Below are 52,037 nucleotides of genomic sequence, written 5' to 3'. Positions count from 1 at the left end.
GTCAGCGGCCGCGCCGTACGCGCCGCAGCGCCTCCTCGCGTTCCTGCGCGCGGCGCTCGGCGTGCTCACAGGCCTGGGTGTGTTCGTAGATCAGGTCCTCGACCGTCAGATCGAGGATGTCGCCGTTTCGCCAGCCGAAGTCGTATCGGAGTTCGCTGGCGAGGTCGTCGAGCCATCGTCCGCGGGGCGCCGCTCCAGAAGCGGGTCCGCGTCGAGGAAAAAATCCAGGATCGCGTCCTTGACCTTGTTGGTGTCCTCGATCCCGAGCAGGTGCAGGTCGGTCGCGGCGGCTTTGCCCTCGCCCGTCACGAGCAGGCGCTCGGCGTAGGCCTGCACCCGCTCCCAGATCGGCACGATCTGGAAGAAGCCCGGCCGGGCCGGCGAGGGCGCGCGGACGTAGGGCTCGCCGCCGACCTCCATGATCGCCCGCCACGTCGGGTCCTTGAACGCCAGTTCGCGGATGACGGCGTGGCCCATGATGGGCTTCGAGAGCGCGATGGTCTTGGTGGCCACGGGTCGGATCCGGATGCTGGCGTCGCGGGACGGGTGAGGGCCGGAGGCGCGAGCCTCAGACCGCGGCCTGCCGGTAGGCGTCGGACTTGAGCGACACGCCGGAGACCTCACCGCTCTCGGTGTCGATCGTCGGCTTGCCGACCTTGGCCGCAGCGGTGAGGTAGTGGGTCACGCCGGCGTCCATCTCGACGATGGTCACGTTCTCGTCCTTGAGCATGAAGTCTTGGGTCCAGGGCAGACCCTTGCCCCGGTCGAACGACAGCTGCACGGCGGCCAGCTCGGGCTTGACGGTCTTGTAGCCCTTGCCGGACCAGTTGACGCCGGCGTCCACGCTCACGAGCGAGGGATCGACCTGGCACTTGCCGCGGCAGTCGTAGGTGGTGCTGCCGATGGTGACCTGGAGGCGTCCGCCCTGTGTATCCACGGGTCAGCCCTTTCGATGCGGAGGTTGCGGGGATCGGCGCGGAGCGCCGTTTACGGGGGCGCCCGGCGCGGATCGCGCGCCGGGCCCGGGGCTCAGAGGCCGGACGGATCCTGCTCGGCCAGGTCGGCAAACAGCGTCTCGTTGACGGCGAACACCATGAGGCCGGGGGTCACCGCGGTCGGCAGGTAGAAGTTCGCCCGCTGATTGTCGTAGTCGAAGTCGACGACGACGCTCGTGGCGAATAGGTCGGGCTGGCGCACGACGCCGGCGGTGTGCATGGCGTTGTACTCGTGGACCACGACCCCCCGCGCCTGGGGCGGGGTGACCACGCCCTGGATCGAGCCCGGGTTGTCCTCCATCATCGCCGCGCGCGGATACGCGCCGAGCAGCGCGTTCTTCATGCGCCGCTTGACGTAGACGCCGCCGAACACCTTGCCGATGTCGAGGAAGCCGGTGTCGGCGAGCCCCGCGGCGTTGGTCTGGTAGGTCGTGATGATGCGGTCACAGGCGACCTGGCCGTCGGGCGTGCGCACGAAGGTCGAGATCCCGTTGCGCAGCAGCGAGTCCCGGTCGGCCGGGGCGAAGTCGTTGTTGGGATCGTGCGACGGGCGCAGGCCCGAGAGCACGATCGTCTGCATCGGCCGCACGATCTCGATCGCGGTCTTGAGGTCGCGCCCGAGGTTCTTCGAGAAGGCCACCGCGCCGGCCAGCGCGCCGATCCAGCACCACAGCGGGTGCGGGACGAGGCTGACGCCCATGATCGTGGCGTGCGGGTCGTTGCGGCCGTCGCCGAACGCGGTGAGCGCCGAAAGATTGCCGTTCAGGGCGGTGAAGTAGTGCCCGTCGAGGCCGACCATCGGCGAGGCGCGCCCGGCGCCGATCACCGCGAGGAAGTCCCGCACGTCGTTGAGCTGGCCCGTCGAGGCGTAGGGCGCGCCAATGAAGTCGGCCGGCTGGTTGCCGAACTTGGCGAGCAGCGTCGCCATCACCGCGTCGCCGACGCCGTTGGCCATCGCGGTCGCGGTCGCGGTGATGCCGGGGACCTCGGCCTCGTCGCCGTCGAGGCCGGCGAGGATGGTGATGCCGTTGCCCTCGGTGCCGGGATGGTTGGCGGTGAGGGTGACCGAGGTGGCCTGGGCGGTGCCGCCCGCGGCCACGGTCGCCGCGACCGGGGCGCCCATCGCGCGGTTGAACTTGGTGTAGCCGCCCGCGATCTCGGCGACCAGGGCGGCGGCGACCACGGCCGCGGTATCGCCGGTGTCGACGTTCACGTCGTAGCGCTCGCCGCCGATGTAGCGGGTGAGCGTGCCGGGGCTGGTGGCGGTGCCGGCGAGCGCGACCGTGCCGGAGGCGGCGACGGCACCCGCGATGGCGCCGCGGTCTAGCAGGTAGATCTCGCCCAGCGGGTTCATCTGGCGGGCGTAGAGCAGCATCTCGGCCAGGACCGAGCCGGTGCCGCACAGCACGTTCGGATCGGTGAAGCCGGCGTTGTAGAGCTTCCCGTAGAGTGCCACCGCCGAGCCCGCCTTGGCCGGACCGATCAGCACGAGCGGGGACTTCGACGAGTAGGTCGGGGGGCCGGCGTTGATCTCAGCCGCGAACAGCGGGACGCGGATGTCGCCGGAGACGTAATTGAAGGCGACCTGGGAAGCGACCATGGGCGCGGGCTCCAAAGAGAAGGGCCGCTCGATGGCGGCCCGCGTGGGTGGTTCGGAAGGGTTGGGGGTCGGCCTCAGCCGTGCGCGGCCTCGGGCGCGGGCCCGGCCTCGGGCGCGGGCTCGGCTTCGACGGCGTGCGCGGCCTCGGGCCCGGCGATCGCCGCAGGCTCCGGCTCGGCCGCGATCTCTGCGATGTCGGTCACGGTGATGTCCTCGCGCATCTCCAGGCGGGCCCAGTAGGCCGACCACGTCACGTCGGCGCCGGTGGGCGGCAGCTTCCGGTTGCGGGCCGGGTCGAGGATGGTCGCGCGCGGGTGCGCGGGCGTGACGTGCTTGCGCATCAAGGGGTCTCCGCGGGCGGGAACGGGAAGGTGATGGCCGTGACCGGATCGTCCGGCACCGGCGTGCCGGTGCCATCCGGGTTGAAGGCGCCGGACTGGATCGGCCTCGGCGGGGTGAGCAGGCCGGCGAGCGCCGCCGCCTCAAGCTTGCACACCATCTCGGCGTAGGAGCCGGGCTTGGCCGCCCGCGCCACCGTGCGCAGCGGGTCGGGCAGCACGGCGTAGGGATCGGTCGGGGACGCGCCCAGGGTGGGGGCGTCGTTCTTGAGTTCCACCCGATAGGTCAGCAGGTGGATCGCGAACTTGACCCCGGTCTCGTCCGTGGCGAAGCGCGCGCTCGACCGCTCCGGGACCCGCCGGAGGACCTGGCGCACCAAGAGGTTCCCCTCGGGCGTCGGCCCGCTGGCGATCGGGTGGACGCGCCCCTGCGTGAGCATCACGTCGGCGCACCACGCGTAGCGGTTGAGCCGCGCCTCGCTCGCGCCGTCGATGGCAGGCACGAGGATCTCGGTGCCGGTCTCGCCGTCGAGCGTGGCCCGCAACGCGATCTCCAGGCACAGGTTGCAATGGTCGTTGAACGGCAGGCCGCCGTTGTTGCGGGAGTAGGCCTCGCCCTTCAGCTCCTCGGTGGTCACGACGATCACCGGGATCGGCTGGCTCGCCTTGAAATCCCCGAACGCCGAGTCGTAGATCCGGCCCTGGCACTCGCGCGCGAGCACCGGATGCGAGTTCAGGGCCGCGATCGTGGCGAGCCGCAGGGCGGTCAGCGCGTAGCTCATCCGACCTCCGCGAGGTGCGCGAACCCGCGCCCGAACTGCTGCGGCACGACCTTGGTGATCGCGTAGCGCCGACCCGTGCGCGTCCGGGTCAGCACATCGTCGGGCTCGACAGCCGTGCCGATCGCGTCGAGCTGCAGGATCGCGATCGGGCACTCGGCCACGATCGGGCGGGTGGTGGAGTCGGCCATGCTGCGTCCGTGAGCGTGCAGCGGCGCCCCCTTGTCGAGGAGCACGGCCTGGACCGGAAGCATCGGCCGGTAGGGGTCGGCGATGGTCGCCTGGTTCACGTCAGGGACCTCAAGGCCGCCGGCGACCGTCATGGTCGGCCGGGTCTGAGGCTCCAGCAGGAACGGCTCCATCTCGTTGAAGTGGACGAGAAGATCGCTCGACCGCGCGGCCCACGCCGCCTCGAACGGGGACGGCATGGGCGCACGCCTCGGGCTGCGGCCTCGCGGCCGGGTGGGATCAGGAGGCGGCCGGGACCTTGGCGGCCTTCTCGGCCTTCGCCTCCTCGTAGAGTTCGGCTTTCTTGGCCGCGATCAGGGCGTCGGCCTCGTCGGCGTCGATCTCGACGGGGGTGCCGGGCAGCACTTCCTTGATGACGTACTTCCCGGCCGTGACGGCGCCGTTGGCGTCGATAGCGAAGGGCATGTGGCCGGCACCGGGCAGGTGCAGCGTGACGTTGGCGCGGATGGTCTTGGTCGCCATGGAGCGGCTCCGGTTTCAAGGGATCGGTCGGGTCGGCGTGCGCCGATGGGCGACGGTCGCGCCCGGACGATGCGGGCCGGCGTTGCGCCGGCCCGCGGCGTGGATCAGGCGACGGTCGCGGCGAGCGAGGCGTTGATCCAGCCGAACAGCGGCAGCGGCGCCGAGGCCATGTTCTGCATCGTGGCGGCCGGCTCCTCGACGTCCCAGACCTTCGGGAAGCGCGGCAGCGCCTGGAAGCCCGCGCGCCGGTCGCGCACCGCGCCGTAGGTCTTGATGCCCTGGAGCGCATCGACGTTGGCGAGGATCACGGTGTTGTCCGGCATGAACTGCTGAGTGTTGCCGGCGTCGTCCTCGTACAGCTCCTGGTACTGCCAGAAGTCGAACTCGGGCAGCGAGCCGAGGTAGGCGACTTCCTGGCCTACCGCACCGCCGGTGGTCTTGCCGGCCAGATCGATGTTGCCGGCCGTCTGCCGGAACGAGTTCATCACCTTCGTGACGGTCGGCGAGTTGATCAGCATGTCGCCCGACAGCGGATCGAGCAGCACCGTGCGCGGCTTCGAGCCGGACACGCGCTGGACCTTGGTCGACCATGCGCGGATGTTCTGGAGCGGGTCGACACCGGACTGGCCCCAGCGCAGCGCGCCGGTGAGCTGGACGGTCAGGCTCGGGTCGCGGCCCATGCTCAGCGTCTTGGACGGATACTTCGGGCCCTGGCAGACCACCGAGCCGGTGAGCAGGAGCTGGAGCGCCATCCAGATCTCGGTGCGGGTGATCGCGTCGTCCTGCAGCAGCATGTTGTCGAGGATGGTCAGGTCGAAGCGCTGCTCGGGGGTCAGCTCGCCGAGCAGCTTCTCACCGACGCGGCGCTTGAGCGCCTTGAACGGCTCGACCACGTGCTTCGGGCGCACGGTCGGCGGGGTGAAGCTCTTGGTCGAGTAACCGCGAGAAGGCAGGATCTGCCCCTCGACCGTGTCGGCCACGAACGCGGCGAGGCGCCGGGCGCGCTGCACCTGGTCGAAGAACACCTCCTCGGTGTGGAACTGCTGGAAGAACTTGAAGAAGGTCTCCAGGATGAACCGGCTCGGCTTGTCCAAGACGCCGAAGGCGCCGAGCATCTGAGCGGTGGAGTTGGTATCGAGCGGCATTGACGCGGGCTCCGAACGCGAAGGGCCCGCGCGGGGCCCTGGAAGGTTGCCGGGAGGGGTGGAGGTCGGATCGGCCGAGCGGCCGGGTCAGCCGGGGGCTCGGATCAGCCCAGGACGCCGGCCTTGCGGACGTAGATCTTCGAGCCGGCGACGCGCAGCGCGGCCTCCAGCGTGTCGACCGTCCAGCTCGGGTCGAGGGTCAGCAGCTCGGCGACGAACTCGCCGTCGTCGTAGCCCGAGCAGGCGACATCGGCCGCCGAGGCGTCGATGTTGAAGGCGAGCACCATCGCCGGGGCCTGGGAGCCGTCGGAGGCCGTCTTGACGCAGGGCACGTACTTGTCGGACGCGGTGACGCGACCGAGCACGGTGCCGCGCATCAGCAGGACGCCCGAGGCGTTGGCGCCCGACGCGACGGTGATGGCGCGGTCGCGCTGGTGCTCGCCGGCGCGCAGCGAGGTCGGGTTGTACGGGGGATAGTCGGTCATCGCGGCGCTCTCCGGCGGCGGAAGGGGTGGGGGTGAGGCGCGGGCGGCCCGCTCAGCGCAGGCCGAGCAGCGCCTTGGCTTCGGCGGCGCCGCGGTCGGCGTCGGACATGGTGGACGGGTTCTGGCCACCGCTGGCGCCCAGCTCGATCGCCTTCTCGCCGGCCATGTCGGAGGCGAGGTTCGGCTTGGCCGGCTCGGGGGCGGCGGCCTTCGGAGCCTTGGCGAGCGCGGCGAGCGCGGCCGCGGCCGGCAGGTCGCTGTCGAAGGCGAAGTGCTGGGCCAGATCCTCGCGGCCCTTGGCCTCCTCGGAGCCAAGGATCGCCTTGATCCGGCTCTTGGCGTCGGTGGCGCCCGCGGTCTGACCGGCGGTCTGGCCGGCGGCCAGGGCCTCGGCGCGCGCGCTGGCGAGGGCCGCGTCGTGGGCCGCCTGGGTGATGTCGGACATGCTCTCGTCGTCCTCTGCGTCGGTGGAAAGGTCCGCCGCAAAGGCGGCGACGGCGTCCTCCAGGGAGCCGATTGCGTCGGCGAGCCCGACCGTGATGGCTTGGCTCGCGCTGTAGGTCAGGGCTTCGGTCGCCCGGATCGCGTCGGGATCCATCGCCCGGTTGCGCGCGACCGTGTCGACGAACACGGCCATCAGCTCATCCACGCGCACCTGCCAGCGCGCCTTGACGTCGTCGGGCAGCGGCTCGGTCGAGTTGCCGTCGACCTTGTGCTTGCCGGCGTAGATGAACGTGATTTTGAGCCCGGCCTTCTCCAGCGCGGCCGAGGCGTCGGTGTGGCTCACCACGATGCCGATCGAGCCGACGGTGCCGGTGCGGGCGACCCAGATCTGGTCGGCGGCCGAGGCGATCGAGTAGGCCGCCGACGCCGCGCGCTCGTGGGCGAACGCCCGGAGCGGCTTTTGTCCGCGCGCGGCGAAGATCGCGTCGACGAGGTCGAAATTGCCCGCGACCTCGCCGCCGGGGCTGTCGCACAGGAAAGCGATGCCCTTGACGCCCGGGTCGGCCAGCCCGCGCTCCAGGGCGCGGCGGATGTAGACGTAGCCGGTGGCGTATGTGGCGACCGCAAAGCTCAGGTTGGCGAGCAGGATGCCCTTGACCGGGATCTGGAGCACGCCGCCCGCGACCACGTAGGGGCGGTAGGCGTTCATCCAGTGCCCCGGCGCGGGCCAGAACCCGTCATCGGCCACCGCCAGCGCCGCCTGCCCGGCGAGCAGGTCGGCAGCGTGCGGATCGGCCACGAGCGCGGCCAGACAGGCGGAGACCTCGCCGGCGGCCGCGCCATCGACGAGGCAGGGCCGGCCCTCGGGGAACAGGGCCGCCATCAGGTTCGACATGGCTTAAAACCTCGGGCGGGCGGCCCGACGGCCGCATCAGGTGTCGGCGTCGTCGGCCTTCGGCGCGGCGTCGTCGCCTTCGGCCTTGCGCGCGGGGGTGCCGCGGGCCGCGTCCGGGTCGAGGCCGAGGCGGATGAGGTAGCGGCGCTCGCGCGCCTGCTGCTGGGCGTCCTCCTCCCAGTCGGCACCCTGCTCGGCCGCCTCCCGCTCGCGGGTGGACAGGCCGGCGGCGGTGCGCTCGATCGCGGCGGAGGCTTCCTTGAGCGGGTCGACCCAGCCGCGGGCCGGGCCGATCCACTTGGCCGCGCAGTAGGCCGCTTTCTTCGCCCGGAACTCCGGTGCGCCCTTCGGGGCTTTGACGATGCCGCGGTCGAGCGCCTCCTCCAGCCACGCCGCGTAGATCGGCTGCATGAACTGGGTGGCGAAGTGCTCCTTGCGCGCGGTGAAGCCGCGCCAGACTTCGAGCAGGGCCGCCCGGGCGGACGAGTAGTTCACCTGCCCCCAGTCGTTCGAGAGCTGCTCGTAGGTGGTGCCGAGCGCGGAGGCGACGTTGCGCAGGCCCGCGCGCTGGAAGTGCTCGAACACCGAGTTCGGGTGGCTCGGGTTGGTCAGCGTCACCCTCTCGCCGGGCGCCGTGAAGTTGACCTTCACGCCGCCCAGGCGCATCGGCGCGGCGTCGTGGAAGCCGAGCCGCATCTTCTGGTAGGCCGACAGGCTCTCCTCGGGCTCGTCGCCCATCATCGAGGCGAGCTGTTCGTGGTCGAACGGGCTCTCGATGAAGGCGGCCAGCACCGCGTTGAGCACGGCGGCCTGCAACTCGGCCTCGTCGTAGCGGCCGAGCATCTTGAGTTTCTTGACCACCGAGGCCAGCGGCGGCACGCCGCGCACGGCCTCGCCGCGGTCGGCCTCGAAGGCGTGGACGACGACGCGGCGCCCGAACCGCGTCTCCCGCGGCACGCGCTCCCAGCGCCAGGGCTCCATGCCGACATACCAGTCGCCGGGGTGGGCCACGCGGATGTGGTAGGCGATCGGCGCGCCATCGGCGTCCATCTCGACGCCCTGGCGCAGGCCTTTCTGCTCGTAGAGCCCCTGCGGGTTCGAGAGCCGGTCCGGGTCGATCACCTGCACTGCGGTGGCGAACGGACCGCCGCGCGGGCGCCACAGGATCGCGGCCAGCGCCTCGCCGTCCATCATCCGGTGGCGGAACGCGAGGGCGAGGATCCCGCCCATGCCTGTGCGGCGGCCGACGTCGCACCAGCAATCTGGGTCGTCGGCGTAATCCTTCCACGCCGCCTCGATGTCCGAGGCGAACTCGTCGGCGGCGTCGTAATCGACCTCGCCCTTGGGGGTCCGGAGGCCGAGCGAGCGGGCATTCGGCTTGGCCGAGAGGCGCCAGCCGGCGCCGATTATGCTGTCGACGATCCGCGTGACACCGCCCGAGGCCCAGCCGTCGTTGCGGGCCAGATCGTGGACCCGCGCGATCAGCGGATCGCGCTCACCCAGAAGCGCGGAGGCGCCCGACGGGTTGTGGGGCTCCCACGTCACGAGGTCGGTGTCGTGGCGCGAGGCGCCGGTGAACGAGGTCGCCATCGCCCGGCTTGAGCGGGCGAGGCTGCGGGCCGCCGCCGGGATCGTGGGAACGGATCGGGCCGCCGGCAGGCCGTCGGGGCCGAGGATCTGGGGGCCGCTCATCCGAACAGCACCCGACGGCCGCGCGTGCGCCGCAGGCCGGTGCGCTGATCGAGCGGAACCCCGAGCTGCGCCTCCAGGCTGTTGATGTAGGCGAGCAACTGCCCGGCCTGGACGGCCGAGTAGCGCATGTAGCCCTGCCCCTCGTGGCGGATCTCCACGAGCTGACGGCCGGTCATGAGATCCTGATAGGCCGCGCGGGCGGCATCGAGCATCGCCTGCGTGACCATCGGTTCACCTGCGGTTGAGGGCGGCGAGCGCCGCCATGCCCCGGGGCTTGTCAGCCTCGGGCTTGGCGCCGGCCGCGGGCTGCGGGGCGAGGCCGAACATGGCCGGGAGCTTGCGCGGGGCGTTGCCGACCTCCGGCAAAACCTCGGGGGCGGGCGGATCGACCGCCTCGCTCGCCACCACCGGGTCGGCGGCGGTGAACAGGTCGGGCGCTGCGGCGACGGCGCAGCGTTGCCGCCACAGCCGTGCCCAGCGCTCGGCCGAGAAGCCATCGACGCCGATGCCGATGGCCAGCGCACGTGCGCCGACGACGCAGTCGAGCGCCTCGTTGGCTTGGCCGACCTTCTTCATCCACTCGCGCCGGTCGCCCGAGCGCTGGTGGAGCGCCCGGCGGGCGTTGCCCTTGGCCTCCTCGCGCGGGTCGATCAGGATCTCCGCCGTGAGCTGGCGGCACTGGTCCTCGTCGATCAGCTCGGCGCACAGGTGCAGGGTCTCGGCCGGGAACTTGCCGCCCGCATCGCGCCCGGCGACGAGGTTGGCGAGCCCCTGGTAGATGCGGCTCTTGATCCCGAAATTGCCGATGAGGTTCAGCGGCACCTTCTCGATCACACGCCCGTGCTTGTCGTGGATCTTGCCCTCGGTGCGGCGGTTGGGCAGCGCATCCGGACGGTTGGCGCCCTTGCACGCGATCAGGCGGTGCGAGCGGCCCTTGACGCGCAGGTACAGCTCGGTCGCCTTGTTGCCGGTGTCGATGCCCCAGCGGTCGACCAGGATCTGACCGCCGCTCTGCGTCGGGTACGTCCGGATCAGCAGCTCGTCGACCTCATCCCAGGCCTCGTCGCGCTCGGGCGGGTGGGCGATGATGCCCCGGTCGACGATCCAGCCCTCGGCGCGCGGTCCCCAGGCCCAGACCGCCCATTCCAGGCGGTCGTTCTGCACGTCGATGAAGCCGGTGAGCACGGCGGCCGGGTACGGCACGACCCGCGGGGCGTACTCCTCGCGGGCGGCGTGGAGCTTGTCGGCGTCGGGCGCGTCGGATTTCGGTTCGTAGGGCTCGCCCAGGTCCTGCTGGACGTGGGATTTCATGAGCACCGGGTTGGCTTTTGACGCCTGCCCGCGCCGCCAGATGTCGGTCCAGGCCTCCAGCGGCGAGTAGGCCGCCCAGATGGCGTAGCTCGGCTGCCACGCGCGGCACCGGCCGGTGCAGGGGTCGCACAGCCACGCCGCGATCGCGTCCGCCTGGATGACCTCCGGGACGGCGGGCTGGCCCGGCTCGACCCGCGTGGGCACCCAGTGGCCGGCGGCCAGCATGTCGCTCCGGTCGGCCTGCTCGATCAGCACGCCGCAGTCGGACGCCTGACACGTGAACGTCGTGCGCCAGCCGGTCGAGGCGGCCGGCGCCTGCATCCGCTCGGGCACGAGCATCTGGAAGGCGCCGCAGTGCGGGCACGGCACGTAGCGGCGGCGGCGGTCGCCGGCCTCGTACATCGCCGTGATGCGGCACCGGCCGGCGATGCCGGGGGTCGAGCAGTTCAGCTCCTTGGCGAGCCCCAGGCCCGTGTAGGCCTTGAGGCGCGCACGCGACTGCTCGATCGGGTCGCCGCGGCCGTCGGTGTCGAAGGGGTACTCGGAGACCTCGTCGCGGGCCATGTACCGGATGGAGACCATCTGCAGCCCCTTCGAGGAGCTGGCGGTCACGATCTGGTTGAAGCCGCCGACGAAGCGCTTGAACGAGGTGGTCGAGGCGGCCTCGTCGCGCGAGTTCTCGGCCGCGACGCGGTGGCGGATCTTCGGGCTGGCGTCGATCGCCGGCTGCAGCTTGACCCGGTTGAACTTGATCGCCTCGTCGAGCGAGGGGAGCATGGTCATCATCGGGCCGGCGGCGCGGTCGACGATGAAGCAGAACCAGTTCACGACGATCTCGGACTTGCCGATCTGCGCCGAGCACTTGAGCGTGACGCTGGCCGCCGGGTGGTCCGGGTGCAGGCAGTCCATCGGCTCGCGCAGGTGCGGCATCCGCGCCGTGCGCCAGGGCCCCGGGAACGGCGAGCCCGACTCGGCGGCCACGATCCGGAAGCAGTCGGCGTGCTGGGAGACGGTCAGCTCCTCGACCGGCTCGCTCGCCTCCAGCAGGGCGCCGAACAGCACCTCGCGGCCGAGCGGCAGGTCGGCCACCCGCGCTGTAAGTGTCGTCGCCATGGGCCGGCCTCTCTCCGGCGCGGTTGAGGCCCCTAGGCCTGGGCGCCCTGGCGCCAGATCCACGGGCCGGAGCGGCGCAGCCGCTCGCGGAAGGCCGAACGGTGCGCACGCGAGGCCGCGGTGCGCACGCGATGGGCGGCGAGCACGTCGGCGAGCGCGTAGCGCCACAGACGGGGCACCAGAACGAAGGCGAAGATCAGCGCGAGGAACACGTAGCCCATGGATCCACTCCGGCGCGGGCAGAACCGCCCGAGGTCAGGCGCCGGCCGCGTCCCCCGCCTCGATCTGAAGGCCGGCGGTGAGCGAGCGGCGGAACTCGTCGAGCGCCTGCTCCTTGAGCTTGCGCAGGTGCGGGCGGATGACCCGGGGGTCGGCGCCGGTCGCGCCGGCGAGCCGGTCGGCCGTGTCTTGAAGCGCGATGTCGAAGGCGCCGCTCATCTTGGCGATCGCCTCCAGGCCGGCGGCGCGCACTTCGGTGACCGAGGTGAGCAGACCGCGCCGCTCGGCGAGGTCCATCTCGCGCAGTCCGGCGTCGGCCTCCTCCTTGCGCGCCTTGGCGGCCGCGCCGTGCTTGCGCTCGGCGTAGGGCGCCTCGTCGGCGACGTTCAGGTTCTCGCCGCGATGCGCCACGAAGGCCGCGTACGACACCAGGGTGTCGCGGCCCTGGCGCACCGGGTTGAGCGCGTCGGCGTAGCGCGTCACGTAGCGCGACAGCGTCGAGCGGTTGGTCTTCTGGCCGGCCTCGGTCAGGCGGCGATGCAGCTCCGAGATCGAGACCAGATCTGTGCGATCCGTGCTCATGTCTGTGCCGTTCTGTGCATCGGTTTGAAAACCGAGCCACTAGAAAAAACCTGCGCCTCTATAGCCCGCAAGACCGGCGACCCTGGGAGGGACCCGCTGGGGCCTCCCGACCCCGGGGTGTTGCAACCGGATTGCCACACCTGTTGCGGTCGGGTCACGCGCCCCGACGCGTTCGGGATCGGGTGGCCGGGCGCGCCGGCCATGTTGAACCCTCGGCCGCCTGAACCGCTGCGAGGCGGGGCGACCGAGGGGCGCAGCCGTGCGCCTCTGCTGGGTTGCGAGGAGGGCGTTGGCTGGCGTCTCGGAATGGTGTGGTGTCAGGTCCGACGGGGCGTGAGCCGCTTCGCCAGATCCTGGGCGTCCCGGTTGAGTGACCGGGCGATTGTCTGCGCGCCGCGCGCTGCCGACCGTGCGTCCGCCCGACCGATGGCGCGGGCGATGCCCCGGAGGGCGTCGCGGCGCTCGGCGCAGCGGCATCCCATGGCGGACATCCAGAGTTGTGAGGTGATGCCCGGCGCAGGCCGGCGCCCGTGCGGTGCGCCTATGAACCGACAGGCGGCGCCTCTTCGGGGCCGCGCCGGGCGGGCTCAACGAAAAACCCCGCCGGGCGAACCGACGGGGTTGTTCAGGTCATGAAGACCCTAGCCCGTTGCTATCAAAACATCTGTCATACTGTCAAGCTGTCACCACGTGCCGAACCGGCGAATTTTTTCGGATTGGGCGCGCAAGGGCGCGGGGAAGGCCCGCAGGCGCGGCAAACTCAGTCTGGGGCATGGGTGTCGGGTCGACACGATCCCTCAGCGGCTTGAGCCGGCGGCCGCGCAGGATGCGAGGGGTAAAGGCGACATCATCCATCCAAGGCCGCGCCGGGCGGACCGGTAGCTCGATCGCGAAGCGCTCCAGCTTGTCCACAAGCTCAGCGTGCAGGAGGTGGAGCGCGGCCACGTAGATCTCATGCTGGCCGCGGTCGACGATCCCCTCAACCGGGTTCGGTGAGAGGTACGGCTTCTGGTAGGCATCGGGGAACGGCATGCGCCGCTTGCGATCAAAGCCATCGACCTCGATCTCATAGGGACCGTCCGCGCCCTGCACGACCTCGCGCCGGAACCAGCCCGGCCGGCCCTTGCCGACGCAGACCATCTTGACCGCAGGCGGCTCGATCTCCCAGCCGGGCTCTCCGTTGAGCACCGCGAAGCGCATCACGAGACGGCGCACGCCGCCCTTGAGCGTCCGGTCGCCCTTGGCGTCCACCGCAGTCAGATCGGCGAGCGCTTCATCGACCGCCGCACGGCCGAGCCGGCCCGCGTCGAGGTCGACGCGGTGGAGCAGGCCCACGTCGCCCAGATCCGTGATCGGGTTCCAGTCGCCGGGCAGACAGAGTTCTAGCACGTCGAGGGATTCCATCGATTCGGCCGCCCGGATGGCATCCGGGTGCGGGTCGTCGTTCGCATACCGGTCGGGGATCACGCCCCAGCGGTTCTCGCGGGCGTAGTCCACCAGTGCGCCGACGTCGGCCATCGCGATCACGCCGCCCATGCCGGACCCGAACCCGGCCGGTCCGACGTCGCCTTCCTCGCACTGCGCCTTCGGCAGCTCGTCCCGGTAAGCCCACTTGAGGAACGCCTCGATCCCGATCCGCTTGCGCATGGTGAGCCTCGCTCGGGCCAGCGCGGGCGGTTTGCGGCGCGGGCCAGGATCGAAGCGTAGAGCGGGAATATTATCGAAGGCTTTCAGAAGCTTAGCCGTGTTGGGCGCGGCGGTTCTGTCCTACCTGTCCTACTTCTCGAAGATCTTAAAAAGAAGGTGGGACACACTAACTCGCTGATTTCACTGGCGCTGTCCTACCTGTCCTACCTGTCCCACCTGTTTCTCCCGTGAATCACATTTCGAGCGCCGGTTCGCCGCCACGGGAGACCGGGATCGAAGGGGGGAACGCGTTTCGCGCGCGCGGGCGCGAAAAAAGGTAGGACAGGTAGGACAGGTAGGACAGCGCTAATAAAATCAATGACTTGGCGTGACCCACCTCCCCCGGCTGTCCTACCTCGACGTGGGACAGGGCGGATCGGGAGAGGTCGATTCCCCCCTTAGCTCCCGGTCTCTCCAGGCTTCGGGTCCTCATCCCAGGCCACAGGCTGGGAGAGTTCGGTCTCGAACAGGGCGCGGGCGTCGTCGAGCGGGGGCAGCACGTAGCACCACAGGCGCTTCAGGCCGACGTGGCCGTCGCTGACGCTGATGCGCTCGCGTTTCAGCCCTGGCACGAGCCGGCGCATCTTGATCCCGAAGCTCGTGATCTCGGACTTGCGCTTGATCCCGATCTTGTCCGCGCTGGCGATGTAGTCATCGAACAACTCGTCGATCGGCATGTCGCAGCGCCAGTACTCCATCTTGGCGGTCGGTGTGCCGGCAGCGAGCCGCTCGAACCACCAGCTCTCGACGGCGTCGAGCGAGCGCAGCTTCTGTTCAAGCAGCGCCTCGGTCTTTGGGATCTGGCGCAGGTTCACGCTCGACAGGTCGAAGTGCAGCAGGTCGTGGAGCAACGCCTCGCGGCCGCCGTCGGCGAGTTGCTTGTGCAGCTCGGCAAAGTACTCGCCGTTTTGGGCGCATCCGTCGCCGACGTCGATCACGCCGAAGCGACGTTCGTCCTTGCCGGCCGGGATCACCCAGTCGTTGTTCGAGGTGATGAGCAGGCGCACGTAGTTCTTGAGGCGGATCGGATCGACGCCCTTGGATTCGATCATTTGCGTCTCGGCCGTCACCAGCCCCTTGAGCCGGCCCTCGGCCGCCTTGTCGCCGGCCCAGAATCCCTCATCCGCCTGGAGCAGTAGGCAGCTCGCCATGTGGGCGTTGAACTGGCCCACGAGGTAGCGGGGATCGTCGACCAGGAAGTAGTGACTGGCGATCAGGGAGCCCATCACCTCGCCGATCGTCGACTTGCCGGTGCCCATCTTGCCGCGGAAGACGAGGGCCGTGCCGATCCGCTCGCGCGGGCGCTGCATGATGTGGGCGAACCAGCCGAACACCCAGGTCGCCAGCGTTTTTGAGCCGCCGCAGACGTTGGTGAGTAGGTGATCGTAGAAGATTGAGTAGCCGCCGGATTTCGCCTGCGGCGTGACCGTGAAGCCCTGCCAGAGGTTGAAGTAGCCCTCGGTGTTGGGGGCATTCTCCGGGTCGGGGTAGAACTCGATCCCGCGATACTGGCGGCGGGAGCGGGCGACGAGCCACGCGGCGGCCCAGGTCGTGCGCTTGATCTTGCCGTCCTTGTCGAGGTGCTCGGTCGGCCGGTTCATGAACCAGGCCCGGAAGGCGTCGAGGGTCAGAAGCTTAACCCGGTCCTCGATCGGCCCCTCCGCCTGCTGCTGCATGATGACGGCTTTCGAGCCCATCAGCACCAGCGCGAACTCGGAGTTCATGCGCTCGACGTCGAAGCCCATCGGGCGCGGAACGAGCGGCGCGTCGCCGTCCGCGTCCGGCACCGGCGCGTCGGAATCACCCTCGGCGACGTCGTCAAAGGGCGCGCCGACGTCGTCCGCCGCCTCCGGGTCGGCCTCGGCGGCGTCCGCGATGATGCGGGCGATGCGGTCGGTGGGATCATCGGCGCTCACGGCGGGCTCACTGGATGGTCACGTGCGGGGATGGTCACGTGCGGGGCCGGTTGACCGGCGGGGTGGGCAGCGCGATGCAGGGCCGCGAACCGCGAGGGGCCTGATGCCGCTGGAGAACTACTGGCTGCTGGAGGCGGCGGTCGACCTGCGCACCAAGGCGCACGTCCGGTTCGCCATGCGGGACGGCGACACGCTCGTGCCGTGCCGGGTGTCGTTCGCTGCGCTGCGCGGGCTGGTCGACGGCGTGGGCGTACTGTTTGATCCGCTGGCCGTGTTTCACGGCCACAGCGCCGCAGTCGAGGATGCTGCGAGCGAGCAATACGACCGCGAAGGTCTGCGGGGCGGGTGGGTCGACCTCGACGAGGCGGATTTCGACTGACGCGGCTGTCACGCACCGGCTCGCATTGCCGGGCTCGGTGTGGCCGTGCTCGGCCGGCCGCCCTAGGTCCAAAAGCCGTCCCACAAGAGAGCCTTCATGCCCATCCCCACCACGACCGACCTCAACGACGAGCCGAGCGACGACCTTGCGATGGTCAATGGTCTCATCGCGCGCAAGGAGGCCGGCGAGCCGGTCGACGTGGATATCTTGGCGCTGCTCACCGACATGGAGCGAGTTGGTCTGACCGCCACGGAGGCTTACTTGGCGCTCGACGCCTATAGGCCCGGTGGAGCGGTTGGTGCGACTGGTGGGGATACCGATATCGAGTTGCAGCCGTAGCGTCTGGGCCATAGCTTTACTCCGTTGTCGTCAAGAGGTCGGCGAGCGCGTCCTCCTGGCCGAGTAACCCCCGCAAAAAGTCAGCGGTGGCCCCGGCCATCTCGGCCCGGCGCTTGGCCTCGAACGCGGCGAGCCGGTAACTCTCCGGCGTGGCGAAGCCCGGCAGCAGCGAGCGGTCGCCGTAGGTGCGCCCGGCCGCCAAGCCCTCCAGGTGCTCGTGCTGGAGCGCGGCCTCGGTCGCGGCGCGCCGCGCCTCGACGTAGAGGTCGAGCAGCGTGAACCCGCGCAGCGTGTGGGCCAGATCGAGCGCGGGGGCGGCGACGGCGACCACCGCCACGATCGCGGTGGCGGGGACGGCCGCCGCGGCCGCCGGTTTCTCAACGGGCGGCCGTTCGGGCGGCTCGGCCGAAGCTGTAGGCGCGGGCCCAGACATGGGCCGCTTTACGAGCGCAGCCTTGGCGCGCCGGATCGCGTCCTCGGCAAGTAGCCGGATCGGCAGGCCACCGGCCCGGATATCGGGGTTCATCGGCGGCAGGGTCATCGGTGAAGCCAGGACAAGCGCGTCCATCACGCGGCGCTCCGGAGCATGTCGTTAAAGTCCCGGCCGGGCTCGGCCCAGGCGATGCCGACGTGGCGGCCGGTGCGGGTGAAGCGGGCACGGGCGCGGCTGAGCGCGGTCTCCGTGTCGAAGCGATCGCTATCGCCGTCGCCCAGCAGGATCACGATCCGCACGGCGTCGGGGATCTGGAGGGCGAGGCTGTCGGGATCCGGGATCAGGCCCGGGACGCGCGCGGGCTTGCCGTCGCGCCGCGTCCGGTGGGGGTGGCGGACGCGGTCGAGCGCCGCGCCGGCGAGGTTGCCGAGGCTCACGCTCGACCAGACGGCGGCCTCGGCGGCCAGAGGCAGGTCGCGACGCGCCAGCGCGCAGAACACCGACAGGCAGGTCTCGATGCCCTCGCCGAGGATCAGGACGGTCGGGTCGGTCCGGCGCACCAGCTCGATGCGGGCGCCGAGCACGGAGCCGCGGACCTTCTTGGCGGGCAGGATCTCGCCGGTGTCGGGATCGGCGATCGCCGCCTTGCCGTCGGCGCTGTTCGGGTCGAGCCAGGTCTGATGGACCCCGCAGAATCGACCATCCGCGCCGGTCAGGCCCGCGAGCAGCGCCGGTCCGACGTGTAGCGTCCGGTGCGGGCGGCCGCCGTGGCCCGGCTGGACATAGGGGTGGGCGGCCGAGAAGCGCAGGTGCGCCCCGGGCGGGGCCACCAGCTCGCCGCGCCGATGCAGGTAGGCGGCCGCGGCCGAGCCGGGGACGAGCGGGGCGGCGGCGGTCCAGAACCGCCGGGCCCGCTTGATCTCCGCCATCCGGAAGCTGTCCTCGGCGACCTTGCGGGCGTGCGCCTCGGCGGCGACCGCGGCCTGGCGCGCCTCCTGGGCGGCCTGGCGCCGGGCGCGATCCTCCGGCGTCTCCGCGCTGTCGCGGCCGGGCGCGGGCCGGCCGGTGAGGCTCTCGACGGCGCCGAGGAAGTCGAGGCCCTCGACGTACTGGGCGAGCGCGATCACGTCGCCGCCGCGGCCGGCGGCGCGGCAATGAAAGACGCCCTTGCGCGGGGCGATGGAGAACCGATCTCGGCCGCCGCAGGCCGGGCACGGGCCGACCCATTCCGAGCCCTGGCGGCGCAAGGACGGGGCGCGGTCACGGGCGTAGCCGAGGAGATCGACGGCGCGCGCCTCGTCGATCCAGGCGTCGAAGGCGACCAACTGGGCGAGGTCAGCCATCGGCGACCTCGCGGCCGAGCCGGGCGCGCAGGAGCGCGTTCTGCGCCTCCAGGCCGGCGATGCGGGCGCCGTCCGCCCGCAGCCGGTCGAGGGCGGCGGCGTAGCGCTCGTGGAGGCGGGCCAGGGCAACGACGGCCTCGGACCGGGCGCGATCGGAGCGGTGCTGATCGGTCCGCGCCGCGCGAAGCTCGACGTCGAGGCGCTGGGCAGCAGCGCGGGCGATCAGCGTATCTTGGCGCAGCGCCTGCTGGTCGGCACGGGAGAGCTGCGGTGCGGGCAGAGTGTCCGGAGTATTCCCCGGTTTGACAACCGCCGAGCGTGCGGCACGAACGTCGGCCGCGCGCTCGCGACGGCGGCGAAGCCGTTCGGCATCGGCTTCGGGGGGGCGGGGAGCCAGGGGTGAACGTCGCTTGGCCATGGCGCGTGACCGGTCCGGGTTGCGGGGCCTCGGGGGCGGTCCGGACACGGCGAAGCCGACCGCCGACCATGATGGGCCGCGGATCGTGCGATGCGTGTCTCGGATAGCCCCCGAGGATCATCGATCCCGCGCTGACGCGGCGGGAGACGTCGGCCCGTCCGCTCAGCGGATCTGAGGCCCGTCGTCTTGGGTGGGCGCGGGACGGCGCACCACCGGGGAAGCCTCCGGGGGCGGACCCGTCCCCGGGGGGCAGAGGATGCGATCGGCCGCCACCTCGTGGGCGTCGGCGCGATCGCAATGATGGGTGAAGCGGTCGCCGGCGCGCTCGGCGAGCACGCGGTGGCGCCACTCGCGGAAGCGGTGCCAGTAGAAGCGGAAGGCGCGCGTCACAGGGGCGCCTCCACCCCGGCGTCGAGCGCGAGTCGCGCGTCGATGTCGGCTTTCTGCTGGAGCAGGCGTTGCTTGCGCTCGCGGCGGGCGGCGAAGTCGAGCCAGGCCGGGGGCGTGCGCATGCCGGCCGCGAAGAACTCCGGGCCGTAGGAGTGCATGATCGGCCCCCACCAGTCGAAGGACGGTCGGGCCGTGCCGGTGAACCATTTCTCAACGGTGCGCACGGGCGCGTCGAGCATGTCGGCGACGCACTGCTGCGGCTTGACCGGGTGGATCTTGCGCCACTCCTCCACCCAAAGCTGGGATTCAATCGCCGCGAAGTGGGCGAACTTTGCACCAGACCTTCGCATCAACTTCTCCGATGCTGACTGCATCGGAGAAGTTGGCTTGGCGAGAGGAGGGGCGATGAAGGAGCTGGCGGCCATGTCAGGACGCGGCTCCGGGTGCGATCGCGACGGTCAGACCTTGGCGGGCTTCCGCCGGCGCGATCGAGAGACGGGACGGGGCGGCCGACCTCAGAGCGAGGGCGGCCGCCGTCTCCACAGTGAGATCATCGAACAGCGATGCGCAGTCGGATTCGAGCGCGTCGCAGAGTTGGCGCAGCAGGGCGCCCTGATAGGCGCGCCACGCGTCGCCCCCGGCCGTCACGCGGGACAGGGTCGGGCCGGGGACGAGGCGAGGCGGGAGGGTCGGCTCGAAAGGGACCGGAGCGAAAGGGCTCGAAGCCCCGCGGCCCCGGTCAGTTTCGGGTCTCGGATGCCGAACCGGCATCTCCGCGGCCGAGGGCGGCACGACGGCCCGCGGAGCTGGGGCGACCGGGCGCGTCATGGCGCGTCTCCGGTCAGGAAGGCGATGAGTGCGGCGCGCGCGGCGTCGTCGACGATGGCGTCGACGGCCAGCCCGCGCACGCTGACGCGCAGAGTGCGCTCACCGTGCGGGTGGAACACGGATACGCGCACGGACCCGTCGGCGGTCGTCAGACCGAACGGGTCGGGGATCAGACGGGCGGCCGGGGATCGTGAGGGGATCGCCCCGGCCGCCGCCTCGCCGCAGACCGGACAGGTCATGGACTGGTCGGCGGGCGAAAGGAAACGGATGTCGTCGTGGGCCACGTCACAGCCCTCCCGTGAGGGAGAGCGCGGCGTAGGTCAGCGCGTACCAAAGCGTCAGGGTCAGCGGCACGCCGATCCAGAAGCCTCGCACGACGCCCCGCTGACGCCACGCGCACAGAGGTTTGTCAGACGCGGACGGGCCGGGCGCGCTGGCGCGACCCGTCCGCGCTGCTACCATCGGAGCTGCAACACCACCGATGGAAGTGCCGATGACTGATGAAATCCCCGCCGTGCCTGTTGAACGCTTGAACTGGGTGAAGCAGGTCGACGGCAAAGTTGCTGTCAGCGTGACAGCGTTTGGCCAAACGATGGGGTTATTGTTCTCTGCGGCCGACGCCGAGGCGTTAATGGACGGGCTCATGGGCGCCCTCCCGCAGCAAGCCGATGAATTTCCATCCATCGGGATCTCGCGGGATCACCCACCAGAAGCCGAAGTCGAGCGGGTGGACGTCGAGCCGTCCGATCGACCTGAGCATGAGCTTCAGTACCATCTGCGCACAGGCGACGGGCAGGGTGTGAAGATTCGGGTGAGCCTGCGGGAGGCCATGCGCTCGCAACGCAGACTGCAAGCTCAGATAGCTGAGCGTCTTCGGCAAACCCGAAACTGACGTGAACCAGGGCGCTGGGAGCGAGAGAGATGGAGCGCATCAGAGGGGCGCTCCTGCGGGATGGGGGTGGGATTGGCGGGTCGCGACGATCTCAGGGTTCGGCCGGGGGACGTCGGACGGCCATTCGGCTTCGGCGGGCCAGTGATCCGAGAACCACTGCATCACCCGGTCGTAGGTTCTGATTGTGAACCCCTGACCGTCGTCCAACACGCGACGGAAGAAGGTGTTGTCGCGGAGAATACCGAGGCCCAACGCGGGCTTGGACGTCCCGGTGGCTTCGCCATAACGAGATGCGCAGACGTCGAGGTGCTGGCGAAGCGTCTCTTCCATGCTCCGCATAATGCGGGCATTTCCGCAAATTGCAAGCGGATACTTCCGCATCGCTATCCGCATTCAGATTGCGGATTATTCCGCCCATGACTCCACAGCAGGCAGATATCGCCCGTACTGTCCTATCCAGCGAGATCGCTCGGTCGCGGACCAACGCCACAGCCCTGTCTCTCGAAATCGGACGAGGCAAAGACTACCTCCGCGATTTCCTACGCGGTCGCAAAGAGAGTTTGGGCGCTGGCGACCTTCTCAAGATCGAGAAGGTCTTAGGCGTGCCGAGAGCAAGGCTGCTGGGGGAAGTCCGCATGGAAGAAGTGCAGCGCGTGCCGTTGGGGCAAGAGTTCGGACCTGACCCAATCTTTACAGACGATCCAGAAGGCTACGCGGCAGCTGAACGGCTTGAAAAAGGCCGCTTGGCGCCCGGCGAGGTAGTTGAACGAAACGTCATTGGCGGCCTTGGCTCTGGAGGTAAGGCGGACGAGATTAATATTGATGGAATGGTATTGGACGGCGTTAGAGCTGTTTGGCGATTACCTGTAGAATATCTACGTGCGGAGTTGCGAGCTCGCGAAGCAGAAGTCGACTTCATCGCGGTCGACGGAGACTCCATGATGCCAACTTTGATGCCCGGTGATCGGGTATTGATCAATCGGTCGCAAACAGCTCCATCTCCGGACGGCCTTTATGCCATCTTCGATGGCGTTGGAATTTCGATAAAACGTCTGGAAATCATCAAAGGCAGTAGTCCGGTGCGACTCAGGATCATCTCGGACAATCCCAAGCATGGGACTGACGAAATATTTGCTGATGATTTGAATGTCATCGGACGGGTGATCTGTCGAGTTTCTCGGGTATAAAAATGAATGAAGTCGCTAGCACTCAGGCAACATACCGCCCCGATCTCGCGATTGACGTTCTGAAGAACCAAGTTGGGCCGGTCGATACCGGCGGTAGCTGGGCCTTTCTTGCTATCCGCTTCGCCCTTGGTATTCCGATCCTAGGAGTCGGCGTGCTCTGCCTGGTATTCGGGCTGTGGCCGGTCACGATCTTTGCGGTCCTAAGCTCGATCCCGTTGCTCGGGGCGCGTCGCAAGCCGCGCCTGCAGCGGATTGGCGTTTGGGAGGGAAGCTGCCCGCGGTGCGGGACGACAACCTACCCTCACGCACCGCCTTTGGCCGACCACTACCGCTTCGCCTGCCACGCCTGCACGCGGCCGATCCTGCTCAAAGATCAGCGGTACGAGGCAGCGTAGCCTTCGGGTGCTCAGCAAGAATCGGTGGATGGTGTGGGCTTCCTCCTTTCGACCGCGGTTAATGCATTGTTGCCGTCTGCCGGATCGCCTACGTACCGCGATTCCCCCTCAGTAGTCGGTGGCGGAGAGAGCCGTTGTCATCCTTCGCCGCGGCGAAGCAGCGATACGTCGCCCGGCAAGAAGAGGCCCGGCGGCTCGCCAGTCAGAACCTTCAAGGTCCACTCGGGATCGCCTTTCACCTCACGCCCTGGGGCGAACGGGCGCGGCGCGCTTATGAGGCGCAATGGCTCCCGGTGAATCGCCATACCGATGCCGGTTGGGACTGGCCGGAGATCCACCGTCGCAATCGGAATGAGCCAGATGCCCTGTCGCTCGCTATCTGGGTCGGCGAGGATCGATTGTGCGGATTGGGCTTTGCCGTTCCGAGCAGTTGCGCGGTCACGCTCCGCTTTCTTGAAGGTGACCCGCGACCGGACTGTCCGCTGATCGGTCGGCGCGCGTTAATCGCTCTGGAAGCCTCAGCGTTGTATGCACAAGGGATCGGACGGCACCAGATCCGCGTTGAACCCGCGAACGACACACTTGCCGCTCTCTATCGCGACAGGTACGGTTTCGCACTTGTAAGCCCCAAGGGTGCGCCTGCATATTACGTGAGGAACATCCTATGACCCACGCCCTCGCCAGCCTCGCTCACAGCGCTTATCGGATGCTGTTCGACCACGCGCCGCTCCCCGAGCCGGAGCCCGTGAACGCAAAGCCGCGCCCGATGGTCGGCTTCTTTGCGACCCTCTCTGAGGACGAAAAGCGCGCCGCTCTCTCCTATCGTGGCCCAGAGAATCACGGCGCCGAGGATCTGCGCCGTCCTGCCGCTTAGAGAGCGTACACTGTACAGCGCGACATAAGCCCCGCTTCGGCGGGGTTTTTCTGACCCGAAGCCGCTTCCGGGGAAGAGGAAGTTTGACCAAACGCATCGCATGGAGCATCCTCGGCCGGCGGAACGCCGGCCGAGGATGCTCCATGCGGCTGAATTAGCCCTTAGCGGGCTCGCGGCACGAGCGTTAAAACCCCCTGCCCCGCCCGCTCTGCGAGTTTGCGCTCAACCATCGCGCGGCCGCCATTGCGCATCCAGGTCTCGGCCTTGTCCGGGTCGTAGAGGTAGGCGGTCGAGAGCCCTAGTTCCGCCTTGCCGCCACCATCGATCGCGCAATTCATCTCACGCAGCTTGTGGCTGAACCATCCGGCTAGGCGTCTCGCGTGGAAGCCGTGCTCGCGAAGGATCTGCCCAGCCGTCTTGCCGCGTCGAATCATCAATGAGCGGTTCGCGATCTCGGCGCTGACGAGCGCCGGCAGAATGACCCGGAGCTGGCCTGCGATGGCCGCTCGCACCGCCTCGCTTGTGGCTTTGGCCTGACGCTCGCACTGAATGAAGTACTGCCGCACGAGGCGGCCCATCTCATTGCGTTCGACCATGCCAAGCTCCTTGGCCATGTCGAGGGTCAACGCGTACTCGCGGGATGGGCGGCCACCACTTTCGCTCAAAAATGAGCAGAAGTCCGTGCCGTCAGCGAAGCCGTAGTCCGACACGCGCCGCACGATCCAATCTTTGAAAGCCGTGCGCACACCGAGGAATGCGTGCAGTTGCCGTGCGTCGACGGTTTGGACAAGGGCGTGTCCGACCCGTCCTTCCGTGATGGCGGGGAAGTTGATACCGTTTGCTTCGGTCATTCGGACACTCCAGAGTCCGGGTTGGCTAGTGCGCTCCGGCGGGAACCGGAGCGGGCGGAGTGGCGGCGGGCTGTGCTTTCCAGGGCGATCGCCCGCCGCCGACCTGCCTGGGGCAGGGTCTTGGGATGCCGTTCGGTAAGCTTCGCTTTACCGTGATGTGCGCATAAGGATCCGGCAGAGGAATTGAGCGAGCGGCAAAGCCGCGCCAGCTCTCCCAAGCGCCGTCGCACGCAGGCTAGGCCCGTGCAGGTTGCTTCAACATTAACGCCCCCGCTCACATGTGATTCGGAATTTACCGAATCTCCGGATTTAACTCCGTCTCCCGCTCAAGACCCTGTGGATTACGGGAACAAAACAAAAACAATTTCCGCATATTGCGACGGCGAAACTTTCCGCATTTCCGCTTGACATACGGACAAATCCGCACTCAATTGCATCCGTTGTCCCTGCGATGGAGCCCGCCATGCTCGATCCCGCCGGCCCTGCGCCGACCGCCGCCCCGCGTCCGCACATCCTGTCTGCCCTGCGCGAGGACCTCACGCAGCGCCGCGTGCGCTTGGTCCTAGCGGACGAGGTCGATCCCGCTCACCCAGCCGACGGACCCGGCCTGCGCGCCGAACCCAACGGGACGGGCGGCTACTACGTCGGGAGGCGCACCCTCGTCTCCGTCAACGATGGGCCCGCGGTCACCTTCGAGCGCTTCTGCCTGGACCAGAACGGCCTGACCAAGTTCGAGAAGCGCAGCCTGCTTGCCGACCTCGCCGCATGCGGGACGTTCGGCGACCCGGCCACCGGTCTGACGGTCCGGGTTCTCCCCGCCGTCGAGAACGACGTCTCCGGCGCCCGGATGGCGGCAGACGCTCGACTCGCCCGGGTCGACGCGCTCGTGTTTCAGCTCGGCGAAGCCCGCCGCCGGTACGCGGCCGACACCGCCTGCAACGCCTGGACGCTCGAACAGGCGGCCAAGGATCTCGCCCGCGCGGCCGACGAGCTGGCCCAGGCATTCGCCGCCCGCGCGGAGCTGGCGTGATGGCCCAGGTCGCGCGCCTGCCCACGATCACCGAACGCACCGCTCGCGCCCAGGCCGAGCGGCACCTGACGCTCGCTTACGACTGCCTGGCCAACGCGGTGATCGCGGCGGGCTCGACGCTCACCGCCGACACCGTGCGCAACGCGACCGAGCTGCGCACGATCCTCGACGCCGCGATCACGAACCTCGTGGTCGCCCGCGCCCGCCTCGACGATCGGGTCGGGGGCTGAGATGCGGCTCGAACCTCGCATCCGCCTCACCGCGCTCCAGTGCGTCGCCTTGCTCGACGCGCAGGGCGGCCTGTGTCCGCTGTGCGAGCGTGAGATCCTCCCGGGTGAGTCGACCCGCGACGAGCACCTGCGGGCCCTGGGGCTCGCCGGGACGAACGACCTGGGCAACCGCGCCATCGTCCACGCGCCCTGCGCCGGCGCTAAGACCGGCGGCCCCGATGGCGATCTCGCCCGGATCGCCCGGGCCAAGCGCAAGCGCGCGGCGGTGTTCGGCTTCACGGCGGGCCGGAGCCGGCGCCCCATGCCGGGAGGGCGCGGATCGCCGTTTAAACGGCTGATCGGCGGCGGCGTCGTGGATCGCGCGACGGGAGAGCGCCTGTGATCAGCGTCCTCCTGATCTGCTTGGGCCTCCTGCCCTCCGCGGTGATCTGGTGGGCGGCCTTCGCCCGCTACGCGCCGCGCCCGGCCGACACCGCTGCGCTGGCCGCCCACCGCCTCCGGGAGCCGCGCCCGTGACCGCTGTCGCCTTTCCCGGCGCCCTGCGCGCCGCGTACCTCGCGCGCATCGCCGACAACCTGGGCGGCGTGCGCGTCCCCGGCGGCGACCTCGCGGCTTGGCTCGCGCCGCTGCCGACGGCTGCGCTGGCCGAGGTGCTGATCCATCCCCGTGAGCGCACGGCCGAGATCCTGTTCGCCGCGATCGGCACGTGGCGGACGCAGGCGAACGTCGGCCTCGATCAGAACCTGTTCGAGGGCGCGCCCAACAACATCCCGACCAACGCCATCGCCGAGGCCGCCTTGATGGCCTGGGCCACGTGCCGGCTGGCGTCGGCGCATTTGAGTTGCGGGTTGCCCGGCGAGGCGCAGCGCGCGCTCGCAAACGCGGGGCGCCTCGTTCACCTGTGGCCCACCCCCATCGCCAAGCGCTTCGAGCCGCACATCGTCGCGCTCCACGCCGCCGCCGAGCGGATGCGCGCCCGCCAGCTCGCCGAGGAGGTCGCGTGATCGGCTTCACCTCAACGACAGCGCATCCGTCCAACAACCAGGGCGACGGCGCCCGGCTCTGGACTGGAGAGCATCAGAACGGTGTCGCCTTCGCGCACGGCCTGGATCGTGCCGTTCTTGCGGGTATCGGCGATCGCGCGAGCCACACGTGTCTGAAGATAGCTCTCGGCCGATCCGGAGATATGGGCGGCGAGGAACGTCGCCGCAGCGTCCATGCGGGCGACATCGGCCTCCGTGCCCTCGGCAGGCAGGAGGAGACCGGCTTCCTCGATCAGGCCGCCTTCATCTTTGGCGAAGAAACGGACCAGGGTCGCCTTCGAATTGTACATCGCCCCGCGTGGCGTCTCGATAGCGAATGCCCACTCGCCGGCTCCGAATTGCTGCATATGCGCGCCGAAGGAGCCGCGGAGCGCGGTCGACGTCTCGGGCATCGGCACCAGGGTACAGGCCGCTTGAGCCGTGCCCGATGCGAACGTCGCCAACACCAAAGCCAAGACCGAACGCATCGTCCGCCCCCTCGCCATCCCGGTATGACGACAGGGGCAATGCAAGGGCGCCGCCAATCTCGGCGCTGCCAAACTGAGTTCCGTTGGAGGGGCCTCGATGACCAGAGGGCCACCTCCGGCGCCCTGTCGATCGAACTGGCTGGTCTTTCATCGCCCACGGCCGGTTTCGCGGGCATCGCCCCCGTGAACTCGCCATCGGCAACACGGGCTCGATGCCCTCGGCTCTCACGCTGGAGCGGTCAGGCAAGCGCCTCAGCCGCTCGCCGCGTCCGCCGTTTCGCTCAACTGCGCCACGTCCAGCACGGTCTCATCCAATATGGCCCGCACGCGCATCACGGCGGCCCGGAAGTTCCGCCGCGTGTCCGCATCGTCGTTCAATGTCATTTCGACGCCGCGGAAGCTGTCGGCGACGTAGCGACGGATCTTGATCTGAGCGTTCAGATACTGGCCGGGGTTGGCGATCTCGAACAGGATCGCCAAAGCCTGGAAAGCCCGGCCCGACATCTCACACGCCAAGTCGTTGGCATCCGGCGCGGTCGGCGTCTCATCAGTCATAAGCGCACTCTCCTGAGTGGCGTCCCCCGACTACCGGCCGCTAACACACTATTGGAGGCCGTCCAATGACATGGATGCCATCCTGCACAGGTCTTCCGATTGAATTGGCAGACCCCTCCCCGCTCCAGGTCGATTTCTCCGAGATCGCCCACGCGCTCGCCCACCTCAACCGATCGTCCGGCAACAGCCTCACGCCGGTGTCGGTTGGCCTGCACACCCTGATCGGCCTTGACCTGTGCTCGACGGCCGCGGTGCGCGCGCATTGGCTCCTGCACGACTGTCACGAGGCGCGGGTCGGCGACGTCACCTCCCCGATGAAGGAGGCGACGCGCGCGGTCGCGCTCGACCTGTACGGGCCCGAGCGCGGCGACGCCTTGGCCAACTTCATCGACGGGGTGCGGCGCGAGATGGAGCGCCGCCACGACGCGGTGATCTACGAAGCCGCCGGCCTCGACCGGCCCGACGCGCTGACCGCCCAGGCCGTCAAGCACGTCGACCTGCGCGCGCTCGCCACCGAGCGCCGCGACTTCTACCGCCGCGGCCCCGCCCCCCGGCCCTGGGCGATCGACACTTGCGTGCCGCGGATCGAGCCCGGCCCGAAGGTCTGGCGCTGGCTCCCGCCGGCCGAGGTCACCGACCGCCTGATCGCGGCCTTCCGCACCCACCTGCCGGCGCTCCAGCGCGGGCGTCGTGCGTCCTGAATCTAATCTGGAGGAGCCGATGCACCGCTGTCCTGCCGATGAGGTCGAGGCCCTCACCGCCTTTTACAACCGGATCGCCGCGCGGCCTGCCGCTGGGTTCGTGGTCGGCACGGCCGAGAGCGACAGCACCGATCACTCGATCACCGTGCAGCTTTCAGACGTCGGCTGCTCGCCGCTGTGCCTGATCTCTTTCGCCGCGCAGTGCCTGGAGATGGCCTCTGAGCGCGTGCGGGCGATGCCGGATGCCCGCGCCTTCATCGACTTCCTCTGCGCCGTCGAGCGGGCCCGAGCCGCCCTCGACTTCACCGTCCCCGCCGACGCGCACTGACCGCCGCGGTCGCCCTCCCCGTCGCCTGACGCACCCGGAGTTCGCATGCCCTCCCCGTCCCAGGTCCGCGCCGCCCAGTCGGCCGAGAACCGCATCACCCGCGTCCTCCTGATGGCGGAGACCATGCAGCGTCACGCGGCCGCCGACGGCGCATGCACGTACGCGCACCTCACCGCCGCGGGCTTCGCCGAGGCCGAGATCGAGGCCTACCGCGACGACGCCCGACGTCTGATCGCCGGCCTCGACCATGTGCCGGAGATCCTCCCGTCCGGCCGGGTCGAGGGGCGGATCCTCGTGGCACAGGCCCAGGCGATCCGGGCGCGGCAGGGGAGCGGCTATCAGGTCCCGTCGATCGAGCCCGAGGCGGGGGCGCGGTTCGCATGAGCGCGATCCAAAGCACGATTGCCCTCGCAGGCTTGGCCGTATCGCTCCTGTGCTTGGGATCCGAGGGCTCGCGGGACTACCGGGATTCCCGCATGGCTTCGACCCGCTTCCCGACGCTGGCGCTCGCCATCGTCGTCGGTATCGATCTGTTCGGGCGGATCTGGCGATGACCGCCCGTTGCGACCAATGCGGCCACCCGCTCCAGCCCCACGCCTGCTCTCCGAAGTGGTGCAGCCGCACCCTGCGCTGGTCCGACACCGACCGCCGCAAACGCCCGGTCGCCGGGGATCTGCTCTTACGTACAGTCCTGGCGCGCTTCCCCGGAGCCGAAGTCGTCGCTGTGCGCGAGGAGCGCGAGAGCCGTGGCCTTTGAGGCGCTACATCCCCCGCATCGACTCGATCAAACCGCGCTCCTCCTCCTCGGGAACGCTGCCATGCGGTTTGTTCTCAGGAGTAATTTTGCGGTCCGGGACGCTCTCTTCCGGGCAGCCATCTTCGGCCAGACGCTTCCGCCTGACGCGCTCGACCAGCGCGGCTTCCTCCGGCGTCAACGTCGCGTCCCCGCTCATGTCGCGAGCCATAGGCGCCTCCCATCATGTCTTTGCCGATGCGACCTAAGCGGCGCTCGGGTTGTCCTTGGCGAAGTGGCCCACAGTGTCCGGCGTTCCATCGGCGACCGACTGACGGGGGTCGGCCATGGGTGAGCGCAAGCGCCGCGCGGCCGCCGGCTACGTCCCGCCCCCGCATCTCACCGACCGCGACCGGATGATGTTCGCCATCCCGGCGATCCTCGTCGGCGCCCTCGTCTTCGCCGATGTGTTCGGGCCCGACCCGGACGCGCCGGACCAGGCCGAGGCGCGGGCCGAGATCGCGGTCAAGACGCAGCAGATCCAGGAGCTGATCATCGCCGGCGCCAAAGAGCCGTTCGACGGTCTGAGCCTCGGCCCCCGCTCGCGCCTGCTCCGTCAGACCGCCGACCTCTGCCAAGCCTGCATCCGCGCCATGGGCTTCGAGGACCAGTCCTCGGTCAAGTTTGGGATGACGTACTACTACTGGCTGGAGGACCTGCTGGCGCGCGACGTGCTCAGCCTCGTCGAGGGCAGCGCCATGGCCGAGGCGGTCGGGCTGCTCCTGCCGATGATGGAGCACGGCTTCGCGGTCGAGGCGCGGGACGCCAGCGCCCGCAAGCAGGCGGGGCGGATGCTGCGCTGGTTTCAGGAGCGCGGGTTCTACGCGGATTCGGTGGTGATGGAGGCGCGCTGTGCGTGAGACCATCGTGCGCGCGATCGCTCGCGCCGACCTCATCTGCTTCCATCTCGATCCGGCCTATCTGGGCGCGGCCGAGCCGGTGCGCACGCTGGTCTGCAAGCGCGAGGCTGCGCGCATCGCGCGACTCGCCGAGCCCGCCGGCGGCGTGCGGCTGACCTGGGAGGGCGCGCGACTGATCCTGTCCCCGCCGGACAGTTTAAACGGCGGGGTGCGGCGGTGATCGCGGCCCGTTTAAACGCCGCGCCAGAGCTGGCCCAGGACGGCCGTGGCGCTCCATCTCCACAGCCGCGCACCTGCCTGGAGTGCGGCACGCACCACGCCTCAGCGGTCGCCGAGGCCGAGTTCTGCGGCGACCGCTGCCGCATGGCGTTCAACAATTGCCGGGCTAAGCGCGGGGCGGAACTCTACGACCTGTTCATGGCGCTCCGGCACGGCCGGATGATCGCCACCCGGTTCAAGGTCTGGCGCCTGCTCAACCGCCTGGCGGCGATCTTCCGTGACGAGGACAGACGCGAGCGGGACGGGCGCAAATCCTGGCGCTCGCCGGCCGCGATCCTGGCGCGGCGGCCGTACCTTTCGGCGGAGCGGATGACGCAAGGGCGGAGAATTTGATGCCGCGTCGTGGCGCCTCCGTCACCCAGGCCGACATCGCCCGCGCGATTCGCGCAATGCGCGACGCAGGCTTCACACAGGTTCGCGTGGTGATGCGCGACGGGGGCGTCACCGTCGAGCCGGCCGATCCGGTCGAGCCTTCGGCCGGCCGCCGACTTGCCGACAGGGAGCGGGTGGTGGTCCTATGAAACCCGACATGCCACGCCCGCGCCCCAAGCACCTCCACCGCGAGACCACCCGCCACGGGGAGACGGTCTGGTATTTTCGGCGTGGGTCCGGTCCACGTGTCCGCATTCGGGCCGCCTACGGCACGAAGGCGTTTGTGGCTGAGTACGAAGCCGCTCTGACTGGCCAGCCCGCGCCTGCAAAGAAGGGCGTCACAGTCGGCACGATGGCTTGGCTGATCCAACGCTACATGATCAGCGCGCACTGGACCGAGGCTCTCTCGGTCGCCACGCGAGCGCAACGTGGTGGGATTTTAAAGGAGACGGCCCGCATCGCCGGGACCGAGCCTGTCGAGGCGATCACCGCCCGCGCCATTCGCGAGGGTCTCGACCGTCGCGCAGCCAAGCCGCACGGAGCGAACAACTGGCTGAAGACGATGCGCGGCTTGTTCGCCTTCGCGGTCGAGCGCGAGTACGTCCAAGCGGACCCGACCCGCGGGGTGAAGCTTCTGGGTGGTCCCAACGATCGCAACGGCTTTCATACCTGGACCGAGGAGGAGGTCGCCCGGTTCGAGGCGTGCTGGCCGCACGGCACACGCGAGCGCCTCGCACTCGACCTGTTGCTCTACACAGGCCTGCGTCGGGGAGACGCGGCCCGCGTCGGCCGACCGCACGTGCGCAACGGCCGGATCCGCATCGAGACGGAGAAGACCGGCCAAGAAGTCACGATTCGCATCCTGCCGCCGCTCGCGGCCTCAATAGCCGCGAGCCCTGTGGGCGAGCTGACCTTCATCGCGGGCGAGCGCGGGCGGCCGATGACGAAGGAGAGCTTCGGCAACTGGTTTCGCGACGCATGCGCGACGGCCGGCGTCCCGGGGCGCGCCCACGGGCTGCGCAAGGCCGGCGCGCGACGCGCGGCCGAGAGCGGCGCGACCGAGGCCGAGTTGAACGCATGGTTCGGGTGGGCCGAGGGGAGCCGGGAGAGCGCGACCTACGTGCGCGGCGCCAATCGAACCAAGCTCGCGGAGCGCATCGCTGACAGGTGGAACGATGGCGCTATTCCCGCACCTCACGACCCGGTGCGGGAGCGAGAGCTAAAAGCGCAACGATCTGAAGATGTTGTAAAGAGGATGGCTCCCCGAGCAGGACTCGAACCTGCGACAAGGCGATTAACAGTCGCCTGCTCTACCAACTGAGCTATCGGGGATCACGGCCGCGTCTCTACACACCGGCACCGCCGGACGCAAGGGCCTCGGAGGCGATCCGTGGCCGCCCGGGGGGATCCCCCCATCATGGGCCCGATGCGGAGGGTGCATGACGCGCCGGGCGAGGCCATTCGGCAACACGGCGCGGCGCCGCGCGGCCTGCCGGTTGCGCGGATGGTCCGGCGGAACAAGGCGGGCTCATCGAGTCATCGGCGCGTCATGACGCGGTCCTACGGGACCGGCCCCGCCGGTCCGACCGGCCCGTCGCCGCCGTGACCATGCTGACCCATCGTTGCCTCGATCCCCAGGATCCCTACGCCGAACGGGAAGTCCGCGTCGTCTTCGCGTGGGCGGCCGGCGGTCCGCGGCTGATCGCGGCCCTCGACGAGGAGGCGTCCGATATCCTCCCCGATCTGATCGAGGCGCAGTGCGATGACCTGCGGCGGGAGATCGTCGCCGCGCTGCCGTTGCCGCGCGCCGATCGGACCGGCGCGTTGCTCGGGCATGCGGAGCGCTGAACTTCGGCACCCATCGCGGCCCGTCGCGGTGTCCGGCACGGGCCCCGGCCTCCTCGACCCGCCCGCCGGACCGAACCGCGAAGCGTCGCCATGATCGCGCGCGCATTGCCGAGGCTACGACACAGCAAAGCCGTTCTGATTTGTCCGGGTATTTGTGAGCGCAGGCTCAAAACAGGAATAACCTTCCGGTCAGATCTGCTATAAAAACCAAGTACCCTTTTTGCATATTTGCCGGCTATATTTGACTGTACGGCAATGCTTGCTGCGGTATAGCGGGTTCCTCTCAGCCCTCCTCGAAAGCGGCGCCGCCTCGATGCGCATTTCCCTCGGTTTCAAGCTCTTCACGGTCATCGGGCTGCTGGCCCTCGTCGCCATCGGCATCGCGATCTTCGCCGTGCGCCAATCCAACTGGGAACAGGAGCGTGCGGCGGCCACCGACAAGATCTGGAACGCCGGGTTGCAGGCCGGCGCGCTCGGGCAGGCGATCGAGCACGCCGTGGTGCAGGCGACGGCGCTGTTCACAGCGGAGGACGTGACGGAGGCCCGGTCGCGCCTGTCGGCGCTGCACGAGGCTCTGGCGACCGTGGAGGAGGTGCGCGTCCCGTTCCTGGCCGCGATGGAGGATCAACTCCCCGAAGACCGGCGCCGCCGGTTCGATCTCTTCGTCAAGGAGTTCGTCGCCTATCAGAACGACACGGCCGAGCTGGGTCTCACGGTCTCGCCCAAGGCCGCCCTGATCCAGGCGACGGACGAGTCGACCGTGAAGAACCGGGAGCACATGGTCGCGGAGATCGCCGCGCTCGGACGCGAGGTGCTGAACCGCCTCAACACCCGCCGGGCCGCGGATGCCGCCGACCGGCGAACGGCGCGGATCACGCTGATCGTCGTGCCGGCCGTGTCCCTCGCCCTGGGACTGCTCACCGCGATCTGGATCATCTTCACCCAGGTCCGCCAACCGCTGAATCGGCTCAAGGGCTGCATGACCACGCTGGCCGCCAACGATCTCGGTCGCCCGATCCCGTTCACGCATCGTCGCGACGAGATCGGCGAGATGGCCGGGGCCATCGCGGCGTTCCAGAGAGCCCTGATCCAGAAGCGCGACCTCGATGGGGAGGCCCAGGTCCGGCGCGACCGCGACCGGGTCCGCGCCGAGAAGCTCGCGGTGGCGACGCACGAGTTCGAGGTCGAGACGCAGCGCGCGGTCGCCGACCTCGCCGGCTCGGCCGAGGCGATGATGTCGGCGGCCGACACGCTCTCGGGCAATGCCGGTGACATGGCGGTTCAGGCCACCGTCGTGGCGGGCGCCTCGAGCCAGACGGCGGGCATCGTCGACAGCATCGCCAGCGCCGCCGAGGAACTCTCGGCCACGGCCCGCGAGATCGAGGCGCGGGTCCGGGACACCAGCGAGATCGCGTCCTCGGCCCTCACCGACACGCGGGGCCTGGAGGAGACCGTCCGCACGCTGTCGCAAGCCGCGGAGGAGATCGGAGCGGTCGTGACTCTGATCCGCGACGTCGCCGAACAGACCAACCTCCTGGCGCTCAACGCCACGATCGAGGCGGCCCGCGCGGGCGTCGCGGGCCGCGGCTTCGCCGTGGTGGCCGCGGAGGTCAAGGCGCTCGCGGGCCAGACCGCCCTCGCCACCGACCGCATCACCGGCCAGGTCGGATCGATTCAGGGCGCCGCCGACCGGACGGTCGGTGCCATCGCGGCGATCGGCCAGACGATCGCCCGCATGAGCCTGATCGCCTCCGAGGTGGCGGAGGCGACCGATCAACAGGGCAGCGCCAGCCAGGAGATCGCGCGGGCCATCTTCAACGCCGCCGCGGATGCCCGCAAGGTGTCCGAGAGCATCTCCGGCGTCCGGGCCGCGGCCGCGTCCAACGAAGACCAGGCTGGTCAGGTCCGGGGCACCGCCGCGCGGGTCAATACCGGGACGCACAGCCTGCAGCAGGCGATCGAGACCTACATGGTGCAGGTCCACGGCGCGTAGGGCCGGCGACCCGCGCGCGATATCGGTGAAAGGAATGTTGGAGGCCTCGCCCGGAATCGAACCGGGGTGCAAGGATTTGCAGTCCTCTGCGTAACCACTCCGCCACGAGGCCTTCTCGACGGCGCCTGTGCGCCGCGCGGAGCTTGGCGGACAGCTCCGGGTGCGCGTCTCTAGCAGAGGTCGGCGGCCGCAGGCAACGGCCGTGACGACACGGATCGCCGGAACGCTTCAGCTCTGCCAGACCCGCGGCATCGGCAGGCCGCGATAGCCGGCGAGGAACCGGGCGGCGAGGCGGCGCAGGGGGCCGATTCCGCCCGCCAGGGCACGGACCACGAGGTGCCCGTTCCAGGCGCTCGCCGCCGCCTCGATCCCGGGGGCGGCGGCCTCCGCCAGGAGGACGCGCGCCTCCTCCAGGCGCGCTTCCGCACCGTCCGAGACGTCGAGCAGCGTCGCGCAGGCGCGCCCGCCGCCGCCGATCGCCGGTCGGGCCAGGAGATCGCTGATCGGACCGTCCAGCGCGATGCTGTCGGCATAGACCAGGCGACCGGCCCGGCGCACGCGCCACGCATCCGCGAACAGCCCGGCGGTGATCCGCTCGCCCCGGGCGGCACGGCCGAAGGCGACGATCTCCACGGCCAGCAGGCCCGCGCCCGCGGCGAGATCGGCTTCGAAGCGCCGCCGCACCCGGGCGCGGTCGAACAGGATCGTCTCCTGGGGCAGCCAGGCGAGCCGCGCACCCGCGCCCAGGCTCAGGCGGTTCTCGATGCGGCTCACCGGCCCGTCGGAGCGGTAGATCTTCTCGGCCGCCGTCGTGGTGAGGACGAGATCGGCCGCCGGATCGAGCTCCAGGGCCACCGAGAAGGCGTCGCCGCACGCCACGCCGCCGGCCGTGTTGACGAGGACGGCTTCGAGCGCCCCCGGCCCCCGCGGGAAGCGCAGGCGCGACGGCCCCGATTCCGCCAGGTCGATGATCCGCGTCGCCCCGCCCGCGCGGGCCGGCCCGGCGCGCAGCCGGACGCGGCCGTCGGAGCGCTGCCGCGCCGGCGGCATCGCGGCGGCCGGATCGAGTTCCTGCGGGTCCGGGATGCGGCCGTCCATCACCCGCGTTCGGCCGCGTCGCCCGGCGTCGCTTCGGCCGGCAGCGTCGGCCGGTCGAGGATGCGCCGGCCGAACAGGCTCGCCGCCAGCTCGACCAGCACCCGGGCGCTGCGCCCGCGCTCGTCGAGGAAGGGATTGAGCTCGACGATGTCCAGCGAGCGCACGAGGCCGGAATCGTGCAGCATCTCCATGATCAGATGCGCTTCCCGGAAGGTGGCGCCCCCCGGAACCGTCGTGCCGACCCCCGGGGCGAGGGACGGGTCGAGGAAGTCGATGTCGAAACTGACGTGCAGATGGGCGCGCCGGGCGGCGACGTGTTCGAGGATCCGCCGCAGGGGGGCGACGACCCCGAACTCGTCGATGGTGCGCATGTCCGTGACCCCGACCCGCCGGGCCGCCACCAGGGCGCGCTCCCCGGCATCGATGGAGCGCAGGCCGAACAGGTGGACATCGGTCGGGGCGAGCGGCGGCGGAGCCGGCTCGGCGAACAGGCGCGGGAAGCCGGGCTCCCCGCACAGGGCCGCCAGCGGCATGCCATGGACGTTGCCGGAGGGGGAGGTCTCCAGGGTGTTGAAGTCGGCGTGGGCATCCAGCCAGAGCACGAAGAGCGGCCGGCCCTCACGGGCGGCGTGGCGCATGACGCCGTCGATCGATCCGAGCGAGAGACTGTGATCGCCGCCGACGGTGAGCGGCACCGCGCCCGCAGCGAGGGCATCTTCGACCGCGCGGGACAGGGCGCGCGTCCAGGCTGCCACGGCGGCGAGGCCGCGCCCTCCGGCCGGCCCATCGGGGACGACGTCGCCGTGGTCGGTGACCGCATGGCCGAGGTCGGACAGGGCGCGCACGAGGCCGGCGGTGCGCAGGGCTGCCGGGCCCATCAGGGCGCCGGGCTCGCTGGTTCCGACCTCGATCGGCGCGCCGATCAGCGCGATGCGGTGCCCCGCGTGGGGGCTTGTCTCGCTGGTCATCCCGTCTCCACCGGTCGCTCGGACGTCCGCGCGTCCCCGCCGCTCTAGCAGGTGGCGGGCCGCCGCCACAGGCCGACGCGACGCCTTCGCCGATCCGCAAGCCTCTGATCGACCGACGCTCGAAGAATGATTGTGCGAGGCGGAATCCCGGGCTGGAAAGTGCCGGTTTGAGAAGGTCCGCGCCCTGCCCTTTCAAGGTGTTTGGGCTGGGTGAAGGGATCGCGATCCATCGCTGAAACATCGTGAAAGCGCAGCGTGTTTCCCCTTCCCCTCGTGGGCTTGCGGCTTCTCAGGGCGAGCCGGGGGCTCCACGGGTGCAGGACGAAGGCGCGGGTCCCCTCTCCCGCCCGGGAGAGGGACAGGGTGAGGAATGCGACCTCTCCGGATCGACCTGATCCCTCACCCCAACCCTCTCCCGCCCGGGAGAGGGGGCCTGTCGCGGCTTCCCGCGCCGATGTCTGAACATCGTAGTCCTGATACATAACATCATGTTTAGCTGAGTAATTACAACCCTTGCTCCGAGTAAAAACGCCGGTTAATCGCATCTATAGGCATCTTTATTTGAAATTCAACACGCTGCATTGTTTCATGGTGGCCGGCGCCCGACAATGGTGTCACAGAAAATTAGGATTATTGTGGGAAGGCAGCAGAGCTTCTCTATCTAAGACTATTCAAGGTTGCCATGACGCTTCTGTCCCGTTTGAGCGTGCGTCTCCCCGCGATGACCGTCGGCCTGGCGCTGCTCAGCGCCACCGCCATGGGCGGATTCAGCTGGTACACGGCCCGGTCCGGGCTGATGAGCGCGGCCCAGGACCGCCTGCAACTGGCCGCCGCGGCCCGCCGGGACGGCATCGAGCTGGTGGCGGATCGGATGCAGGCCGACTTCCTGGCCGTCGCGGCGCATCCGCAGATCGTGTCGAACTTTCCCGACCTGATCGAGACCCTGGATCCCGCCAAGCTCGAGGTGGCGGCCGTCATCGAGGCGTTCCGCGCGCCGCAGACGGTCGAGGCGCGGGTCGCCCTCGACGGCACCGGCATGAGCGCGATGTACGCGCGCCGGCACGTCAAGGTACAGGACGTGGCACGCAAGCTCGTCGCCCAGGCCGGCTACGCGGACCTCATGTTCGTGGATCAGAACGGCCGGATCGTCTACACCACGACGAAGGGCGCGGATTTCGCCAAGTCGGTCGCCGATCCGGATCTGGCGCAGACCGGCCTCGCCCGCCTCCTCAAGCGCCTCGAAACGGCCGATCCGGGCACGGTCCTGTTCGAGGATTTCGCCGCCTATCCGGTCGATGGCGTTCCGGCCGCCTTCATCGGTCGCGCCATGACCAAGCGCGCCAATGTCGCCATGGGGACCGCGCAGGCGGCGGAGCGGATCGGCACCGTCATCATGCGGGTCACCCCGGCGGTGTTCGATCAGACGCTGGCCAAACGGACCGGCCTAGGCGAGACCGGACAGGTCTTCGCGGCGGGTGGGGACGGGCTCCTGCGCAGCGATCCGCCGCTGAACCCCACGGTGAAGGCCGGCGGCGCCGTCACGCTGCTCGGGATCGCCCCCCATCGGATCAAGGCGGAGGGCAGCCTCACCTTCCCGGCCGCGGACGGACCGCACATGGCGGCGGCCTCCGCCCTCAGCGTGCTGGGGGCGCCCTGGACCGTGGTGGCGGAGCAGACCGAGGCCGAAGCGATCGCGTCGGTCCGGGCGCTCTCGCGCGTCCTGATCCTGACCGGTCTGTGCATCCTGGCCGCGACGGCGGCGCTCGGCCTGCTGCTCGCGCGCTCGATCGTGGCGCCGCTGGGCGCCCTCACCCGCGCCCTGAAGGCGCTCGCCGACCGTCAGCCTCTCACGGACGTGGCCGGGAGCCGGCGCCGGGACGAGATCGGCGACATCGCCCGCGCCGTGGTGACGATCCGCGACATGTCCCTGGAGGATGCCGCGCAGCAGTTGCAAACGACGGAGGCCGTGCGCCTGCGCGAGGAACAGAACCGGCGCACCATGCTGCGGGACCTCGCCGACGGGTTCGAGCGCTCGGTGGGCGGGATCGCCGAGGGCCTGACGGGGGCCGTGTCGTCGCTCCAGGACGCGTCCGGCGCCATGCGGGTCGCGGTCGCCGGGACCTCCGAGCGCTCGACCAGCGTCGCCAGCGCGGCGCGGCAGACATCCGACAACGTCAACGCCGTCGCCGCCGCCGCCGAGGAACTCGGTGCGACCGTGCGGGAGATCGGCCGGCAGGTCGAGCAGGCGACCGGCATGTCGGCCAATGCGGTTGGCGAGGCCCGGCGGGCCGAGCAGACGATGACCGACCTCGCCGCCGCCGCGACCCGGATCGGCGACGTGGTCGGGATGGTCTCGACGATCGCCGGACAGACGAACCTGCTGGCCCTCAACGCGACGATCGAGGCGGCCAGGGCCGGCGAGGCCGGAAGGGGCTTCGCGGTGGTGGCCGCAGAGGTGAAGGAACTGGCCGCCCAGACGAGCCGCGCCACGGAGGAGATCGGCCGGCAGGTGGCGTCGATCCAGACCGTCACCGGCGACGCCGTCGGGGCGATCCAGGGCGTCGCCTCGCAGATCGAGGCCATGAATCAGGTCTCGACCGGCATCGCCGCCGCCGTGGACCAGCAGGGCGCCACGACACAGGACATCGTCCGCAGCATGGGGCAGGCCTCCACCGGCACCGGCCTGATGACGGCCGATATCGCGGAGGTCGCCCGGGTCGCGGACGATGCCGGGGAGGCCGCCGCATCGGTGGCGCAGGCCTCGGACGCCCTGGCGGCGCGCGCGGAGCAGCTCCGCGCCGAGGTCGCGCAGTTCCTGCGCAACATCCGGGCGGCTTAGCACGCGCGGCGCCGGAGCGGACCCCGGTTCGGCGGCGTCGGATCGGGGGCTCGGACCGGCTCCCGGCAGGCGGCCGCCGGGTTTCGGCGGCGGGTGGCGTCAGGCCGCCTCGGCGGGGACCGGGGCTGCCTTCTGCGCCGCCTGCCCCGCGAAGATCTGGGCGGCCAGGGGCAGCTCGATCACGGCGCTGAGGCCGCCCGCGCGGCCGTTCTCCAGAATCAACCGGCCGTTATGCGCCTCGACGATGGCCTGAACGATCGACAGGCCGAGGCCGAAACCCCGCGCCTCGTTGAGGTTGCGGGCCCGGTCGCCGCGGACGAAGGGCTGCAGCATCGCTTCCCGCTCGGCCTCCGGGATCCCCGGGCCGGGGTCGAGCACGCAGATACGGACCCCGCGCTCGGAGGATTCCATGTGGACCTCCGCCCGGCCGCCGTACTTCACGGCGTTGTCCACGAGGTTCGTCACCGCCCGCTGCAATTCCTCGGGGCGCCCCTGGACGAGGACGTGGCGGTTTTTGCCGACACGCACCGGCGCGCCGAAATCCGAGAAATCGTCGCAGACCGTCTGCACGACCGAGGCGAGATCGACCAGGGTGAAGCTGCTCGCGTCCCGGGCCTGACCGTCGCGCACGAAGGACAGGGCCGCCTCGACGAGGCCGTTCATCTGGTCCAGGTCGCGCAGGGTGGCGGCCCGGGCGTGGTCGTCCTCGATGAATTCGGCGCGCAGGCGCAGCCGGGTGATCGGCGTGCGGAGGTCGTGGCTGATCGCCGCGAGCATCTGCGTGCGGTCGTCGATCAGCCGGCGCACCCGCGACCGCATCCGGTCGAGCGCCCGGGAGACGGCGAGCACCTCGCGCGGGCCCGCCTCCGGCAGGGCCACGTGATCGTCCCGGGTTCCGAAGGCCTCCGCGGCGCCGGCGAGCCGCTTCAGCGGCGCCGTGAGCGCCCGGGTCGCCCAGACGCAGAGCAGCGCCAGGGTCAGCGCCAGGAACACGACGGTGAAGATCAGGGCACCCTGCTTCGGCGCCCGGAGCGGATCGTTCGGCAGCGTCGCCTGCAGCATCGCGCCGCCGGCCGTGACGATCCCGACATGCAGCCGTCCGTCCGCCTTCTCCGCGTCGGTGTCGCCGGCGGACAGGTCGATGATCTGCACCGGACGCCCAGCCCCGTTCCGGAGCCGGTGGATGACCGGAAGATCCGGGACCGGCTTGGCGCCGGGCGGCGCCTCCCCGTCCCAGGCCTCGACATGGATCAGCGGCAGGCTGCGGCCGCTGGCGAGCAGAGCCGGCCGGGCGGCCGGCTCGACGACGTCGAGGAGCCGCGCCAGCGTGCCGAGGCGGCTCGCCGCGACCCCCGGCAGGGTGTCCGGGTTCTGGGATTCGTGCAGGAGCAGGAACGCGGCGGTCGCCACCACATGCGCCACCGCGATGCCGGCCACGACGAGCAGCGCGATCTGGCCCGCGATGGTCGCCGGTCGCATCCGGGCGCGCAGCCGCCGCAGCACGCTCATGAGCGCGTGACCTCCGGCGTGAACAGGTAGCCGCCCGAGCGGATTGTCCGGATGAATTCGGGGTTGCGGGTATCGCGCTCGATCTTCTGGCGGATGCGCGAGATCAGCACGTCGATGCTGCGCTCGAACGGGCCGGCGGCGCGGCCCTGGGTCAGGTCCAGGAGCTGGTCGCGCGACAGGACCCGTCCGGGCCGCAGGCAGAGGGCGTGGAGGAGGTCGAACTCCGCCCCGGTGATGGCGATGCGCGCGCCCTCGGGCGACAGCACCTGCCGCAGGGAGACGTCGAGGGTCCAGCCGGAGAAATGCAGGCGGCGGCGCTCGTCGGTGTCGGGCGCCTCGGCGGCGACCCGGCGCAGGATCGCCCGGATGCGGGCGAGCAGCTCCCGCGGGTTGAACGGCTTGGCCAGGTAATCGTCGGCGCCGAGTTCCAACCCGAGGATCCGGTCGACATCCTCGGACTTCGCCGTCAGGATCAGGATCGGGATCTGCGACGAATCCCGCAGGCGCCGGCACAGGCTGAGCCCATCCTCCCCCGGGAGCATCAGGTCCAGGACGATCAGATCGATGCGCGATTCCGCCAGCGCGTGATCCATGTCGGTCCCGTCGCCCGCGAGCGTCACGCGGCAATCGTTGCCGCGCAGATAGCGCGCGATCAGGGTCGAGATCTCCCGATCGTCCTCTACGACGAGGATGTGGGGTGTCGACGGTGTCGTCATCGCGACGGAGTCTGTGTGCGATTCAGCCTGCATCATCGGGCCATCATGCCCCGAACCGACGATTATTCGAAGGTGTCCGGCGAAACCAATTTGTAAGCGCGTGTTTCCCGCGGATCTGCTCCGGGATCTGGCCGCCCTGCGGCGAATCGTCGAGTCGGACTCCCCGCCCGGCGCGGCCTGGCTACCTCACGGATCAGCGTTCGCCCGGCGTGACGGGTGAGGCCGCCATCCGGAACCCCCCGTGTCAAAGCCCATCAGCGACTACGCCCTCATCGGCGACACCCATTCCTGCGCGCTGATCGCCCGCGACGGTTCGATCGACTGGCTGTGCTGGCCGCGCCACGATTCGCCGGCCCTGTTCGTGAAGCTCCTCGACGACGAGACAGGCGGCGCCTGCAGCGTCGCGTTCGACGGGCTCACCGGGACGGCGCGCCGCTACCTGCCCGAGACCAACATCCTCGAGACGAGCTTCACCACCCGGACCGGGCAGGCGCGCCTCGTCGACGTGATGCCGGTGAACCCCCCGAGCCCCGAACCGGACGAGGGCCCGGACGGCGAGGGCGAGAGCCGGCTGATCCGGCTGCTCACCTGCGTGCGCGGGACGGTGACCGGGACGTTCCGGGTGCGCCCGACCTTCGACTACGCGCGCCGCCCGTGCACGCCCATCGTCGAGGGCCCCTCCGTGCTGTTCGAGGCCGGCGATTGCCGGCTGCGGGTCAACGCGCATCCGCGGCCGACGCTGATCGGGGACGAGGCCGAGATCCGGTTCCAGCTGTCCGAGGGCGAGACCGCCTACCTGGTCCTCACCCACGGGGAGGACCGGGAGGACGCCGCCATCGACGATTACGCCGGCGCCCAGCGCCGCCTCGATCTGACCGAGGATTACTGGCGCCGCTGGAGCGCCCGCAGCACCTATCGCGGCGCCTATCGCGACGCGGTGATGCGCTCGGCGCTGTGCCTGAAGCTGCTGACCTACTCGCCCTCCGGCGGCATCGTGGCGGCGGCGACCGCGGGGCTGCCGGAGGCCGTGCCGGGGGACCGCAACTACGATTACCGGTTCACCTGGATGCGCGACGCCGCGTTCACCGTCACGGCCTTCGTGATGCTCGGCTACGTGCGCGAGGCCTCCGAATTCCTGCGCTTCCTGCGGGAGCGCGACGGCACCTATGGGCGTGAGACGCGGCTGATGTACGGCGTCGCCGACGACATCCCGCCGGAGGAGGAACTCGACCACCTCGCCGGCTGGAACGGCGTGCGGCCGGTGGTGATCGGCAACCTCGCCGAGGACCAGGATCAGCACGACATCTACGGCGAGCTGCTGCGGGCGCTCTGCGTCTTCCTGGAGGCCGTGGATTACGATCCGCCCGAGAAGGTCAACGACCGCCTGCCGGAGGTGCTCGACAACCTCACCGCCCGCGCGATCCGCCACCGGCACGACGCGGACAACGGCATCTGGGAGCTGCGCACGGGGCCGCGCCAGCAGCTCCATTCCAAGGCGATGATCTGGGTGGCGCTCACGGACGCGGCCCGGATCGCCCGCAACATTTCGGGCGTCCCCGAGGCGAAGATCCGGGAATGGGAGCGCGTCGCCGCCGAGGTCCGGGCGGAGTATCTCGACCGGGGCTGGAACGCCGAGAAGCGGGCCTATGTCGGCGCCTACGAGTCGCACCATCTCGACGCCGCGGTCCTGCGTGTCGCCCTGTTCGGGGCGCTGGATCCGAAGGATCCGCGGATGCGCGCGACGCTGGCCGCCGTGGAGCGGGAACTCGGCGTCGGCGACCTGATCTACCGCTACCGCATGGATGACGGGCTGACGGGCGACGAGGGCACGTTCACGGCCTGCGCGTTCTGGCGGGTCGGCTGCCTCGCCCTCGACGGCCGGACCGCCGAGGCCAAGGCGGTCTTCGAGCGGCTGATCGCCCGGGGCAACGATGTCGGGCTGTTTGCCGAGGAGATCGACCCGGTCACCGGGGAGCAGCGCGGAAACACCCCGCAGGGCTTCTCCCACATGGCGCTGATCAACGCCGCCCTGCGCCTGGAGGACAGCATCGACCGCTACGGCTTCGCGGACGCGGCGGACGGCGTGGCACACAGGGCGGCCGAGTAGCGGCTCGACAGCGGGTCGCGGGCACCGGCGGCGGGGCCGCCGGCGGCGGTCCGATCAGGCGGCGACCCGGACAACCTTGTCCGGCTCGCGTCCATCCGCCTGGGAGGCATCGAGGCCGCGGCTGATGCGGAACTGATCCAGCAGGCTGTCGCCGAGGCTGTCCAGAACCACCTCCGTCGCGGCCTGAGTCGCCGGGTCCACCGCCGGCTCCTCGGTCCGGTACCAGGCCAGAATCTGCTCCGGCAGCGCGTCCAGGATCGCCCCGACGGGGTTGTGCGGTTCGGCCTTCGCGACGGCGCCGGTCTCGGCGGCATCGGCCGGCGGTGCGAAGGCGGTCCGGCTCTGGCTCGCCAAGGCAGCGCGCCAGGCGGCGTCCGCCACCTGGGCGTTGCGGCGCGCGGTCTCGCGCGCCGCCGCCTCGGCCGCGATCGCCCGGGCGGCCTCCCGGGCCTCGTCGCGGGCGGCCTCGGCCTCGTAGCGGTTGAGGAGAACGAGGACCGGCTGCATGTCCGCGCCCGGCAGGCTGTCGCAGGCGCCGATGGCGCATTCGATGATCCGCCGGGACAGGCCGGCCCCGCGGACGGGCGTCCCGCGGCGGGCCACGTCCTGCCAGGCCGCGAGGGCGGCCTGCATCGCCGGCAGCAGCGCGTCCGGGAGGCCGGCCCGCTGGTGCAGGTCGGCGAAGCTCCGGGGATCGCGCAGGGCCCGGGCGACGCCGGCATGGTCCTGGCCGGACAGGTCGGCCAGGGCCGCGAGGGTGAAGTCGGTTCGCCCGGACAGCACGGCGCGGAGGATCAGGCCGGCGGTGAGCTGGTGGGTCGTGCGCAGATGCGCCACGAGCCGGGCGACGCCGGCCGCCCCGGAACCCGCGCAGGCGTCGAGGGCGACACGCTCGCCGGCCTCCCGGCGCAGCCGGTCGCAGCGCTCGCCGCCGAGCCAGCCCCGGTGGGTGACGAAGCCGGACAGGGCCTGCGCCACCGCGAGGCCGATCGCGTGGCGCACCTCCGGTGGCAGGTCGGCCCGGGCCAGCAGCGCTTCGCGGAGCGGCGCCTCCGCACCGCTGCGGTCGATCATGCGCAGCATGCGGCCCGCGGTGATCTTCGCCGTCGGGTTGCGGGCGAGCGCCACCAGCGTGTCGAGCGCGCCGATCTCGGCCAGCGCCCCCGAGACCGCGTGCGACAGGTGATGGCGGGCGGCGATGACCGCACGCGTCGTCTCGTCGCCGAGCGCGGCCGCGTCCACGAGGTCGGCGTCGGTTAGCACCGGCGAGCGCGCCAGCACCAGCCGGGCGACCTCGGGCACGTCGCAGGACAGCGCGACCACCAGGGGGCGGGGCGTGCGCGCGGAGGACGCGCAGGCCTCGGCCAGGGCCCGGCGGACCAGCGGCGACGGGTCGTCCAAGAGGGTAAGCAGCGCGGTCTTGGCCTCCCAGGCCTGGTCCGCGGCGAGATTGCCGTAGAGATAGGCCCGCGTCAGGACCGCGGTGGCCTCGGCGCGCTGGCTGGCGGAGGCGTTCTGCGTCCAGGCCAGGAACTCGCGGATGATCATGGACCGCTCCGGGGTGCGAACAGGCTGTTCCTGGCGCCGGTCGCGGGACGCGCCGCGGCAAGTTCGGAGGGGCGCTGCGGCGGCAGCGGCGGGTTGACGAGGGCGCTGCCGGGCGGCGTCACCGCGGGTGCGGCGAGCGCGCCCGTCGTGACCGGCTCCGGAACGGAGGCGGCCGGCGGGGGCTCCGACGCGGAGCGCGGGAAGTAGGTCGGCGCGGCATGGGCGGCCGGCTGCGCCGCATTGCGCTCCTGCCAGAGCCGCGCCGCGGCATCCGTGACGGCCCCGCGCTGATCGGTCTGGAACAGGCTGCGCAGGTCGCTGGTGCCGCCGAAGCCCGTGGCGACGCTCGCATAGGCCGAGACCGCCTGCGGCGCCGCGGCGCCGTCCTGGCGCAGGGCGGTGAGATCGGTGGCCGCGGCCCCCTGCGCGGCCGCCGCGAGGCTGGCATAGAGTTCGGCGGCGCTCCGCGGCCGGCCCGTGCGGTCGTAGAACAGCGCGCGGTTGGCGGCGGCCGCCTCGGGCAGGTCGAGGGCGGCGGCGCGGGCGGGAAAGGCGCGCGCGGTCGAGATCAGGGCGGCGGCGCCCTTGGCGCCGAGGACATGCGCCGCGTAGAGGTCGCCCGGGGTCGGCTCCCGTCCGAGCGCTCCGGACAACGCCTCGGCGTTCTGCTGGGTCAGGGCACCGGCGAGCGTCGCCGAGACTTTTGGATCGCGGCGCAGGTCGAGGATCGCCTGCTTCTGTCCCGCATCGGCCACCGCGTAGGTGCCGTCCGCCTGCCGGGTGATGGCGTCGGCCTGCGCCTGGAGGCCGAGCTTCGGCCCGGCATTCTTCATGACGCCGAGCCAGGTCTGCTCGATGAACTGGAACAGCCCGGTCGCCGAGGAGGTGCCGGCCTTGGCGGCGGGGTCGAGGGCGGATTCCCGCCGGGCCGTGGCGAGCAGGTAGTCGAAGCCGACCCCGCTCGCCATCGCCCCGTCGCGGATCGCCTGGACCACCGGCGCGGCGGCGGCCGTCCCCGGCATCGCCCGCGCCTGGGGCGGCGGGCTCTCCGGAGGGCTGGACGGCGTGGTGAACAGGAACATCCGGGCGCGCGCAGGGGCTGAAGACAGCTGGAACCTGCGCCCGCTATGGTAAACAAGTCCTCAATCGCCCGTGACGGAACAAGTCCGGTTTCAGGATCCCGAGAACTCGCCCGCCCCCTTCGGCCGGCGCATCTGGAACCGCGTGTCCGCCGTCGCCTGGAAGTAGTCGAAGTATCCGCCGCGCATGATGGGGTGCATCGCGCCGGTATCGACCATCCCGTCCTTCACGTAGGCCGCGTCGACATAGATCGAGACCACCTGGCCGATGACCAGGAAGTTCTCGGCCGCGCCGCCGTCGAGCGGCACCAGCGGGACGGTCTGCAGCCACCGGCATTCGAGGGCGGCCGGCGAGGCCGCGACCCGGGGCGGGTGCACCTTGCGCGACGGGGCGGTGGCGAGGTTGGCGAAGGCGAATTCGCTCTCCCCGCGCGGCAGCGGCGCCGAGGAATCGTTCATCCCGTCGCGCAGGTCCCAGGTGGCGAGGTTGCAGACGAATTCCTTGCCCTCCTCGGCGAAGGTCATGGCGTCCTTGCGGCCCGAGGACGAGAACGCGACCATGTTGTCCGCCACGGCATTGAAGAACGAGTAGGGCGCGAGGTTGAGCTTGCCGTCGCGGCTCATGGCGCTGATCCAGCCGATCGGCCGGGGCGCGACGATCGCCTTGAGCGGGTTGTGCGGAAGCGCGCGCGCCTCCCGCGGGACGTCGAGATCGTAATGCACGGGCGGCCTCTCCAAAGCGCTCCCGGCCCAGCGTGGACCGGCCGGCAGCGACGCAGACCGTCCTTAACGCATGATCGCGATCGAACGCTGCGCGATGGAGTCCGATCGCCGGATCGATCCCGCAAGGCGACGATGGTTGCGCCTCTCCGGCGGCAGCGCCGTCACGTCCGCCGCTGGCGAGGACCTGCCGCGGAGACCCGCCAAGCGCCCGCTGCGGCTACCGGATTCCCCCGTCCATACGTAACGCCAACGCGTTGAGACGAAAACGCTTTCCCCTCCCCCTTGCGGGGAGGGTCAGGGGTGGGGGTGGTGCAGAAGGCACCAGGACGCTCGATTCTGTACGACCCCCATCTCCGCCTCCTCCCCGCAAGGGGGAGGAGAGCAGGCTCCGGCCGAGATTCGGGAATCCGGTAGCCCACAGCGAAGGGCTGGAGAGGCACACAGCGTTGGCGGCCCGGCTTCTCCGGCGGGAATACCTCGATCAGCCAACCCCACGCCGCGCTGGAGCGCGAAGGATCCCGGCACGCGCGGGCTCAGAGGTAGGTGACGACCTCGTCCAGCGCCGGCCGCGGGCGATCGGCGGGCACGTCGCGGGCTTGGCCGATATGGACGAAGCCCGCGAGCTTCTCCCAGGGGGCCAGGCCCAGCGCGTCGAGGACGCGGCGGTCGTAGGCGAACCACTCCGTCAGCCAGGAGGTGGCGAACCCGGCCGCGTTGGCCGCGATCACGAGGTTCATGGTGGCGGCCCCCGCGGAGAGCACCTGCTCCCATTCGGGGATCTTCACGTGCGGCGCGGCGCGCGACACCACCGCGACGACGAGGGGGGCATGAGTCAGCCGGGCCCGCTCCTGCGCCAGGCGCTCGGGGGCGGCATCCGGATTGTCCGCCGCGAAGGCGTCGGCGATGAGTGCGCCGACCCGGTCCCGCGCCGCGCCGGCGATCACGAGGAAGCGCCAGGGCGCCAGCTTGCCGTGATCGGGCACGCGGGAGGCCGCCGCAAGGATCGTCTCGAGCTGCACCCGGTCCGGGCCGGGCTCGTCCAGCAGCGGCGGCGGCACCGAGCGGCGGGTCTTCAGGAGATCGAGGGTGGCGGTCATGGGCTCCGTCCCGGTATCGCGTCCCGGCCGGGATGTGGCATGCGCGGGTCCCCGTTGGAAGGGCGGCCTTGCCGCCGCCATGGTCCGGAGGCACAGGCGGCGGGCGATCCGCCGACGGAACCCCGTCCGGTGCGCCGCGGGGCAGATGGGAGAGGGGCCGATCGATGGGCACGAGGCTTGCCGCGACGATGTTGGCGATTCTCGTGACGGGAGCCGGTCTCACGCCCGCGCGCGCGCAGGATCCCCTTCAGAATCGCCTCGGCGGTCCCCTGCCCTCCCCGTCGATCACGACGCCGGACCTGCCGCCCGCCCTCCCGGCCATCGAGCCGGAGGCGCCGCTGTCCCTGTCGGCGCTCCTGTCGGGACCCGGGGTCGCGCTGCGCCAGGGCCTCGCCTGGCGGATCTACGAGGATCGCGGCGACGGCACCCGGCCGTCGATCGTGGCACGCTCGACCGAGGCGGAGCCGCACTTCACCCTCGCGTCCGGTTCCTACGTCGCCACCGTGACCTACGGCTTCGCCAGCGCGTCGAAGCGGATCGTCATGGCGGGCCAGCCGATCACCGACACCCTGCGCGTCGCGGCCGGCGCCCTGAAGCTGTCGGGCGCCGTCGGCGACCAGAAGATCGCCCCCGCCGAGCTGTCGTTCTCGGTCTTCGTGCCGGTGGGGACCAATTCCGAGGGCCGGCTCGTGCGCGCGGGCATCAAGGCCGGCGAATTGCTGCGGCTGCCCGAAGGCACCTACCACGTGGTGTCGACCTACGGGGAGTCGAACGCCATCCAGCGCGCCGACCTCCGGGTCGAGAACGGCAAGGTCACGGAGGCGACCCTCAACCACCGTGCCGCCACGGTGACCCTCAAGCTCGTGGCGGCGCCCGGGGCGGAGGCCTTCGCCGGCACGGCATTCTCCGTCCTGACGCCCGGCGGCGACACGATCCGCGAGGCGATCGGCGCGTTCCCGCAGGTGACCCTGGCCGAGGGCGACTACGTGCTGATCGCCCGCCACGACGGGCAGGTCTACACCCGCGAGTTCAAGGTCGAGAGCGGGCTGGACCGGGACATCGAGGTCGTGGCCAAGGCGGGCTGAGGCTCGCCTGGCGTCCCGTCAGGCGAACCGCCGCGCCAGCGCCACGCAGAGCGCGACCGCCGCGGCGGCGCCGATCATCGCGGGCTCGATCCGCTCGCCCAGCACGAGGGCGGCGACGCCGAGGCCGAGGAACGGCTGCAGCAGCTGGAGCTGGCCGATCGCGGCGATCCCGCCCCGGGCCAGCGCCCGGTACCAGAACACGAACCCGATCAGCATGCTGAACAGCGCCACGTAGGCGAGGCCCGCCCAGGCCGGCATCGGGATCGCCGCGGGCTCGGCCGGGCTCAGGATCAGGGCCAGCGGCAGGCTCACCGGCAGCGACAGGACCGTGGCCCAGGCGATCACCTGCCAGCCGCCGAGCCGCCGGGCCAGGACGCCGCCCTCGGCATAGCCGAGACCGCAGACCAGGATCGCGGCGAGCATCAGGGCGTCGCCGGGCCCCGGCGGTCCGTCGAGCCCCCGCGCGGCGAAGCCGACGGTGACCAGCGCGCCGCAGAGCGACAGCAGCCAGAAGGCCCGGGACGGCCGCTCCCCCGAGCGGAGGGCCCCGAACAACGCGGTGGCGAGCGGCAGCAGCCCGACGAAGACCGTACCGTGGGCGGCCCCGACCGTCCGCAGGGCGAGCGCCGTGAGCAGCGGGAAGCCGACCACCACCCCCGCGGCCACGATGGCGAGCGCCGGCATGTCGCCGCCGCGGGGCCGTTTCTCGCGGAAGGCCGCGAGCGCGGCCGCCCCGGCGAGGCCCGCCAGGGCGGCCCGGGCCGCGCTGAGGAACAGCGCGTCCATCCCGGTCAATGCGAGGCGCGTGGCCACCAGCGAGGCGCTGAAGATGGCGACGCCGATGAGCCCGTCGATCCAGGGCCCTGCGGTGCCGCGCTGCGCCGATGCCGTCTGACTCGAACGTCCCGCCATGCAACCCGCCCGGTCAGGCCCGGCGGCGTGACACGGGTGGCGCGCGCCAGCCAGGGACGACGGCCGGCGCGACCACCGAACTGTCCGGGCCCCCGTTCGGTACGGTGCCGCGCCGCTGCGCACTGGTTCCATGTGTTGGGCGTTAACATTTCTGTGCCGCGCCGGAACGATGCGGCGGCTGCGGGCTTACAAGCCACCCATTTCGGGTTTCTGGAGATGTCTCGATGCGCCGCCTCGTCCTCGCTGCCCTCGCCGCCGCTGCCCTGACCGGACCTGCCCTCGCCGCCAAGGACGCGCCCGCGACCGTCGCGCCGAAGTTCGAGTCGGTCCCCCAGGACGCGGTCCTCAGCTACAACCTGATCGGCCTCAACGTGACGGATGCGCAGAACAACACCGTCGGCGAGATCAAGGATCTCGCGATCGAGCACGAGAAGCTCGTCGGCTACATCGTCTCGGTCGGCGGCTTCCTCGGGATGGGCGAGCACTACGTCGCGGTCTCGCCCGCCTCGATCGCGCTCGGCTACGACGCCGACGCCAAGAAGTGGAAGGCGATCATCGGCGCCAGCAAGGATCAGCTGAAGGCCGCCCCCGAGTTCAAGTACGACGGCAAGTTCAAGCGCTGAGCGATGCGCGCCGTTCCTGCCCGCGCGGCGGGTGGGAACGGCGCGTTGCCGGCGACGCCGAACCGCCTCTGCTCCATGGGGCAGAGGTCGGCTCAGACGTGGCCTTCGAGCGCCGCGCGTGCCAGGCTGGCGACCACCGCCTCCCGCTTGGCCTGCCTGAGGATGATACGCGCCGCGGCCCGTGCATTGGCGGCCCGGAGTTCGGCCTGCGGGCCGCCGTCCCGCAGGGTCCGCCAGGCGAGGGCGCGGAACCACTTCGCATTGGCCAGCGCGGCAGCGCGGCGGCTGATCGGACCCCCTACATCGAGCGGCTTAACAAGTGTTCCGGACGCCATTGGCTCAATCCTGGACTGCGATCCACCGCTTGTCCGGTTTAGAGACAAGAAATGGCGATGCCTGGGCATTTGGGCAATAGTGATGCCGGCAATAACGTTCTGACGGTTCGCAAGGATTCGGCATCCTCGAAACGTGGTAGGCCGGGGGTTCGGAGCGCAGCGGCGTTCGGGGCATTCGAGCGGCGCCGGGCTGGCGATCGACCCGATCCCGGTGACGCAGGCCGCTCTGACTCTCGGTGTGCTGAAGTAATTGCCGCGAATGCCGGCGCGCCGGGCCCTGAAACGGCTGCAGCCGCGTTCGACACGCGTCCGTGATCCGGGTTTGTCCCGGACCGGGTGTCGGTCCCGGAACAATTGCGGAGACCGACGGTAGATCAAACACCGCGCGGCCGGATCGTGCGACGAGGATCCCAGCTTGGTTCAGACCCCTCCGCACGCGACCGCCCAGGTCGCCGGACACCCGATCCACGCGATGCTGGTCCCGATCCCGATCGTGTGTTTCCTCGGGACCTGGGTGACCGACATCGCCTACTGGCTCACCGCCAACATGCAGTGGGCGAATTTTTCCGCCTGGCTCCTGAGCGTCGGGCTGATCGGTTCGGCCCTGGCGGTGCTCGCCGGTTTGGTCGATTTCTTCGGCGACCGCCGCATCCGGCAAC

66 protein-coding genes, 2 tRNA genes and 1 pseudogene (1 of these 69 running past the window's edge) are annotated in these 52,037 nt (G+C 70.5%); 28 read left to right on the top strand and 41 right to left on the bottom strand.

Annotation, left to right across the window (positions count from 1 at the left end; translation table 11 throughout):
- Positions 1-105 precede the first annotated feature (105 nt).
- From AC3IF1_RS13560 to AC3IF1_RS13480, 17 genes are all read right to left on the bottom strand, one after another.
- Complete coding sequence (locus AC3IF1_RS13560) at positions 106-513, bottom strand: hypothetical protein (RefSeq protein WP_489217999.1); 408 nt, start codon at positions 511-513, stop codon at positions 106-108.
- Between the two features lie 55 nt (positions 514-568).
- Complete coding sequence (locus tag AC3IF1_RS13555) at positions 569-937, bottom strand: phage tail tube protein (protein ID WP_489217998.1); 369 nt, start codon at positions 935-937, stop codon at positions 569-571.
- 92 nt (positions 938-1,029) lie between these two features.
- Entirely contained in the window at positions 1,030-2,595 is a 1,566-nt protein-coding gene (locus AC3IF1_RS13550; RefSeq protein WP_489217997.1) for a phage tail sheath subtilisin-like domain-containing protein, read from the bottom strand.
- 74 nt (positions 2,596-2,669) lie between these two features.
- Positions 2,670-2,936, bottom strand: coding sequence for a hypothetical protein (locus tag AC3IF1_RS13545; RefSeq protein WP_489217995.1), 267 nt, complete (start codon positions 2,934-2,936; stop codon positions 2,670-2,672).
- Positions 2,936-3,715 carry a hypothetical protein gene (locus tag AC3IF1_RS13540; RefSeq protein WP_489217993.1) on the bottom strand — a complete coding sequence of 260 codons (780 nt, stop codon included), beginning with the start codon at positions 3,713-3,715 and terminating at the stop codon, positions 2,936-2,938. Before AC3IF1_RS13540 ends, AC3IF1_RS13545 begins: the two co-directional genes overlap by 1 nt.
- Positions 3,712-4,140 carry a hypothetical protein gene (locus AC3IF1_RS13535; RefSeq protein WP_489217991.1) on the bottom strand — a complete coding sequence of 143 codons (429 nt, stop codon included), beginning with the start codon at positions 4,138-4,140 and terminating at the stop codon, positions 3,712-3,714. Before AC3IF1_RS13535 ends, AC3IF1_RS13540 begins: the two co-directional genes overlap by 4 nt.
- 40 nt (positions 4,141-4,180) lie before the next feature.
- Positions 4,181-4,423, bottom strand: a complete 243-nt coding sequence (locus AC3IF1_RS13530; protein WP_489217989.1) for a hypothetical protein — start codon at positions 4,421-4,423, stop codon at positions 4,181-4,183.
- A gap of 104 nt (positions 4,424-4,527) precedes the next feature.
- Positions 4,528-5,568 (bottom strand): major capsid protein, encoded by a 1,041-nt coding sequence (locus AC3IF1_RS13525; RefSeq protein WP_489217987.1) that lies wholly within the window; start codon positions 5,566-5,568, stop codon positions 4,528-4,530.
- Positions 5,569-5,672: 104 nt separating this feature from the next.
- Positions 5,673-6,053, bottom strand: coding sequence for a head decoration protein (locus tag AC3IF1_RS13520; RefSeq protein WP_489217985.1), 381 nt, complete (start codon positions 6,051-6,053; stop codon positions 5,673-5,675).
- Between the two features lie 52 nt (positions 6,054-6,105).
- Positions 6,106-7,392, bottom strand: a complete 1,287-nt coding sequence (locus tag AC3IF1_RS13515) for a S49 family peptidase (protein ID WP_489217984.1) — start codon at positions 7,390-7,392, stop codon at positions 6,106-6,108.
- Between the two features lie 36 nt (positions 7,393-7,428).
- Positions 7,429-9,084 (bottom strand): phage portal protein, encoded by a 1,656-nt coding sequence (locus tag AC3IF1_RS13510; protein WP_489217982.1) that lies wholly within the window; start codon positions 9,082-9,084, stop codon positions 7,429-7,431.
- The gene (gpW, locus tag AC3IF1_RS13505) at positions 9,081-9,311 is read right to left on the bottom strand and encodes a gpW family head-tail joining protein (protein WP_489217980.1); all 231 of its coding nucleotides are present in this window, start codon (positions 9,309-9,311) and stop codon (positions 9,081-9,083) included. Before gpW ends, AC3IF1_RS13510 begins: the two co-directional genes overlap by 4 nt.
- 4 nt (positions 9,312-9,315) lie before the next feature.
- Entirely contained in the window at positions 9,316-11,508 is a 2,193-nt protein-coding gene (locus AC3IF1_RS13500; RefSeq protein ID WP_489217978.1) for a terminase gpA endonuclease subunit, read from the bottom strand.
- 32 nt (positions 11,509-11,540) lie between these two features.
- Positions 11,541-11,729, bottom strand: coding sequence for a hypothetical protein (locus tag AC3IF1_RS13495; RefSeq protein ID WP_489217976.1), 189 nt, complete (start codon positions 11,727-11,729; stop codon positions 11,541-11,543).
- 34 nt (positions 11,730-11,763) lie between these two features.
- Complete coding sequence (locus tag AC3IF1_RS13490) at positions 11,764-12,309, bottom strand: hypothetical protein (protein WP_489217974.1); 546 nt, start codon at positions 12,307-12,309, stop codon at positions 11,764-11,766.
- A 675-nt stretch (positions 12,310-12,984) separates the two neighbouring features.
- Positions 12,985-13,956 carry a hypothetical protein gene (locus tag AC3IF1_RS13485; RefSeq protein ID WP_489217972.1) on the bottom strand — a complete coding sequence of 324 codons (972 nt, stop codon included), beginning with the start codon at positions 13,954-13,956 and terminating at the stop codon, positions 12,985-12,987.
- 437 nt (positions 13,957-14,393) lie between these two features.
- A complete protein-coding gene (locus AC3IF1_RS13480; protein WP_489217970.1) occupies positions 14,394-15,911 on the bottom strand; it encodes a DUF5906 domain-containing protein in 1,518 nt (505 codons plus the stop codon).
- Positions 15,912-16,014: 103 nt separating this feature from the next.
- On the opposite strand from AC3IF1_RS13480, the gene AC3IF1_RS13475 reads away from it, so the two are divergent.
- On the top strand, positions 16,015-16,290 hold the full coding sequence (locus AC3IF1_RS13475; RefSeq protein ID WP_489217969.1) for a DUF1488 family protein: 276 nt from the start codon (positions 16,015-16,017) through the stop codon (positions 16,288-16,290).
- A 96-nt stretch (positions 16,291-16,386) separates the two neighbouring features.
- Complete coding sequence (locus tag AC3IF1_RS13470; RefSeq protein ID WP_489217967.1) at positions 16,387-16,629, top strand: tautomerase family protein; 243 nt, start codon at positions 16,387-16,389, stop codon at positions 16,627-16,629.
- A 16-nt stretch (positions 16,630-16,645) separates the two neighbouring features.
- Here the strand turns inward: AC3IF1_RS13470 and AC3IF1_RS13465 are convergent, their stop codons facing one another.
- The 7 genes from AC3IF1_RS13465 to AC3IF1_RS13435 form a co-directional block, all read right to left on the bottom strand.
- Positions 16,646-17,197: a hypothetical protein gene (locus tag AC3IF1_RS13465; RefSeq protein WP_489217965.1), complete on the bottom strand. Its 552-nt coding sequence runs from the start codon at positions 17,195-17,197 to the stop codon at positions 16,646-16,648.
- Positions 17,197-18,405, bottom strand: coding sequence for a DUF7146 domain-containing protein (locus tag AC3IF1_RS13460; RefSeq protein ID WP_489217963.1), 1,209 nt, complete (start codon positions 18,403-18,405; stop codon positions 17,197-17,199). The genes AC3IF1_RS13465 and AC3IF1_RS13460 overlap by 1 nt, the downstream gene beginning before the upstream one ends.
- Complete coding sequence (locus AC3IF1_RS13455) at positions 18,398-18,823, bottom strand: hypothetical protein (protein ID WP_489217961.1); 426 nt, start codon at positions 18,821-18,823, stop codon at positions 18,398-18,400. Before AC3IF1_RS13455 ends, AC3IF1_RS13460 begins: the two co-directional genes overlap by 8 nt.
- 162 nt (positions 18,824-18,985) lie before the next feature.
- A complete protein-coding gene (locus AC3IF1_RS13450; RefSeq protein ID WP_489217960.1) occupies positions 18,986-19,213 on the bottom strand; it encodes a hypothetical protein in 228 nt (75 codons plus the stop codon).
- Positions 19,210-19,638, bottom strand: coding sequence for a hypothetical protein (locus AC3IF1_RS13445; protein ID WP_489217958.1), 429 nt, complete (start codon positions 19,636-19,638; stop codon positions 19,210-19,212). Before AC3IF1_RS13445 ends, AC3IF1_RS13450 begins: the two co-directional genes overlap by 4 nt.
- A gap of 1 nt (position 19,639) precedes the next feature.
- Positions 19,640-19,861, bottom strand: coding sequence for a hypothetical protein (locus AC3IF1_RS13440; RefSeq protein WP_489217956.1), 222 nt, complete (start codon positions 19,859-19,861; stop codon positions 19,640-19,642).
- Between the two features lie 176 nt (positions 19,862-20,037).
- A complete protein-coding gene (locus AC3IF1_RS13435) occupies positions 20,038-20,325 on the bottom strand; it encodes a hypothetical protein (protein ID WP_489217954.1) in 288 nt (95 codons plus the stop codon).
- A 209-nt stretch (positions 20,326-20,534) separates the two neighbouring features.
- Here AC3IF1_RS13435 and AC3IF1_RS13430 point away from each other — a divergent pair, with 209 nt between their 5' ends.
- A complete protein-coding gene (locus AC3IF1_RS13430) occupies positions 20,535-20,933 on the top strand; it encodes a hypothetical protein (RefSeq protein ID WP_489217952.1) in 399 nt (132 codons plus the stop codon).
- A 39-nt stretch (positions 20,934-20,972) separates the two neighbouring features.
- On the opposite strand, the gene AC3IF1_RS13425 is transcribed toward AC3IF1_RS13430, so the two are convergent.
- Complete coding sequence (locus AC3IF1_RS13425; RefSeq protein ID WP_489217950.1) at positions 20,973-21,263, bottom strand: hypothetical protein; 291 nt, start codon at positions 21,261-21,263, stop codon at positions 20,973-20,975.
- Between the two features lie 86 nt (positions 21,264-21,349).
- On the opposite strand from AC3IF1_RS13425, the gene AC3IF1_RS13420 reads away from it, so the two are divergent.
- From AC3IF1_RS13420 to AC3IF1_RS13410, 3 genes are all read left to right on the top strand, one after another.
- Complete coding sequence (locus AC3IF1_RS13420; RefSeq protein WP_489217948.1) at positions 21,350-22,120, top strand: S24 family peptidase; 771 nt, start codon at positions 21,350-21,352, stop codon at positions 22,118-22,120.
- Between the two features lie 529 nt (positions 22,121-22,649).
- Positions 22,650-23,183, top strand: a complete 534-nt coding sequence (locus tag AC3IF1_RS13415; protein WP_489217946.1) for a hypothetical protein — start codon at positions 22,650-22,652, stop codon at positions 23,181-23,183.
- On the top strand, positions 23,180-23,389 hold the full coding sequence (locus AC3IF1_RS13410; protein ID WP_489217945.1) for a hypothetical protein: 210 nt from the start codon (positions 23,180-23,182) through the stop codon (positions 23,387-23,389). The genes AC3IF1_RS13415 and AC3IF1_RS13410 overlap by 4 nt, the downstream gene beginning before the upstream one ends.
- Positions 23,390-23,550: 161 nt before the next feature.
- Here AC3IF1_RS13410 and AC3IF1_RS13405 read toward each other — a convergent pair whose 3' ends face one another.
- On the bottom strand, positions 23,551-24,240 hold the full coding sequence (locus tag AC3IF1_RS13405) for an antA/AntB antirepressor family protein (RefSeq protein WP_489217943.1): 690 nt from the start codon (positions 24,238-24,240) through the stop codon (positions 23,551-23,553).
- 463 nt (positions 24,241-24,703) lie between these two features.
- Between AC3IF1_RS13405 and AC3IF1_RS13400 the strand changes: the two genes are divergently transcribed.
- From AC3IF1_RS13400 to AC3IF1_RS13380, 5 genes are read left to right on the top strand one after another with little or no spacing between them, the layout of a single operon-like run.
- Complete coding sequence (locus AC3IF1_RS13400; RefSeq protein ID WP_489217942.1) at positions 24,704-25,270, top strand: hypothetical protein; 567 nt, start codon at positions 24,704-24,706, stop codon at positions 25,268-25,270.
- Positions 25,270-25,500, top strand: a complete 231-nt coding sequence (locus AC3IF1_RS13395; RefSeq protein ID WP_489217940.1) for a hypothetical protein — start codon at positions 25,270-25,272, stop codon at positions 25,498-25,500. Before AC3IF1_RS13400 ends, AC3IF1_RS13395 begins: the two co-directional genes overlap by 1 nt.
- 1 nt (position 25,501) lies before the next feature.
- Positions 25,502-25,882 carry a hypothetical protein gene (locus AC3IF1_RS13390; RefSeq protein ID WP_489217939.1) on the top strand — a complete coding sequence of 127 codons (381 nt, stop codon included), beginning with the start codon at positions 25,502-25,504 and terminating at the stop codon, positions 25,880-25,882.
- Entirely contained in the window at positions 25,879-26,016 is a 138-nt protein-coding gene (locus tag AC3IF1_RS13385) for a hypothetical protein (protein WP_489217938.1), read from the top strand. Before AC3IF1_RS13390 ends, AC3IF1_RS13385 begins: the two co-directional genes overlap by 4 nt.
- A complete protein-coding gene (locus tag AC3IF1_RS13380; RefSeq protein WP_489217936.1) occupies positions 26,013-26,504 on the top strand; it encodes a hypothetical protein in 492 nt (163 codons plus the stop codon). Before AC3IF1_RS13385 ends, AC3IF1_RS13380 begins: the two co-directional genes overlap by 4 nt.
- Before the next feature lie 11 nt (positions 26,505-26,515).
- Here AC3IF1_RS13380 and AC3IF1_RS13375 read toward each other — a convergent pair whose 3' ends face one another.
- Positions 26,516-27,010: a hypothetical protein gene (locus AC3IF1_RS13375; protein ID WP_489217935.1), complete on the bottom strand. Its 495-nt coding sequence runs from the start codon at positions 27,008-27,010 to the stop codon at positions 26,516-26,518.
- 252 nt (positions 27,011-27,262) lie between these two features.
- On the bottom strand, positions 27,263-27,565 hold the full coding sequence (locus AC3IF1_RS13370; protein WP_489217934.1) for a hypothetical protein: 303 nt from the start codon (positions 27,563-27,565) through the stop codon (positions 27,263-27,265).
- Positions 27,566-27,669: 104 nt separating this feature from the next.
- Between AC3IF1_RS13370 and AC3IF1_RS13365 the strand changes: the two genes are divergently transcribed.
- The 5 genes from AC3IF1_RS13365 to AC3IF1_RS13345 are packed head-to-tail and all read left to right on the top strand — an operon-like array spanning position 27,670 to position 29,351.
- Positions 27,670-28,266, top strand: a complete 597-nt coding sequence (locus AC3IF1_RS13365) for a hypothetical protein (RefSeq protein WP_489217932.1) — start codon at positions 27,670-27,672, stop codon at positions 28,264-28,266.
- A 19-nt stretch (positions 28,267-28,285) separates the two neighbouring features.
- Positions 28,286-28,594 (top strand): hypothetical protein, encoded by a 309-nt coding sequence (locus AC3IF1_RS13360; RefSeq protein ID WP_489217930.1) that lies wholly within the window; start codon positions 28,286-28,288, stop codon positions 28,592-28,594.
- Positions 28,595-28,639: 45 nt separating this feature from the next.
- Positions 28,640-28,978: a hypothetical protein gene (locus tag AC3IF1_RS13355; protein WP_489217929.1), complete on the top strand. Its 339-nt coding sequence runs from the start codon at positions 28,640-28,642 to the stop codon at positions 28,976-28,978.
- A complete protein-coding gene (locus tag AC3IF1_RS13350) occupies positions 28,975-29,148 on the top strand; it encodes a hypothetical protein (protein WP_489217928.1) in 174 nt (57 codons plus the stop codon). Before AC3IF1_RS13355 ends, AC3IF1_RS13350 begins: the two co-directional genes overlap by 4 nt.
- Positions 29,145-29,351: a hypothetical protein gene (locus AC3IF1_RS13345; protein WP_489217926.1), complete on the top strand. Its 207-nt coding sequence runs from the start codon at positions 29,145-29,147 to the stop codon at positions 29,349-29,351. The genes AC3IF1_RS13350 and AC3IF1_RS13345 overlap by 4 nt, the downstream gene beginning before the upstream one ends.
- Positions 29,352-29,355: 4 nt before the next feature.
- On the opposite strand, the gene AC3IF1_RS13340 is transcribed toward AC3IF1_RS13345, so the two are convergent.
- A complete protein-coding gene (locus tag AC3IF1_RS13340) occupies positions 29,356-29,559 on the bottom strand; it encodes a hypothetical protein (RefSeq protein ID WP_489217925.1) in 204 nt (67 codons plus the stop codon).
- A 115-nt stretch (positions 29,560-29,674) separates the two neighbouring features.
- On the opposite strand from AC3IF1_RS13340, the gene AC3IF1_RS13335 reads away from it, so the two are divergent.
- The 5 genes and pseudogenes from AC3IF1_RS13335 to AC3IF1_RS13315 form a co-directional block, all read left to right on the top strand.
- A complete protein-coding gene (locus tag AC3IF1_RS13335; protein WP_489217924.1) occupies positions 29,675-30,247 on the top strand; it encodes a hypothetical protein in 573 nt (190 codons plus the stop codon).
- Positions 30,240-30,467 (top strand): hypothetical protein, encoded by a 228-nt coding sequence (locus tag AC3IF1_RS13330; protein WP_489217923.1) that lies wholly within the window; start codon positions 30,240-30,242, stop codon positions 30,465-30,467. The genes AC3IF1_RS13335 and AC3IF1_RS13330 overlap by 8 nt, the downstream gene beginning before the upstream one ends.
- Positions 30,464-30,859: a hypothetical protein gene (locus AC3IF1_RS13325; protein ID WP_489217922.1), complete on the top strand. Its 396-nt coding sequence runs from the start codon at positions 30,464-30,466 to the stop codon at positions 30,857-30,859. Before AC3IF1_RS13330 ends, AC3IF1_RS13325 begins: the two co-directional genes overlap by 4 nt.
- Positions 30,859-31,047, top strand: coding sequence for a hypothetical protein (locus AC3IF1_RS13320; RefSeq protein ID WP_489217921.1), 189 nt, complete (start codon positions 30,859-30,861; stop codon positions 31,045-31,047). Before AC3IF1_RS13325 ends, AC3IF1_RS13320 begins: the two co-directional genes overlap by 1 nt.
- Positions 31,044-32,009: pseudogene (locus AC3IF1_RS13315) on the top strand (tyrosine-type recombinase/integrase); the annotation flags it as partial. The gene AC3IF1_RS13320 and the pseudogene AC3IF1_RS13315, both read left to right, overlap by 4 nt.
- A gap of 145 nt (positions 32,010-32,154) precedes the next feature.
- Here the strand turns inward: AC3IF1_RS13315 and AC3IF1_RS13310 are convergent.
- Positions 32,155-32,230: transfer RNA gene (locus tag AC3IF1_RS13310), tRNA-Asn, on the bottom strand.
- A gap of 276 nt (positions 32,231-32,506) precedes the next feature.
- On the opposite strand from AC3IF1_RS13310, the gene AC3IF1_RS13305 reads away from it, so the two are divergent.
- Positions 32,507-32,746 (top strand): hypothetical protein, encoded by a 240-nt coding sequence (locus tag AC3IF1_RS13305; protein WP_489217920.1) that lies wholly within the window; start codon positions 32,507-32,509, stop codon positions 32,744-32,746.
- Between the two features lie 313 nt (positions 32,747-33,059).
- Entirely contained in the window at positions 33,060-34,739 is a 1,680-nt protein-coding gene (locus AC3IF1_RS13300; RefSeq protein WP_243967600.1) for a methyl-accepting chemotaxis protein, read from the top strand.
- 38 nt (positions 34,740-34,777) lie between these two features.
- Here AC3IF1_RS13300 and AC3IF1_RS13295 read toward each other — a convergent pair.
- The 3 genes from AC3IF1_RS13295 to rocF all read right to left on the bottom strand — a co-directional run bounded on the left by AC3IF1_RS13295 (position 34,778) and on the right by rocF (position 36,805).
- A tRNA-Cys gene (locus AC3IF1_RS13295) sits at positions 34,778-34,851 on the bottom strand.
- Between the two features lie 116 nt (positions 34,852-34,967).
- Entirely contained in the window at positions 34,968-35,837 is an 870-nt protein-coding gene (locus tag AC3IF1_RS13290) for an urease accessory protein UreD (RefSeq protein WP_489217919.1), read from the bottom strand.
- Complete coding sequence (rocF, locus tag AC3IF1_RS13285; RefSeq protein WP_489217918.1) at positions 35,837-36,805, bottom strand: arginase; 969 nt, start codon at positions 36,803-36,805, stop codon at positions 35,837-35,839. Before rocF ends, AC3IF1_RS13290 begins: the two co-directional genes overlap by 1 nt.
- 682 nt (positions 36,806-37,487) lie before the next feature.
- On the opposite strand from rocF, the gene AC3IF1_RS13280 reads away from it, so the two are divergent.
- Positions 37,488-39,644, top strand: coding sequence for a methyl-accepting chemotaxis protein (locus AC3IF1_RS13280; RefSeq protein ID WP_489217916.1), 2,157 nt, complete (start codon positions 37,488-37,490; stop codon positions 39,642-39,644).
- Positions 39,645-39,743: 99 nt separating this feature from the next.
- Here the strand turns inward: AC3IF1_RS13280 and AC3IF1_RS13275 are convergent, their stop codons facing one another.
- A complete protein-coding gene (locus AC3IF1_RS13275; RefSeq protein ID WP_489217915.1) occupies positions 39,744-41,153 on the bottom strand; it encodes an ATP-binding protein in 1,410 nt (469 codons plus the stop codon).
- Complete coding sequence (locus AC3IF1_RS13270; protein WP_489217914.1) at positions 41,150-41,869, bottom strand: response regulator; 720 nt, start codon at positions 41,867-41,869, stop codon at positions 41,150-41,152. Before AC3IF1_RS13270 ends, AC3IF1_RS13275 begins: the two co-directional genes overlap by 4 nt.
- Before the next feature lie 241 nt (positions 41,870-42,110).
- Here AC3IF1_RS13270 and AC3IF1_RS13265 point away from each other — a divergent pair, with 241 nt between their 5' ends.
- Positions 42,111-43,976, top strand: coding sequence for a glycoside hydrolase family 15 protein (locus tag AC3IF1_RS13265; protein ID WP_489217913.1), 1,866 nt, complete (start codon positions 42,111-42,113; stop codon positions 43,974-43,976).
- Between the two features lie 54 nt (positions 43,977-44,030).
- Here the strand turns inward: AC3IF1_RS13265 and AC3IF1_RS13260 are convergent, their stop codons facing one another.
- The 4 genes from AC3IF1_RS13260 to AC3IF1_RS13245 form a co-directional block, all read right to left on the bottom strand.
- On the bottom strand, positions 44,031-45,524 hold the full coding sequence (locus AC3IF1_RS13260; protein WP_489217912.1) for a DUF2336 domain-containing protein: 1,494 nt from the start codon (positions 45,522-45,524) through the stop codon (positions 44,031-44,033).
- Entirely contained in the window at positions 45,521-46,606 is a 1,086-nt protein-coding gene (locus tag AC3IF1_RS13255) for a lytic transglycosylase domain-containing protein (RefSeq protein WP_489217911.1), read from the bottom strand. Before AC3IF1_RS13255 ends, AC3IF1_RS13260 begins: the two co-directional genes overlap by 4 nt.
- Positions 46,607-46,696: 90 nt before the next feature.
- On the bottom strand, positions 46,697-47,326 hold the full coding sequence (locus AC3IF1_RS13250; protein ID WP_489217910.1) for a flavin reductase family protein: 630 nt from the start codon (positions 47,324-47,326) through the stop codon (positions 46,697-46,699).
- A gap of 533 nt (positions 47,327-47,859) precedes the next feature.
- On the bottom strand, positions 47,860-48,423 hold the full coding sequence (locus AC3IF1_RS13245) for a nitroreductase family protein (protein ID WP_489217909.1): 564 nt from the start codon (positions 48,421-48,423) through the stop codon (positions 47,860-47,862).
- A gap of 164 nt (positions 48,424-48,587) precedes the next feature.
- Here AC3IF1_RS13245 and AC3IF1_RS13240 point away from each other — a divergent pair, with 164 nt between their 5' ends.
- Positions 48,588-49,508 carry a hypothetical protein gene (locus AC3IF1_RS13240; protein WP_489217908.1) on the top strand — a complete coding sequence of 307 codons (921 nt, stop codon included), beginning with the start codon at positions 48,588-48,590 and terminating at the stop codon, positions 49,506-49,508.
- An 18-nt stretch (positions 49,509-49,526) separates the two neighbouring features.
- Here the strand turns inward: AC3IF1_RS13240 and AC3IF1_RS13235 are convergent, their stop codons facing one another.
- Complete coding sequence (locus AC3IF1_RS13235) at positions 49,527-50,420, bottom strand: DMT family transporter (protein WP_489217907.1); 894 nt, start codon at positions 50,418-50,420, stop codon at positions 49,527-49,529.
- A 224-nt stretch (positions 50,421-50,644) separates the two neighbouring features.
- Here AC3IF1_RS13235 and AC3IF1_RS13230 point away from each other — a divergent pair, with 224 nt between their 5' ends.
- Positions 50,645-51,043, top strand: coding sequence for a PRC-barrel domain-containing protein (locus AC3IF1_RS13230; RefSeq protein WP_243967613.1), 399 nt, complete (start codon positions 50,645-50,647; stop codon positions 51,041-51,043).
- Positions 51,044-51,135: 92 nt separating this feature from the next.
- Here AC3IF1_RS13230 and AC3IF1_RS13225 read toward each other — a convergent pair whose 3' ends face one another.
- Positions 51,136-51,378 (bottom strand): hypothetical protein, encoded by a 243-nt coding sequence (locus AC3IF1_RS13225; RefSeq protein WP_489217906.1) that lies wholly within the window; start codon positions 51,376-51,378, stop codon positions 51,136-51,138.
- 415 nt (positions 51,379-51,793) lie between these two features.
- Between AC3IF1_RS13225 and AC3IF1_RS13220 the strand changes: the two genes are divergently transcribed.
- Positions 51,794-52,037, top strand: the 5' portion of a protein-coding gene (locus AC3IF1_RS13220; protein WP_489217905.1) for a DUF2231 domain-containing protein. Its footprint extends 218 nt past the window's final position; the window shows 244 of its 462 coding nt (coding positions 1-244); its start codon is at positions 51,794-51,796; its stop codon lies beyond the right edge, outside the window.

It is taken from the genome of Methylobacterium sp. E-012, assembly GCF_057836545.1.
The sequence above is the reverse complement of the archived record's forward strand: the minus strand, read 5'-3'. Positions and strand labels throughout refer to the sequence as shown.

Excerpts from the sequence above, each read along its gene's own strand:
- AC3IF1_RS13550 (WP_489217997.1), bottom strand. The coding sequence starts at position 2,595 with ATGGTCGCTTCCCAGGTCGCCTTCAATTACGTCTCCGGCGACATCCGC.
- AC3IF1_RS13545 (WP_489217995.1), bottom strand. The coding sequence starts at position 2,936 with ATGCGCAAGCACGTCACGCCCGCGCACCCGCGCGCGACCATCCTCGAC.
- AC3IF1_RS13540 (WP_489217993.1), bottom strand. The coding sequence starts at position 3,715 with ATGAGCTACGCGCTGACCGCCCTGCGGCTCGCCACGATCGCGGCCCTG.
- AC3IF1_RS13535 (WP_489217991.1), bottom strand. The coding sequence starts at position 4,140 with ATGCCGTCCCCGTTCGAGGCGGCGTGGGCCGCGCGGTCGAGCGATCTT.
- AC3IF1_RS13530 (WP_489217989.1), bottom strand. The coding sequence starts at position 4,423 with ATGGCGACCAAGACCATCCGCGCCAACGTCACGCTGCACCTGCCCGGT.
- AC3IF1_RS13525 (WP_489217987.1), bottom strand. The coding sequence starts at position 5,568 with ATGCCGCTCGATACCAACTCCACCGCTCAGATGCTCGGCGCCTTCGGC.
- AC3IF1_RS13520 (WP_489217985.1), bottom strand. The coding sequence starts at position 6,053 with ATGACCGACTATCCCCCGTACAACCCGACCTCGCTGCGCGCCGGCGAG.
- AC3IF1_RS13515 (WP_489217984.1), bottom strand. The coding sequence starts at position 7,392 with ATGTCGAACCTGATGGCGGCCCTGTTCCCCGAGGGCCGGCCCTGCCTC.
- AC3IF1_RS13510 (WP_489217982.1), bottom strand. The coding sequence starts at position 9,084 with ATGAGCGGCCCCCAGATCCTCGGCCCCGACGGCCTGCCGGCGGCCCGA.
- gpW (WP_489217980.1), bottom strand. The coding sequence starts at position 9,311 with ATGGTCACGCAGGCGATGCTCGATGCCGCCCGCGCGGCCTATCAGGAT.
- AC3IF1_RS13500 (WP_489217978.1), bottom strand. The coding sequence starts at position 11,508 with ATGGCGACGACACTTACAGCGCGGGTGGCCGACCTGCCGCTCGGCCGC.
- AC3IF1_RS13495 (WP_489217976.1), bottom strand. The coding sequence starts at position 11,729 with ATGGGCTACGTGTTCCTCGCGCTGATCTTCGCCTTCGTTCTGGTGCCC.
- AC3IF1_RS13490 (WP_489217974.1), bottom strand. The coding sequence starts at position 12,309 with ATGAGCACGGATCGCACAGATCTGGTCTCGATCTCGGAGCTGCATCGC.
- AC3IF1_RS13485 (WP_489217972.1), bottom strand. The coding sequence starts at position 13,956 with ATGCGCAAGCGGATCGGGATCGAGGCGTTCCTCAAGTGGGCTTACCGG.
- AC3IF1_RS13475 (WP_489217969.1), top strand. The coding sequence starts at position 16,015 with ATGCCGCTGGAGAACTACTGGCTGCTGGAGGCGGCGGTCGACCTGCGC.
- AC3IF1_RS13470 (WP_489217967.1), top strand. The coding sequence starts at position 16,387 with ATGCCCATCCCCACCACGACCGACCTCAACGACGAGCCGAGCGACGAC.
- AC3IF1_RS13465 (WP_489217965.1), bottom strand. The coding sequence starts at position 17,197 with ATGGACGCGCTTGTCCTGGCTTCACCGATGACCCTGCCGCCGATGAAC.
- AC3IF1_RS13460 (WP_489217963.1), bottom strand. The coding sequence starts at position 18,405 with ATGGCTGACCTCGCCCAGTTGGTCGCCTTCGACGCCTGGATCGACGAG.
- AC3IF1_RS13455 (WP_489217961.1), bottom strand. The coding sequence starts at position 18,823 with ATGGCCAAGCGACGTTCACCCCTGGCTCCCCGCCCCCCCGAAGCCGAT.
- AC3IF1_RS13445 (WP_489217958.1), bottom strand. The coding sequence starts at position 19,638 with ATGGCCGCCAGCTCCTTCATCGCCCCTCCTCTCGCCAAGCCAACTTCT.
- AC3IF1_RS13430 (WP_489217952.1), top strand. The coding sequence starts at position 20,535 with ATGACTGATGAAATCCCCGCCGTGCCTGTTGAACGCTTGAACTGGGTG.
- AC3IF1_RS13425 (WP_489217950.1), bottom strand. The coding sequence starts at position 21,263 with ATGGAAGAGACGCTTCGCCAGCACCTCGACGTCTGCGCATCTCGTTAT.
- AC3IF1_RS13420 (WP_489217948.1), top strand. The coding sequence starts at position 21,350 with ATGACTCCACAGCAGGCAGATATCGCCCGTACTGTCCTATCCAGCGAG.
- AC3IF1_RS13410 (WP_489217945.1), top strand. The coding sequence starts at position 23,180 with ATGACCCACGCCCTCGCCAGCCTCGCTCACAGCGCTTATCGGATGCTG.
- AC3IF1_RS13405 (WP_489217943.1), bottom strand. The coding sequence starts at position 24,240 with ATGACCGAAGCAAACGGTATCAACTTCCCCGCCATCACGGAAGGACGG.
- AC3IF1_RS13400 (WP_489217942.1), top strand. The coding sequence starts at position 24,704 with ATGCTCGATCCCGCCGGCCCTGCGCCGACCGCCGCCCCGCGTCCGCAC.
- AC3IF1_RS13395 (WP_489217940.1), top strand. The coding sequence starts at position 25,270 with ATGGCCCAGGTCGCGCGCCTGCCCACGATCACCGAACGCACCGCTCGC.
- AC3IF1_RS13390 (WP_489217939.1), top strand. The coding sequence starts at position 25,502 with ATGCGGCTCGAACCTCGCATCCGCCTCACCGCGCTCCAGTGCGTCGCC.
- AC3IF1_RS13375 (WP_489217935.1), bottom strand. The coding sequence starts at position 27,010 with ATGCGTTCGGTCTTGGCTTTGGTGTTGGCGACGTTCGCATCGGGCACG.
- AC3IF1_RS13370 (WP_489217934.1), bottom strand. The coding sequence starts at position 27,565 with ATGACTGATGAGACGCCGACCGCGCCGGATGCCAACGACTTGGCGTGT.
- AC3IF1_RS13360 (WP_489217930.1), top strand. The coding sequence starts at position 28,286 with ATGCACCGCTGTCCTGCCGATGAGGTCGAGGCCCTCACCGCCTTTTAC.
- AC3IF1_RS13355 (WP_489217929.1), top strand. The coding sequence starts at position 28,640 with ATGCCCTCCCCGTCCCAGGTCCGCGCCGCCCAGTCGGCCGAGAACCGC.
- AC3IF1_RS13350 (WP_489217928.1), top strand. The coding sequence starts at position 28,975 with ATGAGCGCGATCCAAAGCACGATTGCCCTCGCAGGCTTGGCCGTATCG.
- AC3IF1_RS13345 (WP_489217926.1), top strand. The coding sequence starts at position 29,145 with ATGACCGCCCGTTGCGACCAATGCGGCCACCCGCTCCAGCCCCACGCC.
- AC3IF1_RS13340 (WP_489217925.1), bottom strand. The coding sequence starts at position 29,559 with ATGGCTCGCGACATGAGCGGGGACGCGACGTTGACGCCGGAGGAAGCC.
- AC3IF1_RS13335 (WP_489217924.1), top strand. The coding sequence starts at position 29,675 with ATGGGTGAGCGCAAGCGCCGCGCGGCCGCCGGCTACGTCCCGCCCCCG.
- AC3IF1_RS13320 (WP_489217921.1), top strand. The coding sequence starts at position 30,859 with ATGCCGCGTCGTGGCGCCTCCGTCACCCAGGCCGACATCGCCCGCGCG.
- AC3IF1_RS13305 (WP_489217920.1), top strand. The coding sequence starts at position 32,507 with ATGCTGACCCATCGTTGCCTCGATCCCCAGGATCCCTACGCCGAACGG.
- AC3IF1_RS13300 (WP_243967600.1), top strand. The coding sequence starts at position 33,060 with ATGCGCATTTCCCTCGGTTTCAAGCTCTTCACGGTCATCGGGCTGCTG.
- AC3IF1_RS13290 (WP_489217919.1), bottom strand. The coding sequence starts at position 35,837 with ATGGACGGCCGCATCCCGGACCCGCAGGAACTCGATCCGGCCGCCGCG.
- rocF (WP_489217918.1), bottom strand. The coding sequence starts at position 36,805 with ATGACCAGCGAGACAAGCCCCCACGCGGGGCACCGCATCGCGCTGATC.
- AC3IF1_RS13280 (WP_489217916.1), top strand. The coding sequence starts at position 37,488 with ATGACGCTTCTGTCCCGTTTGAGCGTGCGTCTCCCCGCGATGACCGTC.
- AC3IF1_RS13275 (WP_489217915.1), bottom strand. The coding sequence starts at position 41,153 with ATGAGCGTGCTGCGGCGGCTGCGCGCCCGGATGCGACCGGCGACCATC.
- AC3IF1_RS13270 (WP_489217914.1), bottom strand. The coding sequence starts at position 41,869 with ATGACGACACCGTCGACACCCCACATCCTCGTCGTAGAGGACGATCGG.
- AC3IF1_RS13260 (WP_489217912.1), bottom strand. The coding sequence starts at position 45,524 with ATGATCATCCGCGAGTTCCTGGCCTGGACGCAGAACGCCTCCGCCAGC.
- AC3IF1_RS13255 (WP_489217911.1), bottom strand. The coding sequence starts at position 46,606 with ATGTTCCTGTTCACCACGCCGTCCAGCCCTCCGGAGAGCCCGCCGCCC.
- AC3IF1_RS13245 (WP_489217909.1), bottom strand. The coding sequence starts at position 48,423 with ATGACCGCCACCCTCGATCTCCTGAAGACCCGCCGCTCGGTGCCGCCG.
- AC3IF1_RS13240 (WP_489217908.1), top strand. The coding sequence starts at position 48,588 with ATGGGCACGAGGCTTGCCGCGACGATGTTGGCGATTCTCGTGACGGGA.
- AC3IF1_RS13235 (WP_489217907.1), bottom strand. The coding sequence starts at position 50,420 with ATGGCGGGACGTTCGAGTCAGACGGCATCGGCGCAGCGCGGCACCGCA.
- AC3IF1_RS13230 (WP_243967613.1), top strand. The coding sequence starts at position 50,645 with ATGCGCCGCCTCGTCCTCGCTGCCCTCGCCGCCGCTGCCCTGACCGGA.
- AC3IF1_RS13225 (WP_489217906.1), bottom strand. The coding sequence starts at position 51,378 with ATGGCGTCCGGAACACTTGTTAAGCCGCTCGATGTAGGGGGTCCGATC.